Source organism: Agromyces bauzanensis, from assembly GCF_014645655.1.
GTDB lineage: Bacteria > Actinomycetota > Actinomycetes > Actinomycetales > Microbacteriaceae > Agromyces > Agromyces bauzanensis.
On sequence record NZ_BMMD01000005.1, the window covers coordinates 112,711 to 169,708 of the forward strand.

Genomic DNA, 56,998 nt, shown 5'->3' on the forward strand with positions numbered 1-56,998 from the left:
GGATGTGCCGGGACTCGGCCTTGGTGAAGTCGTGGCGTTCCTCGCCCTCGACGCCCGTGACGGTGCTCATCGGGTCGCCTCCTCTCGTGCGATGGATTCGATGTCGGATGCCTCGGCCTGCTCGCGCCGCTCCTCGTCCTCGAGGCTCGAGATGACGAAGCGGTAGTGCTCGGACTCGCGCAGCAGCTCGGAGTGCGTGCCGACGGCCGTGATGCGGCCGTCCTCGAGGAGGGCGACCCGGTCGGCGAGCATGACCGTCGACGGCCGGTGCGCCACGATGAGCGCGGTCGTCGCCGCGAGCACGTCGCGCAGCTCGGCCTCGACCCTCGCCTCGGTGGCGACATCGAGCGCCGACAGCGGGTCGTCGAGCACGAGCACCGACGGGGATGCGGCGACCGCGCGGGCGAGCGCGAGGCGCTGGCGTTGTCCGCCCGACAGGCTCATGCCCTCCTCGCCGACGGTCGTGTCGACGCCGTTCGGGAGGTCGCGGACGAATCCCGCCTGGGCGATGCGGAGCGCCTCGTCGAGCACCCGCTCGGCCTCGGCTCGGATCGCCGGGTCGTCGCCCGCCAGGTCGGGACGGCCGAGCAGCACGTTGTCGCGCACCGAGGCGCTGAACAGCGTCGCGTCCTCGAACGCCATGGCGATGTGCCGGCGCAGCTCCTCGCGCGTCAGCGCGCGGATGTCGACGCCGTCGAGCGTGATCGAGCCGCCCGTGACGTCGTACAGCCGAGTCGTGAGCGCCGTGAGCGTGGTCTTGCCGCTGCCGGTGAGTCCGACGAGCGCCATCGTCTCGCCCGGCTCGAGCGCGAGCTCGACGCCGTCGAGGAGGTCGCCGAACCGTTCGGGCGAGTCCTGGTAGCGGAACCGCACGTCGGTGAAGACGAGCTCGCCGCGCGGGCGATCGATCGAGACCGGCCGCGCCGGGTCGGTGATCTGGTTCTCGCTGTCGAGGATGTCGAAGAACCGGTCGGTCGCCGTGCGCGCATCCACCGAGAACGCGAGCAGGAACCCGATCGACTCGATGGGCCAGGCGAGCACGGTCGCGGTCGCGAAGAACGCGACGAGCTGGCCGACGGTGAGCACGCCCTGCGACGCGAGCCACACGCCGAGCACCAGGCACGCGGCGAGCGCCACGGTCGGCACCGCGAGGAGCCACGCCCAGATGCCGGCGTCGAGCCGCGCCTTCTCGATCTCGGTCGAGCGCAGCGACTCGGCCTGTGCGCGGAAGCTCGAGAGTGCGTGCTTGCCGCGGCCGAACGCCTTCAGCACCCGGATGCCGTGCACCGACTCCTCCACGGTCGTGGCGAGGTCGCCCGCCTGGTCCTGGCTGCGCCGGGACACCTCGGAGTAGCGGCCCTCGAAGTGATAGCCGACGATCCAGAGCGGAATGGAGCAGACGAGGAACACGACGCCCAGCAGCCAGTTCATCGAGACCAGGATGACGAGGCCGACGACGATCACGATGAGGTTCACGACGAGCAGCACGAGTCCGAACGACAGCCAGCGGCGGATGAGGCCGAGGTCGCTCACCGCGCGCGAGAGCAGCTGGCCGCTCGGCCACCGGTCGTGGAAGCTCACGGGAAGGTCCTGCAGCCGGGCGTACAGCGCATTGCGCATGCGGGCCTCGACGCGCGTGCCGGGCGTGAGCACGAACCAGCGCCGGAGGGCGATCATGCCGGCCTCGAGCGCTCCGAGGCCGAGCACGAGCGCCGCCAGCGGCCAGATCGCACCGGCGTCGCGGTCGGCGAGCGGACCGTCGACGATCGACTGCAGCACCTGCGGGATCGCGAGGGCGATGAGCTGGGCGATGAGGGCCGCGACCATGCCGGCGATGATGAACGGCACGGCGGGACCCGCGTACTCGCGCAGCCGGAGCAGCGCGCGCACGGTTCCCGTGCGTGCCGGGGCGGGGTCGGGGTGGAGCGGGGTGGCAGACAAGCCGGTTCCCTTTCGAGATCGAGAGCGCCGAGGCGTCGTCGAACGACGTGGAAATCGGCGAGATGAGGTGAGCGGGCGCGAGTCGACGGCGCCGGAGCGCGGACGGACCGCGGAATCGGGGCAGGCTGCGCCTGGCGGGCCGGGAGCTACCCGGCGTGCGCCTCGACGGGGGACGCCGGACGAGCAGCGCCGCGGCCCGTGACCTGGCGGGCGAAGCTGTCTGTCTGCATGGTGTCCTCCTGCGGATCGTCTGCTTACCTCATGGCCCCGGGACGCGGCGGCCAGCCCTCCAGACTAGGGGAGAACGGCCGTGGCGTGCAAGGGCACCGCAGCGATAGGCTGTGCGGATTCGTCGCCGCGCGGACGGTCCCGCCTGCTCCACTGCCCGCCGTCGCGCGCGCCCCCGGACCGGCGAGCGAGGAGAGCGAGTGGGAGCGGCGAGCTGGTCGCCGTGGTCGGCGCGTCGGGCTCGGGCAACCTCCTGCCGTACCTCACCGCCGCCGAGAACATCGCGCTCGCGATGAACGTGGCGGGCACCCGCCGCGGCGCGGCGCGGCCACGAGGCATCCGCCCTCACGCTCGAGGTGCGCCCGGGCGAGCTGCTCGTCGGGACGGGGCCGTCGGGCGCCGGCAAGACGACGCCCCTGAACCTCCTCGGGGCGCTCGACCGGCCCACGTCGGGGCGCGTCATGCTGGGCGACGACGAGCTGTCGTCACTCGGCGGGGACGCGCTCGCGGCCGTGCGTCGCGGAGTCGCTCGACCTCGTCGGCCTGCTGGTCAGCTCGACACGCGGCACCGCGACGACCGTCATGGACCTCATCGGCGACCTCGTGCACGCGCGCGGCGTCGCGGCGGTCGTGACGACCCACGAACCGGCGCTCGTCACGCGCGCCGACCGCGTGCTCGAGCTGTACGACGGGCGCGCGCTCAGCGCACTCGCACCGACAGGCACGTGACGCACCCCTCGAGCTTCTCGAACTCGCCGATGTCGACCGTGACCACGCGGTAGCCGAGGCCGGAGAGCATCGACGCCGTCTCAGGGGCGGCCGACGACATGAGCAGCGATTCCCACGAGAGCTCGACCACGGCGACGCCCTCGGGCTCGGGCACGGGCAGGAACCTCGGGAACAGGCTCGGCACGTCCACGAGCGCCGGGTCGCCGATGATGGTGCCGTCGGGCAGTGCCGTCACCGTGCTCTTCAGGTGCAGCGCCTTCGTCACGGGCACCGCGACGACCGAGTAGCCGTGCGGCGTGAGCAGCTGCCGCAGCTGTCGGATGCCCTCGGCGTTGGTGCGGCTCGATGCGCCGACGTATACGGTCGAGCCGACCTTCAGCACGTCGCCGCCGTCGAGGGTGCCCGGGAGCTCGATGCGTCGCACCGCGATGCCGGGCACCGACCGAACGGCGCGTTCGACGGTCTCGATCTCGGGCCGACGCGACTCGGCCCCTGGGCTCGCGATGACGGCGAGGTCGCCGAAGAACACCACCGCGTCCTCCACGAACACCGAGTCGGCGAGCTCGGGGGCCGCGTCGACCTCGACGGTCTCCCAGCCCTCGGCCACGAGCGCCGCGCAGTAGTTGTCCCACTGCTCGTCGGCGCGCGCCTTGTCGACCGGCGTGCGCTCGAGGTGGGTCAGCTCGCCCTCGTCGAGGTTCGATGCGGGAATGCGCACGAGGGCGATGCGGCGCGGGGGGCGCCGCGGCGAGTAGCCGAGGATGCCGCGCAGCACCCGCGGGGCCAGGAACACCTCCGCACCGATGACCGCGAGGATGAAGACGAGGTTCAGGCTCACGAGCGAGCCGACCACGAAGAGGAAGATCGCGCCCGAGAACGGGTCGCCCGCGGCGCTGGCGGTCACCGTGGTCGCGAGGAGGGCGGCGAGGCATCCGGAGGCGAACCCGCTGATGAGCGCGAGGAACCAGGCCCGGGTCGCGCCCACGGCGTTCGCGACCGAGAGCAGCACCCACACGATGAGCGCGGCGAGCGCGAAGTGCCCGAAGAGCTGGCTGAAGATCTGCGGCGACTGGCCGTTGCCGATGAAGAACGCGAACACCGCGACGAGCATCGCGGTGACCGCGACGACGGCCGCGGACGCGACCACCGCCAGCGCCCGCCGCCCCGGCGTCGGGGCCGGCGTGAACCGGGCCGGGGCGGGCGGGGGCGCGGCGGCGGGGGACGTCATGGCACGAGCCTATCGGCCGGTGCCGGACCGTCAGCGGGCGGCGTCGAGGCGCTCGCGGGCGATGCGTTCGGCGGCGGCGAGCGTCGTCGTGCCGTGCTCCTCGGCAGAGCGGAGCACGGATGCCACGGTGTCGCCGATGCCCGCGATCCGGGCGTCGAGCGCAGCCTGGTCGGCGCCCGGCATGCCGGCCACGTCGAGGTAGATGACACCGCCGGCGTTCACCACGAAGTCGGGCGCCCACACGATGCGCCGCTCGGTGAGATGCCCCGCGACGTCACGCGACGCGAGCTGGTTGTTGGCGGCGCCGACCACGGCGCGCACGCGCAGCGCGTCGACGACGTCGTGGGTGAGGACGCCGCCGAGCCCGCACGGCACGAACACGTCGGCCTCGACGAGGTGCGCCTCCTCGGGCTCGACCCAGATCGCGCCGAGCTCGTCGGCGAGTGCGCGCTTGGCGCCCGCGACATCCGTCACCGTGAGCCGGGCACCGGCTGCGGCGAGGCTCCGGGCGAGGCGTCCGCCGACCTGTCCGAGGCCGGCGACGACGAAGTGGCGACCCGACACGCCGGCGGAGCCGAACACGTGCCCGAGGGTCGCGAGGATTGACGCGTACACGCCGGCGGCCGTGGCATCCGCGGGCTCGCCGACGCCGCCCTGCTCGGCGGGAAGGCCGCACACGTGCTCGGTGCGCTCGTGCACGACGGCCATGAGCTCGGCGCTCGTGCCGACGTCCTCGGCGGTCATGTACGCGCCGCCGAGGGACTCGACGGCGTCGCCGAGGTCGAGCATCGCGTCGCGCGTGGCCCGCTCGTCGAGGCTGACGCCCCGGGGAATCGCGATGACGGACTTGCCGCCGCCGCGCGCGAGCCCCGCCGCGGCGTTCTTCATGGTCATCGCCTGCGAGAGGCGCAGCGCGTCCGCGAGGGCGTCGGTCCAGTGACCGTACCGCCACAGGCGTGCGCCGCCGAGGGCCTGGCCGAGCCTCGTCGAGTGCACGGCCACGATGATGGTGAGTCCGGATCGGGGGCCGCGGGTGATGAGCACACGCTCGTGCTCGGGGGCCTCCGTCGGGAGTGCTGCGCTGACCTCGGCCGCTGGGGTCGCCGGGGCGTGGGTGATCGTCATCGATCGTTCTCCTTGTTCATCCGCTTCGTGGGCGGAGCTGTGTGGGCGCCTTCTGAGCGCCGCTCACCTCAAGAGTACCGCCGGTGATGCGGGCGCGCCGCCCCCTTGCGCCGGTGGTCGAGTAGCGACGCAGGAGGGTGTCGAGACCCGATACGGCGCTGGCGCGCCTCCTCGATCACCGCATCCGTCCTCAGTGGAAGAAGTGCCGCTCGCCCGTGAAGTACATCGTGATGCCGGCCGCGCGGGCCGCTTCGACGACCTCCTCGTCGCGCACCGATCCGCCGGGCTGCACGACCGCGCGCACGCCGCCGTCGATGAGCATCTGCAGCCCGTCGGCGAACGGGAAGAAGGCGTCGGATGCCGAGACCGCCCCCGCGGCCCGCTCCCCCGCCCGCTCGACCGCGAGCCTGCACGAGTCGACGCGGTTCACCTGTCCCATGCCGACGCCGACGGAGGCGCCGCCCGAGGCCAGGAGGATCGCGTTCGACTTCACCGCGCGCACCGCCCGCCACGCGAACTCGAGGTCGGCCAGGGTCGCCGCGTCGGCAGGCTCGCCGGTCACGAGCGTCCACTCGGATGCGGGCGCGAAGTGCCGGTCGGCCTGCTGCATGAGCAGCCCGCCGGAGACCTGCCGGATCTCCACCTCGGTGGGCGCGAAGCCCTCGGGGAGCGTGAGCAGGCGGATGTTCTTCTTCGCCGTGAGGAGCTCGACCGCCTCGGCGTCGAACGCGGGCGCCACGAGCACCTCGGTGAAGATCTCGGCGACCGTCTCGGCCATGGCCCGGGTCACCGGGCGGTTCGCGGCGATCACGCCCCCGAACGCCGACACCGGGTCGCACTCGTGCGCGCGGCGGTGGGCGTCGGCGATGGGGTCGGATGCTCCGGGCGACGCGATGGCGATGCCGCACGGGTTGGCGTGCTTGATGATCGCGACGGCCGGCTCGTCGAAGTCGAACGCGGCCCGCACCGCGGCATCCGCGTCGACGTAGTTGTTGTACGACATCTCCTTGCCGTGCAGCTGCACGGCCTGCGCGATGCCGGGCCGGATGCCCTCCGAGGCGAAGAGAGCCGCCGCCTGGTGCGAGTTCTCGCCGTAGCGGAGATCGGCCTGCTTCGTCCACGTGCCGGCGACCCACGCCGGGAACGGCGACTCGTCGGCCGCCTGGTCGGGCGCGACGACGCTGCCCAGCCACGACGCCACCGCGACGTCGTAGGCGGCCGTATGCCGGAACGCCTCACGGGCGAGCGCCTTGCGCTGCGCGAGCGTCGTGCCGCCCGCGGCGAGGGCGCCCATGATGTCGTCGTAGCCGTCGGGCGAGACGACGATCGCGACGTTCGCGTGGTTCTTCGCCGAGGCGCGCACCATGGCCGGACCGCCGATGTCGATCTGCTCGACGGCGTCGAACTCGGATGCCCCGGCCGCGACGGTCGCGGCGAACGGGTAGAGGTTCACGACCACGAGCTCGAACGGCTCTATGTCGAGGTCGGCGAGCTCGCGCTCGTGGTGCTCGAGGCGCAGGTCGGCGAGGAGCCCGGCATGCACCGAGGGGTGCAGCGTCTTCACCCGCCCGTCGAGCATCTCGCGGGCGCCCGTGACGCTCGCGACATCCGTCACCGGGAAGCCCGCGTCGCGGATGGTCTGCGCCGTCGAACCCGTGGAGACGATCTCGGCGCCCGCCTCGGCGAGCGCCGCCGCGAGCTCGGGGATGCGCCGCTTGTCGCTCACCGAGAGGAGTGCCCGGCGCACCGGCACGAGGTCGCGTTCGCGGTAGAGGCTCGGGTCGTGCGTGGGGCCGCTCATGATCGGCTCAGCTCCTTGAGGTCGAGGTGGGAGTTGGCGATGTCGAGCACGGCCTGGATGAGCAGGCGCCGCTCGACGGGTTTGATGCGGTCGTGCAGGGCCTGTTCGGTGTCGCCCGGCAGCACCGGCACGCGCTCCTGCGCGATGATGGGACCCCCGTCGACGGAGTTGTCGACGATGATCAGGCTGGCGCCGGTCTGGTCGACGCCCGCGGCGAGTGCGTCACGCACGCCGTGGGGGCCCGGGAACTCGGGCAGGTACGCGGGGTGCGTGTTGATGAGCTGCGGCGAGAACGCATCGACCACCGCCGGCGGCACGAGCCGCATGAGCCCCGAAAGGATGACGAGGTCGGGCTGCCACTGCCGCACCTGCTCGATGAGGGCCTCGCCCCACGCCTCGCGATCGGGGTACGCCGTGAACGGCACGATGAAGGTGGGGATGCCGTACTCCTCGCCGAGTGCGAGGCCGTCGGCCTCGCGGTCTGCGCCGATGGCCACCACGCGGCCGGGGAACTCGGCGTCCTCCGAGGCTTCGAGCAGGACGCGGAGGTTGGATCCCGTGCCCGAGATCAGCACGACGAGTTGCAGCACCATCCGAGCCTACCCGGTGGCGATCGCCGCGTTTCGCGGCGGCCGCGCCGCGGAATGCGGACGGGCGAGGATGCCGCTACGGGGCGTCGCGGCGGCGGTCGGCGCCCCAGGTGAACTCGCGGTGCGCGGGCTCGGGTTCGTCGTCGCGGTCCGCGGTGTCGGGTCGGGCGCCGCGGGGCAGGGGATCCGGCGCGAGCTCGGGTGCGGGTTCGGATCCGGCGTCGCGGTACGTGCGCCAGCCGTCGGCGGTGCCGGCCGGCCGCGCGCGGAGACCGGATCGCGCGTACGCGGCGTACCCGCCGACGATGGCACCGAGCCCGACGGTCGCGGCGGCGACGCCCGCGACCGCCAGCGGCTCGGGGCCGACTTCGGCGAGGCGCCCGGGCCCCACCGCGCCGCCTGACCACCACGCGAGCAGGCCCAGCACGATCGCCGCGACCGCCGCCGAACCGAGGCCGCCGGCGAGCGGCACCCACCACGGCAACCGATCGCCGCCGCGGGCGACGACCGGCTCGATCGACACGAGCCACGCGCCCACGAAGGCCAGGAGCACGGGCACGACGAGCCAGAGGGTGCCGAGCGGGGGCGCGCCCGAGGGCAGCGCGCCGAGGAGCGGGAACCCGGGGACGGGGCCGAGCAGCGTGCCGCTCGAGGAGACGAGCGAGCCGGAGCCGATCGCGAACCCGGGACCGAGCAGCCACGACGCTGCCCAGATGACGACGTTCGGCAGCAGCGCCAGCTCGGCGACAGTGAGCGCCAGGCCGCCGTCGATGCCCGCGCCGAGGGTCTGGTAGAGCCCTGCGATCGTCGCGTAGTCGAACGCGATGAGCACCGCGACGAGCGCGCCGGCGAGCGCGAGCACGCCGAACGCGGCGCCCGCGCCGACGCGCGCCGCTCCTCGGGCCCCCGCGACGAGGGCCGGTGGAAGGGTCGTGAGCGCGCGGCGGACGAGGCCGGTCGCGGCATCCGTCGCCGACGCCTCGCGCAACGCCTCGCCGACGGCGCCGATGATCACGCCCAGCGCCATCACGGAGGCGGGCAGCAGCGCGCCCTGCCAGGGGTCGGTGCGCGCGGCGCCGGTGGCCGAGAGGAGCGCCAGCCCGAAGCCCGCGAGGCCGAACACGAGGATCGCCGCGATGCCGCCCGAGAAGGAGTGGCCACCCGCGGCCGAGCGCCGTCCGATGCGCATCCCGCTCGTCACCGAGAGCAGTGCGAATCCGAGCAGTGCGATGGTGATCGGGAACGGGTCGCCGGCGCCCGGGAGCGCGATGCGCGCGGCAGCGATCGGGTCGAGCTGCACCGTGAGATCGACGCCGTGGCCGACGAGCCACACGTCGGCGGCGGCACGCAGGAACACCGAGAAGTCCACCCCGAGCCCGAAGTGCACCGCCCACAGCACCACCAGCGGCACGAACGCGACGCCGAACCCGACGAGCGCCATGACGAATGCCTCGAGGGCGGCCAGCAGGGCGATCGTCGTGCGTCTCATTCCGACGTCGAGCGTATCCCGGAGTGCGGCCGTCAGCCGCCGCGACGTGCAGGTTCGGGCGCACTCGCGGCCGGGTCGGTCGCGACGACGGGAGACTCAGCCGGCGGGACCCCCTCGACGTCGAGCACGGGCGGTTCGGCCACGACCTCGTCGGCGGGTCGCCGGAGGAGTTCGACGAGCGCCACGACGAGCAAGGCGATCACCACGGTCCAGACGACGAAGGACCCGGTCACCGGGCGGTTGAACAGGATGACCACCGACGCCACGACGGCGATGACGACATAGGCGGCCACGCGCCACCGATCGAGCGCGAGGCCGAACGCGCCGGTGGTGACGCCCTGCCTCGCGGCGGCGCGACGGACGCTCGAGAAGCCGGCGTGCGCGAAGCGGCGCGTGGCGCGTGCCGGGCGCCACGGGCCGGAGAGCCACGCGATGACCGCCACGAACAGGGCGAGTACGAGAAGCGCCAGGATCGTCGAGAGCATGAGTTGCACGAGGCCGTCGTAGAGTGCTCCGGCAGCATCCGCCGGCATGATCGAGGGGCTCACCGCGCCGAGGAAGAAGGCGCGACCGATTCCGACACCACTCGCGAGGATCAGCATCGAGAGGGCGAAACCGCCGGCGGTCCACGCGAGCGCCGCCGCCCTTCGCTTCGCGATGAGCACGCCCGCCGCCAGCAGCGCGAGCGTGAGCCACGGCAGCCACGTGCCGACGGCGACCGCGAGCGTGTACACGGTCTGCACGAGCACGAAGGCGTCGTTCTGGGCCACGACGATGCTGCGGTCGATGACGGGGATGGCCGAGGCGAACCCCACGCCCTGCTCTTCGAGCCGATCCTTCACCGCCTCGATGATCGGGCCGAGCTGCACGGAGATTGTTCCCTCGCTGCCGATCGCGAGGGCCGCGTCGGGGTCGCCCTGCATGGCCGCCACGAACTGGCGATGGGTCACCCGAAGGGCCGTCGCCCAGATGTCGGCGAAGGCGTCCGACTCGACGACCCGGTCGACCACGCCCGAGACGAGCGACTGGAGCCCCTGGGTGGCCGGAGCCTCGAGGAGCCCGAGCGCCTGTTCGGCACGCGGCGGCAGGTCGAGCTGGCGGAGTCCGTCGAACACGTCGGCGGTGAGCCCCGGGATGTCGACCTGCTCCTCGATCGCCGCGGTCACCTGGTCGCCGATGTACGCCTGCACCGCCGGGTCCTCGGCGAGCGGTGCGAACGTGGCGACGAACCGCTCGGTGTCGACGAGCTCGAGCCTCGCCCACGCGCTGATCACCGCGACGGGCGCGAGCAGCAGGCCGATGACGACCAGCACGACGGCTACCGCCGTGCGGCCCCAGCCGCGTCCGGGTTTCGCCGTGACGGATGCCGCAGCCACTCCCTGCGACTCGAACACCTCCTCCTCGGCGCCTTGAGCGCGCGCCCGGAGCGCCGCGTTCTCGGCCTCGAGCTCGGCGATGCGTTCCTGCAGTTCGGTACTCGACTCCCCAGCCATGATGCCCCCCTTTGGGTAGACCATATCGTCGCCGGGCGCCTCATGTCAGTGCACGAAGGACTTGAGCAGGATCATCGCGACGCCGAACGCCGCCGTGCCGGCCGCGCCGGCCAGGCGGATGGGCCACGGCGAGCCCCGACGCGCGAACGCGATCCAACCCAGCACGGCGAGCACTGCGACGCCCGCCCAGAGCGCCGCCCAGATGGCGTAGATATCGGGAATGGCCCGCGTGGCCCCGAGGAGCAGGATGAACAGCGGGATGGCGGACGACGCGAGCAGGCCCAGGGACCGTCGGAATGCCGACCGGAACGCTACGCCGAGGCCCTCCATGTGCTCGTCGTCGAGGCCGTGGCGGGCGACGGTGCCCGCGTAGACGTGCGCGGCCCAGAACACCACGACCGTGACGAGCACGGTCCAGAACACCCGCCAGGCGGTGTCGCCGTGCCCTCCGGACACGACGATCATGCCGGAGACGAGGATGATGCCGTACACCGACTCCTCGGTCACGAACGTCGTGCGCATCAGCTCGCTCCTGAACGAGGGCTGTGCTCGCCGCGGCTGATCGACCGCTCCTCGGGGATCCGGCGACGACTCGGCCATGTCTCCAGCCTCTCACGCATGGGCCATGAATGACCCCCGTTCTGGAGCATGAGCAATGCTCGGATTCGCTCGACGCCCACTCGGGCGCGGGTGTACGCTGCGGGCTAGCGTGAGACTCCCTGGGGGGAGGATGCCGCCGGTGCCGGATCGCGCACCGACAGGACGACAAACGCCGCTGCGTGCCCGCGCGTCGGTGGGCCGTCCATGCACCGCCTCTTGAGGGTGCGCCCGACTCACCCGACTCGGGCGAACTTCGGTGACACTGGAGGCGACGATGCCCCACACGAAGAATCCGACACCCGAGACACCTACGCCGACATCCCAGCGCCGACGGCGCGTGCGGCTCGCCGCAGTCGCCGGCGTCGGCGCACTCGTGCTCACGGCGCTCGTCGCCGGCCCCGCTCATGCAGACCACCCTGAGGTGAGCCTGACGGGCAGCGACTTCGAGATCGACACCAACGCGAATCTCAAGGTCGACGACGCGACGCCACCCTCACTCGACTGGGCGAGCGTCGAAGAGAATCGGCAGCCCGACCTGGCGAGCGGGTCCGGTGACGACTCGTTCGGCCAGGGCTCCAAGGAGGACACCGAAGTGCCCACGGTCGTCGACGGCAGCATCCCGCCCAACAAGAGCGACCTGAAGAACTTCGGCACCTACCTCGAGGAGGCCGACGGCGGTGACTTCCTGCACCTGTTCTGGCACCGCGTCCAGGACCCGAGCGGCACGACGAACATGGACTTCGAGTTCAACCAGTCGGAGACGATCTCGGGCAACGACGTGACTCCCGACCGGACCGAGGGCGACATCCTGATCCAGTACGACCTCGCACAGGGCGGCACCAACCCGCAGTTGTTCGTCGCGTACTGGCTGACCGATGCCGACTTCGACGGCACGGCGGTGACCAAGGCCGACTGCGTCGCGGCCAACGCGTTCCCCTGTTGGGGGCTCCGCGCAGACCTGACCGCCGCGGGTGACGCGACCGGATCGATCAACACCACCGACATCCCGGCCGCCGACTCCGACGGGCTCGCCCCGCTCGTTCCGGCTGGGCAGGTGGTCTCGGCCCGGACCTTCGGCGAGGCGACCGTCGACTTCTCGGCGATCGTCGGCGACGACGAGTGCGTCTCGTTCGGCAGCGCGTACCTGAAGAGCCGGTCCTCCGACTCGTTCACGGCCGCGATGAAGGACTTCATCGCTCCGGCAGACGTCGACCTCACCAACTGCGCGAAGGTGATCATCCACAAGCAGACCGACCCCGACGGCGCCACGACGTCGTTCGACTACACGACGGCGTTGGTGACGCAGGACGACGGCACGGACCCGAGCTTCAGCCTGTCCGATGACGGCACGCAGGAGTACGACAACGTGTTCTTCGGGAGCGACCTGACGGTCACCGAATCGGCACCGCCGTCCGGGTGGAGCCTGATCGGCATCGACTGCTCGGCGAGCGTCGGCGTGACGCCCTCGAGCACCGACCTCGTGACCGGCACGGTCACGTTCGACCTCGATGACGCCGATGACGTGCTCGAGTGCACCTACACCAACCAGGCGAAGGGCACCATCGTCGTCGAGAAGGTGACGAGCGAGCGCTTCGGCGCGTTCGACTTCACGTCGGGTTCGCTGCCGGACACCGCGTTCACGCTCACGACGACGGCGGCCGGCGCCGCAGGCAAGGACGCGAACACGTACGCGAACCTGACTCCGGGCACGTACGACGTCGCCGAGACGGTCCCGACGTACTGGAACCTGACGAGCGCGACCTGCGACGACGGTTCGGATCCTGCGTCGATCGACCTCGCCGCGGGTGAGACCGTCACCTGCACGTTCGTCAACGCGCCGGAGAAGGGCTCGATCAAGATCGTCAAGACGCGCAAGCACGCGGCCGGCGGCTCCGGCGATCAGCCGCACGCCGACGTGACGTTCAAGGTCACGGGCGGCGGACTCTCCCAGGGCATCGTCGTCACGACGAACGCTCAGGGCATCGCCTGCGTGCCGGACCTCGTGGTGAGCGGCCTCGCCGGCAACTACACGGTGACCGAGACGGTTCCGAGCGGTTACGTCGCGCTGTCGACGAACCCGCAGACGGCGGCCGTGGCCGAGAGCGCGGCCGACTGCAGCAACACGCCGGCCGGCGCGACCAAGACATTCGCCAACATGCCGTTGACGAACATCACCGTGTCGGTCGACTCGCAGGTCCCCGGCGGCACGTTCTCGAGCATCGAGTGCGACGCGACGATCGAGGCCCCGGACACCGATCCGGATGTCTCGCTGAGCGACCAGCTCGACGACCCGAGCGTGACGATCCAGGGCCTGCAGCCGGGTACCTACAGCTGCGTGGTGGTGATCGACCCGTGAGCTGAGGAAGGAGCTCACTCCTGAGACGAAGGGGTCCCGTCGGCGCCGCCGGCGGGACCCCTTCTGCCTCCCGAAAGGGAGCATGAGTATTCCTCATTTTTAGTGGCGGACAGGTACCGACGGGTGTACTGTGCGGCCTAGCGAAGACTCCCCGTCTGGGGACGATGCAGCCGGAGCCCGATTTCCCCCCGTCCACCGGCAGGACGACTTGAGCCAGTGCGTACCCGCGCGCCGGCACCGCGCCAGTGCACCGCCCTGCAGGGGTGCGCCCGACTCATCCGATTCGGGCGAAGTCCGGTAGCACTGGAGGCGACGATGCCCCACACGAAGAACCCGACACCCCAGGCCACTCGACCGGCGCGGAGACGACGACGCCTTGGCGCGACGGCCGGAATCGGCGCGCTCGCTATCACCGCCCTCGTGGGCGGCCCTGCCTTCGCCGGCCATGGCGATGTCAGCCTGGCCGGCAGCAACTTCGAGATCGACACCGACGCCAACCTCAAGGTCGACCACGCCGCGCCGTCTGTGGACTGGGTGTCGTTCGCCCAGACGGGTGCGAACCCGCCCGAGAAGCGGAAGGCCGACCTGCCCCCCGGATCGGGCGACGATTCCTTCGGCCAGGGCTCGAAGGAGGACACCCTGGTGCCCACGGTCGTCGACGGGAGCATCCCGCCGAACAAGAGCGACCTGACGACGTTCGGCCTTTATCTCGAGGAGACCGCGGGCGACGACTTCCTGCACATGTTCTGGCACCGCGTCCAAGACCCGACCGGCACGACGAACATGGACTTCGAGTTCAACCAGTCGGAGACCATCTCGGACAACGGGGTGACCCCGGTACGGACGGCAGGCGACCTGCTGATCCAGTACGACCTGGCCAACGGCGGGACGGTACCTGAGCTGTTCCTGTCCGAGTGGGTCGCAACCGGTGACAAGTCGCTCTGCGAGGCCGCGAACAGCACCCCCTGTTGGGGTGATCGGGTGAACCTCAGCGACTCCCTCCTCGCGACCGGGTCGATCAACACGAGCGTCATCCCCGAGGCGGAATCCGACGGACTCGGCGATGTCTCGCCGCGCACGTTCGGCGAGGCGACGGTCAACTTCTCGGCGATCGTGGGCAGCGGATGCGTCGCCTTCGGCAGCGCCTACCTGAAGAGTCGCTCGTCCGACTCGTTCACGGCCGCGATGAAGGACTTCATCGCTCCGACGGACACCGGGATCAACAACTGCGGCGCGCTGAAGATCGTGAAGACGAAGAAGCACGCGGCGGCCACACCGACGACGCAACCGCACGCCGGCGTGGTGTTCAGCGTCTCCGGTGGGACCCTCCCCGCCGGAACGACGGCCACGACCGACGCGAACGGCGTGGCGTGCATCGCCGGCATCGACGCTGGGAGCTACACCGTCACCGAGACGGTGCCGACCGGATACGCGGTGACCTCTGCCAACCCGCAGAACGCGACGGTGGTGGCTGACACCACCTGCGCCACCGCGACGCCCGTGACATTCACCAACATGCCGTTGACGAACATCACGGTCTCGGTCGACTCGCAGATCGACGGCGGCACCGCCTCGACGATCGACTGCGACGCCGCGGCCGACCCGCCGTTCGAGCAGGTCACGGGCGCGGACGGCGATGGGTCGCTCACCAAGAGCAACCTGCTGCCCGGGACCTACACCTGCGTGATCATCATCGATCCGTGACCCGGGACGAGACACCCGCGACCGGGTGGAGGCATCCGTCCGACCGCACCTGACGAGGAAGGTCCCGCCGGCATCGCCGACGGGACCTTCCCGATGCGCCCGGCGCAGGCTCCCTTATGCGCCGAGCGCTGCGTAGACCTCGCGCAGCAGTTTCGCCGTCTCGGACGGCGTCTTGCCGACCTTGACTCCGACGGCCTCGAGGGCCTCCTTCTTGGCCTGCGCGGTGCCGGCCGAACCCGACACGATCGCGCCCGCGTGGCCCATGGTCTTGCCCTCGGGTGCGGTGAAGCCCGCGACGTAGCCGACGACGGGCTTCGTGACGTTCGCCTTGATGAAGTCGGCCGCGCGCTCCTCGGCGTCGCCGCCGATCTCGCCGATCATGACGATCGCCTTGGTCTCGGGGTCGGCCTCGAACGCGGCGAGCGCGTCGATGTGCGTGGTGCCGATGACCGGGTCGCCGCCGATGCCGATCGCGGTCGAGAAGCCGAGGTCGCGCAGCTCGTACATCATCTGGTACGTGAGCGTGCCCGACTTCGAGACGAGGCCGATCGGGCCCTTGCCCGTGATGTTGGCCGGGGTGATGCCCACGAGCGACTCGCCGGGGCTGATGATGCCGGGGCAGTTCGGCCCGATGATGCGGGTCTTGCCGCCCTGCTCCTTGGCGTAGGCCCAGAACTCGGCCGAGTCCTGGACGGGCACGCCCTCGGTGATGATGACGAGGAGCGGGATCTCGGCGTCGATGGCCTCGAGCACGGCGTCCTTCGTGTACGCCGGGGGGACGAAGGCGATCGAGACATCCGCCCCCGTCTGCTCGATGGCCTCGGACACCGAGGCGAACACCGGAAGCTCGACCGGGTTGCCGTCCGTGTCGTCGTGCAGCACCGTCGTGCCCGCCTTGCGGGCGTTCACGCCGCCCACGACCTGGGTGCCCGCCGCGAGCATGCGCGCGGTGTGCTTGGAGCCCTCGCCGCCGGTGATGCCCTGGACGATGACCTTGGAGGCCTTATTCAGGAAGATCGTCATTGCTCTGCAGTCCTTCTCTACGCGGCGTTCGCCAGCTCGGCGGCCTTGTCGGCGCCCTGGTCCATGTTGTCAGCGAGGGTGACGAGCGGGTGCGCGGCCTCCTCGAGGATGCGACGGCCCTCGACGACGTTGTTGCCGTCGAGGCGCACGACGAGCGGCTTGTTCGCGGCCGAGCCGAGCTCGGCGAGCGCGCCGACGATGCCCTTGGCCACCTGGTCGCAGGCCGTGATGCCGCCGAAGACGTTCACGAACACCGCCCTGACCTGCGGGTCGCCGAGGATGATCGAGAGGCCGTTGGCCATGACCTCGGCCGACGCTCCACCGCCGATGTCGAGGAAGTTCGCGGGCTTCACGTTGCCGTGGTTCTCACCGGCGTAGGCGACGACGTCGAGCGTCGACATGACGAGGCCCGCGCCGTTGCCGATGATGCCCACCTCGCCGTCGAGCTTCACGTAGTTGAGGTCGAGCTCCTTGGCCTTGGCCTCGAGCGGGTCGGCCGCGGCCTTGTCTTCGAGGAGGGCGTGGTTGGCGTGCCGGAACCCGGCGTTCTCGTCGAGCGACACCTTGCCGTCGAGCGCGATGATGTTGCCGTCTTCGTCGAGGATCAGCGGGTTCACCTCGACGAGCGTGGCGTCTTCCGACTTGTAGACGTCGTAGAGCTTCACGAAGACATCGGCGACCTTGTCGACGAGCTCGGCCGGGAAGTTCGCGGCCTTCGCGATCTCGCGGGCCTTCTCGGGCGTGATGCCGGTGCCCGGGTCGACCTCGACGCGGGCGAGCGCCTCGGGCTTCTCGACGGCGAGCTGCTCGATCTCCATGCCGCCCTCGACGCTCGTCAGCGAGAGGTAGGAGCGGTTGGCGCGGTCGAGCAGCACCGAGAAGTAGAACTCCTGCGCGATGCGGGCCCCGCCCGCCACCATGACGCGCTTCACGACGTGGCCCTTGATGTCGAGGCCCAGGATGTCGCGAGCCGCCGCCTCCGCCTCGTCGGGGTTCTTCGCCACCTTGACGCCACCGGCCTTGCCGCGGCCGCCCGTCTTCACCTGGGCCTTCACCACGACGACGCCGCCGAGCTTCTCGGCCGCGGCGCGGACCTCTTCGGGGGTGTCGGCGACGATGCCCGGGAGCACCGGGACCCCGTACTTCTCGAACAGGTCTCTGGCCTGATACTCGTAAAGATCCACGCTCTACTTCCAATCGATCCGCACGCGCGATCGCGCACAGGTGCTGGTGGGGTGCGGCCCGGCCATGACTCTCTCGATATCGAGATATACGGGCCGACGACCATGGTACTCCGCATCGACGAACGCTCCGAACCGTAGGACAGCCCCACCATGCTGGCGCTGTGGCCGGGCCGGTGCGAGACTTCCAGCATGACCGATCAGACCGAGCCGATCCATCGCACCGACCCTCACGACGTGCGCGTGCACTCCAAGCTCAACTGGCTTCGGGCCGGCGTGCTCGGCGCGAACGACGGCATCGTCTCGGTCGCGGCGCTCGTGGTCGGCGTCGCCGCCGCCACGACGGATGTCGGACCCATCCTCATCGCGGGCGTGGCATCGGTCACCGCCGGGGCCATCTCGATGGGCCTCGGCGAGTACGTGTCGGTCTCCAGCCAGCGCGACACCGAGCACGCGTACATCGCGAAGGAGCGCTGGGAGCTCGAGACCATGCCGCAGCAGGAGCTCGAGGAGTTGGCCGGGCTGTACCGAGCGAAGGGGCTCTCGGCCGGAACCGCCGAGAAGGTCGCCGAGGAACTCACCGCGCACGACGCGCTGGCCGCGCACCTCGAGGTCGAGCTCCGCATCGACCAGGAGGACATCGTCAACCCGTGGCACGCCGCGTGGGCGTCGGCGGCATCGTTCCTCGCCGGCGCGGTGCTGCCGATGCTCGCCATCCTGCTGCCGCCGGCCGAGTGGCGCATCGCCACCACGTTCATCGCGGTCATCGTGGCACTCGCCATCACAGGCTGGCTGAGCGCCTGGATCGGCGGCGGCCCGAAGACCCGCGCCATGGTGCGCCTCGTGATCGGCGGCACGCTCGCGCTGGCGGTCACCTGGGGCATCGGCGCCCTCCTCGGCGTCGCCACCTCGTAAGGCCGGCGCCGTGGCCGAGGCGCGCGTCGGCATCTCCGGCTGGCGCTACCGGCCGTGGCGCGGCGTCTTCTACCCGAAGGGGTTACGCCAGGCCGACGAGCTCGCCTACGCGGCCGAGCGCCTCACCTCCATCGAGCTGAACGGCCCGTTCTACTCGCTGCAGCGGCCCGCCAGCTGGCATCGCTGGCGAGACGCCACACCCGACGGCTTCGTCTTCGCGGTCAAGGGCCCGCGCTTCATCACGCACCTCAAGCGGCTGAGCGACATCGACGCGCCGCTTGCGAACTTCTTCGCCTCGGGCGTGCTCGACCTCGGCACGAAGCTCGGCCCGATCCTCTGGCAGTTGCCGCCCACCCTGCGCTACGACGAGGCGCTGCTCGACGCGTTCCTCGGCCGGCTGCCCCGGTCGCGAGCGGATGCCGCGACCCTCGCATCGGGCCACGATGAGCGGATGTCGGGGCGCGCGTCGTTCTCGGTGGGCGCCGACGCGCCCCTGCGCCACGCCGTGGAGGTGCGGCATCCGTCGTTCGAGAGCGACGACTGGATCGCGCTGCTCGAACGGCACCACGCGGCATCCGTCACCGCCGACACCGCCGGACGCTACCCACGGCTCGACCGCACCACCGCCGACTTCGCCTACGCACGCCTGCACGGCGAGGAGGAACTGTACGCCTCGGGCTACGACGACGCGTCGCTCGATCGCTGGGCGGCCTGGGTCACGGCCCACGTCGAGGCCGGGCGCGACGCCTACGTGTACTTCGACAACGACATCAAGGTGCGCGCACCGTTCGATGCGATGGCGCTCATCGCGCGGGTGCCGCGGCCGGGCGGGTGACCGCGGCCGCCGAAGGGGGTACGGCGGCCGCGGAGCGCGGCCATCCGGGCGTCGCGAGCAGGGTGCCGTCGCTCTGCACGGCGAGCACGTCGACGTCGAAGCGCTCGGCGAACTCGTCGAGCGCGTCGTGGCCGCCGGCGACGATGCCGGTGGCGAGCACGTCGGCGGTCAGGATGTCGCGGGCCGCCACGCTGACCTGCGAGAACGGGCTGGGGCCTGCCCCGGGCGCTGTCCAGATGTGGTCGCCCCGCTCGGCACTGCCCGACGTCGCGACCGCGAGCCGGCGTGCGCCGAGGTCGACGCCGGCGAGCATCGACCGGCGGTCGGCGGGATCGACGATGCCGACCTGCCACGGCGTCGCTCCCGCGGTGACCGGCGCGACCAGCACGTCGCCGCCCGCGTCGATGCCCCAGCGTGCGAAGCCCGCCCGCTCGATCGCCACCCCCGCCTCGGCGATCGCGAGCGCCTTCACGACGCCGTTCAGGTCGATCGCGCCGTCGCCCCGATGCGGCGTGAATGCGCCGCCCGTGCGCGCCCGCCAGTCGAGCGCGATCGCGTAGGCCTCGCGCACCTCGGGGCTCGCGTCGGTGAGTGCAAGCTGACCGCGGTTGACCCGATTGAGCTCGGATGACGGACGAAAGAGGCTGCAGCGCGCCTCCCAGCGGGCGAAGGCGGCATCGGCCGCGGCGAGCGCGCCGTCGGCGAGCGCGCCATCGACGAGCGCGCCATCGGTCGGCAGTTCCACCTCCACCTCGCCGAGCCGCACGCTCACGACGGTGCCCATGGCGGGGAACGCGCCGAGCGGTGACTCCATCAGAAGCCCGCCTGGTCGAGCGCCGACTGCAGCGAACGCAGGTACCCCATGCTCGTGTAAGTCGCACCGCTCACCATCGACACCGAGGCCGACTGCGCCTGCAGCACCTCGTTGCGGAGCACGGGCGCGGCCCGGTTGCTGATCTGCACCGACCGGCGGTCGGCGTCGGTGAGGTGCAGCGCGCTGACGTCGGTGATCGCGCCGCCGGACACCGTCACCTGCACCTGCACGTTCCCGAACCGGGTCGACATGGTCGCTCCGGTGTAGGTGCCGTCGATCCCGGATGCCGCGGCCTGCGGCGCCGTGGCGGTGGCACCGCCCGTGGCGCCCGCGCCGGTGCTCGTGCCCGACCTCCCGGTGGCCGATCCGGTGCTGCTGCCGGTACCCGTGCCGGCGTCGGCACCGGATGCCGCGGCATCCGTCGCCGAGTTCGAACCGCCCCCGGTGCCCGCGCTCCCCTGCACGACGGGCGACGTCACGGCGCTCATCGCACCGAGCTGCCAGCCGCCGAGGATCACCACGGCCGATGCCGCCGAGGCCAGGACCGCTGCGCGTCGTCTCACCAGTCGAACCTTTCGTGATGGATCTGCTCGGGCGCCAGGCCCGCGGCGCGGGCCTCCGCGAGGACGCCCTCCGACCAGGCACGGGGCCCGCACACGTAGAGGTCGCTGTCGGCGAGCCGCGGGACGAGGTTCCTCAGCGCCAGGCCCTCGCGCTCCGCGGCATCCGTCAGCCAACCGCTGCCGCGTGAACCCGGCACCGTGATGAGCGTCGCGCCGCGGTCGCGGCAGATCGCGCGGATCTCGTCGAGCAGCCACCCAGACGTGGCTTCCTGCGTGCGCAGCACCACAGTCGCCTGACCGGGCCGGAACGAGGCCGACTCGAGCAGCGATCGGATGGGCGTCACGCCGATGCCCGCCGCGACGAGCGCGAGCCGCGACCGGCTGCGGGAGGCCTCGCTGAAGATCCCGTACGGGCCCTCGATGGCGACGCGCGTGCCGGGCAGCAGGTCGGCGATGCCCGCAGACCCCGCGCCGAGCGCGCGCACCGTGATGCGGAGCCGCTGCCCCTGCGGCGCCGCCGACAGCGAGTAGGGATGCGCCTGCCACCACTGTCCGGGCGTGAGGAACCGCCACACGAAGAACTGCCCGCCCGTCGCGTGCAGCCGCTCGAGGTGCTCGCCCCGCATCGTGATCGAGACGACGCCGTCGTCGAGGCGCTCGACCGATTCGACCACCAGCCGGTGCCGGAGGGTCGCGACGACCGGTACGAGCACCCGGTACACGGCCACCGCGCCGAGGGTCAGGATCGTCACCGCCAGCCAGTACCCGCGCTGCCACGTGCCCTCGGCGAAGAGCGCGCCGGTGCTGAACTGGTGCGGCAGCGCCGCGAGCACGGCCACGTAGACGAGCAGATGGATGAGGTGCCACGCCTCGTAGCGAAGTCTGCGGCGCACGGCCACGAGCGAGGTCACGACCACGAAGGCGAACAGCGCGAACCCGAGGATCGCGAGCGGCAGGTCGGGCAGCGACCAGATCGCGATGGCCTCGGCCACGAGGTCGACGCCGTCGGCGACGGCGTAGCCCGCGAGCAGCAGCACGCCGTGCGCGATGAGCAGGTAGATGACGGGCTTGCCGAGCTTGCCATGGAACGCCATCGCGGCGTCGTGCCCCACGGCGCGCTCGATGAGCGGCACGCGCGCGGCGAGCAGGAGCATCACGAACACGAGGTCGGTGGCGACGAGGCCTGCGATGATGCCGAGCGAGGTCAGTGCGGCGCCGGGGTCGCCGAACCGTGCGGCGCCGCCGTCGGCGAGGAAGAGGGCGATCGTGATGGCCACGGATGCCGCGGCCGCCGCTTGCAGCAGGTCGACGCGCCAGAGCCGGCGGGCAGTCCGGTCACGCTCGGGCCCTGGCGCCGGGCGGGCCCGCCGCTCGAGGTGCCGGGCGTCGTGAACGAGGAAAGCCATGTCCCCATGGTGCGCGGCGGGCCTATCCGTGCCCGATGCGTCAACTGGGTGCGGCCTGTGAACTCCCACGTGCTCGCATGCGATCGAGCCGGCCGGCGGTCTCGTCGAACGCCGATCTCCTAGAGCTTCTCGATGGGCGCGATCTTGATGAGGAGCTTCTTCTGCCCCGCGGTGTCGAAGCTGACGTGCGCGATGCGCTTCGTGCCCTCGCCCGTCACCTGCGTGACGCGCCCCTCGCCGAAGTCGACGTGGCGGATGCGGTCGCCCGCCTCGAGCGTGAGGTCGCCGTTGTCGCGCACGGTGCCCGTGACCCGGTTCGCCCACTCGGCCCTCGGCGCGGCGCTCTTCGTGACGCTGTAGCGCTCGAGGTCGCGGTCGCGCGTGCCCCAGGCGCCGCCCGGCCGACGGGCGTTGAGCGCGCGGGGTTGCGTGCCGCCACGGCTCGTGGCCATGCCGGGCGACTGCTTCCAGTCGATGAGCCCCTCGGGGATCTCCTGCAGGTACCGGCTCGGCATCGCGACGGCGACCTCGCCGAACTGCGCACGGCTCATCGCGAGCGACAGGTAGAGGCGCTTGCGAGCGCGGGTGATGCCCACGTAGAAGAGCCGACGCTCCTCGGCCGGGCCGCCGGGCTCGGAGGCCGACATCTGGTGCGGCAGCAGGCCCTCCTCGAGGCCCGTGAGGAACACCGCGTGGTACTCGAGGCCCTTGGCGGTGTGCAGGGTCATGAGCGACACGGTTCCGGATGCGTCGTCGAGCTCGTCGGCCGCGGCGACGAGCGACACCTGCGTGAGGAAGTCCACGAGTGTCGCACCGGGATTCTCGCGGTCGAAGTCGCGGGTCTGCGCGACGAGCTCCTCGACGTTCTCGGCGCGGGTCTCGTCCTGCGGATCGCGGCTGTTGCGCAGCGCGTCGATGAGGCCCGACCGCTCGACGAGGAACACGAGTACGTCGCTGACCTTCGCGGCGCCCTCGTTGGTACCGGCCGCGATGGCCTCGGCGTTGGGCACGAGCATGGCGGCGGCCTCGTCGAGCAGGTCGGCGAGCCCGGTGATCGCGGCGGTCACCTTGGGCCCGAGCCCGAGGCCGTCGGCCGCGCGCATGGCCTGCCGGAACGTCAGCGCGTTCTGCTCGGCGAAGCTCGCGATGGCCGTCTCGGTGGCGGGGCCGATGCCCCGCTTCGGCGTGTTCAGGATGCGGCGGAGGGCCAGCTCGTCGAGCGGGTTGGCCACCGCGATGAGATAGGCCATGGCGTCCTTGATCTCGGCGCGTTCGTAGAACTTGGTGCCACCCACCACGCGGTAGGGCAGCGCCGATCGCACGAAGATCTCTTCAAGCGCACGGGTCTGCGCGTTGGTGCGGTAGAACACGGCGATGTCGCGGTAGGCGACGCCCGACCGGTGCAGCGCCTCGATCTCGTCGGCGACGAACTGCGCCTCATCGTGGGCGGTATAGCCGGTGTACCCGGTGATCTTGTCGCCGTCGCCGTCGGCCGTCCAGAGCTTCTTCTCCTTGCGGTCGAAGTTGTTCGAGATGACGGCGTTGGCGGCGCTCAGGATGTTCTGCGTCGACCGGTAGTTCTGCTCGAGCAGCACGACCTTCGCGCCGGGGAAGTCGCGCTCGAACTCCACGATGTTGCGGATGTCGGCGCCGCGGAACGCGTAGATGGATTGGTCGGAGTCGCCGACCACCGTGAGGCTGGCCCCGGGGATGCCGCCCGAGGCATCCGTCAACGCGCGCACGTTCACGCCGTGCTCGCCCATCTCGACGACACGGTCGGCCGGGATCGGCTGCGTGAGCTCGCGGATGAGCGCGTACTGGGCGTGGTTGGTGTCCTGGTACTCGTCGACGAGGATGTGCCGGAACCGCCGCTGGTAGAGCGACGCGACCTTGGGGAACGCACGGAACAGGTACACGGTCTCGGAGATGAGGTCGTCGAAGTCGAGCGCGCTCGCATCGCGCAGCCGGCGCGTGTACTGCCGGAAGATCTCGAGGAACATCACCTCGGCAGGGTCGTTCGTGTTCACGTTGCGCGCGTACGACTCGACGTCGGCGAGCTCGTTCTTGAGCTTCGAGATCTTCACCTGGGCGTTCGCGGGCGTGAAGCCGAGCGTGTCGGCGTCGAGCTCCTTGATGATGCGCTTCAGGATGGTGCGCTGGTCGGCCGAGTCGTAGATCGTGAACGTCGACGACAGGCCGATCGCCTCGGCCTCACGCCGGAGGATGCGCACGCACGCCGAGTGGAACGTGGAGATCCACATGCCGGATGCCCCCTCGCCGAGCAATGCCTCGACGCGCTCGCGCATCTCGGCCGCGGCCTTGTTCGTGAACGTGATGGCGAGGATCTGGCTCGGCCACGCCTCGCGGCTCTCGATGAGGCTCGCGATGCGGTGCGTCAGGACGCGCGTCTTGCCCGACCCCGCGCCCGCGACGATGAGGAGCGCCTGGCCGCGGAACTCGACGGCCTCGCGCTGCTCGGGGTTCAGGCCCTCGGTGAGGCGGGAGCCGGAGGTCGCGGTGGGCGCCTCGCGCCAGCCGGCCGGGTCGTCGGGGTCGAGGATCAGCGTCATGTCCCATCAAGTGTAGGCGCGGCATCCGACACCCGTGCCTTCGCGCGCCCTCACCGCCCTCGCCCGTCACCCACCCATGTTTCCGTTCCCGCGGGAGGTGCCCACTCCCCCGGACACCTCGCGCGCAAACGGAAACATGGCATGACCCGGTGGGCGTCACGAGCGGCGGACGTCGGGGCGCCGAGAGCGAGCGGATGCCACGTCGGCCGCCGCGGCCACAGTGCGCGCCTCGACGCCGAGATCGGGGTGGTCGACGAAGATGCCGTCGACGCCAGTGTCGATGAGCAGCGTGAACTCCCCGAGCCAGTCGCCGAACGCCGCCCTCGCGGAACCGCGGCGGAAGCCGCGCGCGAGGAATCGGTTCTCGGGGCGCAGCGTCCACGTGTACACGCGGAGTCCGGCCGAGTGCGCCGCGTCGACGAGCCCACCACCGACGAGGAGGCCGCTCGCGCGTCGCTCCATGTTCTCCCTGGCCGCATCCTCCGCCGACGTCGACCGGAGCTCTCCGATGAGCCGACCCTTGCCGACGCTCACCCCGTCGACGCGGCCGGCGAGCCCGAGGAGCCCGGCCTCGGTGGCGAAGTCGTCGTATCGGGCGGCCCCGCGCCCGTGCGCGCGCAGGAGGTCGTACGGCGCGCCGGTCGCCTCGATGAGGAACACCCGAGGAGCGCGGATGCCGCGGGCGCGCAGTCGATCGAGCAGGTCGAGCTCGAACGACTCAATGATGAGCCGCTCGTCGCCTCGCCCCCACCCCGCCGCCTCGAGCTCGGCGACGAACAGCTCGTCCAGCGGGAGTCCGAGCTCGGCGAAATGGGTCGCGTGCTTGAACTCCGCCACCATCCGCAGCATCCGCCGGTGCTCGTCGGCCGCCGCGTCGATGAGCTCGAACAGGTCGCGCAACCGCAGCAGCGGGTACCGGCGGTCGAAGCTCGCACTCTCCTGCCGCAGCGCGCCGAGCCGCTCCGTGGCCCGGAGCGTCGCGAGCTCGGCCCATGTGAAGTCCTCGGTGAACCAGCCGGTGAGCGACCGGCCGTCGACCTCCCGCGTCGTGCGGAGGCCCGCGAACTCGGGCCTCGTCGCGACATCCGTCGTTCCCGAGATCTCGTTCTCGTGACGCAGCACGAGCACGCCGTCGCGCGTCGCCACGATGTCGGGCTCGACCGCGTCGGCGCCGAGAACGAAGGCCAGATCGTAGGCCGAGCGCGTGTGCTCGGGACGGTAGCCCGACGCACCGCGGTGCCCGATCACGAGCGGGTGCCCCGCGGTGTCCTGCAGCATGGGCCCAGCGTAGCCACCCGGCTCCGCACTGCCGCGGGAATCCGCGCCGAACTCAAGGCGTTAACACGGATACGACGGGTACATTGGGCGAGTGGCACGGATGCCGCACCCGCCCCCGCACCGACGACAGCCGAAAGCAGAGGAACCCCATGGCTCTCGACAATCCCGCATTCTCGCGGAATTCCGCCTTCTCATCGCAGGGAGCCGCCGCCGTCGCAAAGAACGTGTCGGCCCAGCAGCTCCAGGAGATGTACAACCAGCCCGCGACGCTGCCCGACCGCGAGGTCATGACCGTCGAGAACACGGTCGCCAAGACCGCCGGCGCATTCGCCGTGCTGCTCGTCGGCGCGGCCGTCGGCTGGCTCGTGACGCCCGCCATGCCGTGGCTGTTCTGGGTCGGCGCGATCGTGGGCTTCGCGCTCGCGCTCGTCAACATCTTCAAGCGCGAGCCGTCGCCCGCGCTGATCCTCGCCTACGCGGGTGCGCAGGGCATCTTCCTCGGCGGCATCTCGCTCATGTTCGAGGCGGCATACGCCGGCATCGTGGCCCAGGCCGTGATCGGCACGCTCGCCGTCGTCGGCGTGACGCTCGCGCTCTTCGCGAGCGGCAAGGTGCGCGCGTCGAAGAAGGCCACGAAGATCTTCCTCATCGCCATGGTCGGCTACCTGGTGTTCTCGCTCGTCAACATGATCCTCATCTGGACGGGCGTCAACACCGACCCGTGGGGCCTTCTCGGTGCCGAGATCTTCGGCATCCCGCTCGGCCTCGTCATCGGCGTGCTCGTGATCCTGATGGGTGCGTATTCGCTCGTGCTCGACTTCGACGCGATCCAGCAGGGCGTGCGCAACCGCGCCCCGAAGAAGTACGGCTGGTCGGGTGCCTTCGGCATCATGGTCACCGTCATCTGGCTGTACCTCGAGATCCTCCGCTTCCTCGCCATCGCGCGCGACTAGCGAACGGATGTCGCGGCGCTCGCGTCGCACCACGGAACGGCCGTCTTCGGGCGGCCGTTCCGTGTTTCCGGGGCGCCTCGCCCGAGCACCCACCGCGCACCGGACGCGCTCAGAGCCCGAGCGCATCCACCGACGCGCGGATGGCGCCGGCCGACGCGTGCAGCGGCCTCCGTTCCTCGGGCGAGAACGGCGTCTCCTCGATCGCGACCGCGCCGTCGCCGCCCACGACGCAGGGAACCGAGAGCGCGACGTCCTCGAGTCCGTGCACGCCGCCGAGCACTGTGCTCACGGGCATGACGGCGCGCACGTCCCGCAGCACCGCCTCGACGATGCGCGCACCCGCGAGGCCGACGGCGTAGTCCGTGGCGCCCTTGCCACGGATGACGGTGCGTGCGGCATCCCGCACCTCGCGGGCGATGTCGTCGAGCTCCGCGGCCGAGAACGGCTCGCCGCCGCGCCAGTCGAGGATCAAGACGGCATGGGGCGCCCGTTCGAGGAGCGCCGGCAGGAGTCGCTCGAGGATTCGCGCGGTGAAGACCGGATCGTCGCGTGGCGTACCGCTCGCCCCGCTGGACGCGGAGGTGCGCACGGCGATCACGGCTGCGGGCGACCGCATCGACGCGCCATCGGTCGTGCATGCCTGGGAGGCGGCACTCGACGCGGCGCCGCACGCCGGCCCGCCCGTGTGGCTGCACGGCGACCTGCTTCCCGGCAACCTGCTGGCCGACGGCCACCGGCTCACCGCGGTGCTCGACTGGGGCGCGCTCGGGCTCGGCGATCCCGCCGCCGACCTGACTCCCGCGTGGACGCTGTTCGCCGGCGGGGCGCGCCGCACGTTCCGCGAGTCATCGGGCGCCGACGACGCGGCGTGGGCGCGCGGCCGCGGGTGACCCTCCTCACCTGGTCGACCGCCTTCGCGTGGATCGGCGCCGCGGGTGCGGCGCTGTACTACGGCGCCGAGATCCTCGGCATCCGCACCTTCGCCGAGGCATCCCTGCGACGCGGCGACGCGAGCCTCCTCGACGAGGTCCAGGCGCTGCGCGAACGACCGACGGCGATCGCGCTGTTCGGCGTGGGGCTGCTGCTCGTCGCGGTGGCCGGGGTGCTCGCGGCCATCGCGATGTCCCGCGCCCGAGTGCCCTGGGCGCGGACGGGCGTCGTGTTCGCGGCCGGTCTCGTGCTCGTGCTGCCGCAGTTCTTCACCCCGCCCGCGATGCGCATCGCGCACGGCGTGCTCTTCGGCGTCGGCTGCCTCCTCGTGGCATTCGCCGTCACCCGGCTGGGCTCGCACCGTCGCTGAGGATCGGCATCCGCTGCCGACTGGCCGTCACGACCATGAGCGTCCGCCGGCCCCTGTGACGAGTCGAAGGACGCTTCAGACGACACGCCGAGCCGACGACGGCGTGTCGACGCGAATCTCCTTCGACTCGACACGCCATCAGGTGCTCGACCGAAGCCGGGCGCTCCGATCGCACGGGTTTCGAGACGACCGCGAGCGGCCTCCTCAACCCGCCACGCGGCGGGTCACTCCCACTCGATGGTGCCCGGCGGCTTGGACGTCACGTCGAGCACGACCCGGTTCACCTCGCGCACCTCGTTGGTGATGCGGTTCGAGATGCGCGCCAGCACGTCGTAGGGCAGGCGCGTCCAGTCGGCCGTCATCGCATCCTCCGAGGAGACCGGGCGCAGCACGATGGGGTGGCCGTAGGTGCGTCCGTCGCCCTGCACGCCCACCGAGCGCACGTCGGCGAGGAGCACCACGGGGCACTGCCAGATCTCGTGGTCGAGGCCCGCCGCCGTGAGCTCCGCGCGAGCGATGGCGTCGGCCTCGCGCAGCACCTCGAGCCGGTCGCGGGTGACCTCGCCGACGATGCGAATGCCGAGGCCCGGACCCGGGAACGGCTGCCGGCCGACGATCGCCTCGGGCAGCCCGAGCTCGCGGCCGATGGCGCGCACCTCGTCCTTGAAGAGCGTGCGCAGCGGCTCGACGAGCTCGAACTGCAGGTCGTCGGGCAGGCCGCCGACGTTGTGGTGGCTCTTGATGTTCGCGGTGCCCGTGCCGCCGCCCGATTCCACCACGTCGGGGTAGAGCGTGCCCTGCACGAGGAACCGGATGGGCTCGCCGTCGGCCTCGGCCTCGGCCACGAGGTCGCGCTCGGCCCGCTCGAACGCCCGGATGAACTCACGCCCGATGATCTTGCGCTTCTCCTCGGGATCGCTGACCCCGGCGAGCGCGTCGAGGAACGCGTCGACCGCGTCGACCGTGACGAGGCGGATGCCCGTGGCGGCGACGTAGTCGACCTCGACCTGCTCGCGCTCCCCCTTGCGAAGGAGCCCGTGGTCGACGAAGACGCACACGAGCTGGTCGCCGACCGCCTCGTGCACCAGCGCGGCCGCGACGGCCGAGTCCACGCCGCCCGAGAGTCCCGCGATGACGCGCGCGGAGCCGACCTGGGCCCGGATGCGCTCGACCTGCTCGGCGATGACATTGCCCGAGTTCCAGTCGGCCGGGATGCCGGCCGCGCGGTGCAGGAAGTTCTCGATGACCTCCTGGCCGAACGGCGTGTGCTTCACCTCGGGGTGCCACTGCACCCCGTAGAGGCCCTGCTCGTCGTTCGCGAACGCCGCGACGGGCGTGGCCGCGGTGGAGGCGAGCACCTCGAAGCCCTTGGGCGCGCGGGCCACCGAGTCGCCGTGGCTCATCCACACCGTCTGCGCCTGAGGCTGGCCGGCGAGCAGCGCGTTGTCGTCGTCGGTGCGGGCCGTGACGGCGGTCGACCCGTATTCGCGGTGGCCGGTGTGCGCGACCTCGCCGCCGAGCTGCTGCGCCATCACCTGGAAGCCGTAGCAGATGCCGAGCGTCGGCACGCCCAGTCGCAGGATGCCCTCGTCGAGCGACGGCGCCCCCGGCTCGTACACCGACGACGGGCCGCCGGAGAGCACGATGCCCACGGGGTTCTTCGCGCGCACCTCATCGGCCGTGATGGTGTGCGGCACGATCTCGGAGTAGACGGATGCCTCTCGCACGCGCCGCGCGATCAGCTGCGCGTACTGCGCGCCGAAGTCGACGACGAGCACGGGCCGCTGCTCGGTCTGCTGGTCGGTCACTGCTGGGCCTCCACGGGGGATGCGGCAGCCGACTCCCGCCGTTCGAGGTAGGCGATCACCTCGCGGGCGATCCGCACCTCGAGGATGAACGAGAGGAACGGGATGACGCCGCCGAGGGCGATGACGATGAACCGCGGAAACGGCCAGCGCATGAGGCTCCAGAGGCGGAAGTCGCTGAACAGGTACACGACGTAGAACCACCCGTGCACGATGAGGATGCCGGTCGAGAGGTTGACCGCGGCGATGGTCTCCCCCGGCACGAACGCGAGGAATCCCTGCGGCCCGCCGAGCTCGAGCTCGAGCCCGAAGGCGTACTTCATGATCATCTCGCCGGTCAGCGCGAGGAGCAGCACGCCGGTGATGACCGCGGCCACCTGGTAGAAGCGGAGCGCCCCGCGAATGCGCGGCAGATCGGCGAGTTTCGGCTCGAGGGGCATGCGTCCAGTCTACGGCGCGTCGACGAGCTCCCGCGGCACGACGAAGACGTCGACGAGGGCGCCGTTGCGCCACACGGTCATCTCGACCTGGCGGTCGATGGCGTCCTCGACCATGAGCTTCTGGATCGAGGTCGATGTCACGACGTCGTTGCCGTCGAGCGAGACGACGATGTCGCCGCGGTGGATGTCGGCGAGCTCGGCGGGGCTGCCGGGCGCCACCCCTGCCACCTGGAGTCCCGTCGGCGACCCCACGCGCGCCGCGAGCTCGGGCGCGAGTTGCACCCGGGCCCCGACGATGCCGAGCCAGGCCCGGCGCACCCGCCCGGTCGTGGTGAGCTTCTCGATGATTTCACGGGTCCCGCGGTTGATCGGCACCGCGAGACCGAGCCCGATCCCGGCGACGGCCGTGTTCACGCCCACCATGCGCCCGGCGCCGTCGGCGAGCACGCCGCCCGAGTTGCCCGGGTTCAGCGCGGCATCCGTCTGGATCACCTCGTCGATGACGCGACCCGACGCGGTCGGCAGCGAACGGCCGAGGTTCGACACGATGCCGGCCGTCACGCTGCCCGCGAGACCCATCGGATTGCCGAGTGCGACAACGAGTTGGCCGACGCGCAGCGCGGCCGCATCACCGAGCGGCACCGCCGCGGCCACCGGTCCACGGGCGCGCAGCACGGCGAGGTCGGAGAGCACGTCGCGGCCGACGACGTCGACCATGACCGACGTGCCGTCGGAGAACGTCGCCTCCGCCGCGCGGGCGCCCACGACGACGTGCGCGCTCGTGAGCAGGAGGCCGTCGTCGGAGATGACGCTCGCACTCCCCGCGCCCTCGCCGCGCGGTGAGCGCACGGCGAGGCTCGCAACGCTCGGCAGCACGGTGCTCGCGACACGCGTCACGACCCTCGAGTAGGCGTCGAGTGGGTCTTCGGTCTCCACACGACGATCATGGACCCGCTGGAGCGGCTTGCTCCCCCGGTTCGCCGCAGGCGGAACCGTCAGTCGCCGGTGATCCTCATCGCACTGTGGCCGGGTCCGTCGGTCTTGGACTGGTGTGGGCTGCGGCGATGGTCGGGACGCTCGCGGCGACACTGGCGAGCAGTCGCAGTCGCGGGGCACTCTCGCAGCTCCACGCCGCCACCGCGCCGGGTGTGCGAGGCGGGCAGTTCTTCGGACCCGACGGCGGCGGCGAGCGACGCGGCGACGTCACCGAGGTGCGACCCTCGCGAGAGGCACCCGACCCGTCAGCCGCCCACCGTGCCTGATGATGCGGTTCCGGATGCCGCGGCCACCTCAGCGGCGTCCCGCTCGCGCTCCACGGCGTCGCGCACGAGCCGGTACCACAGGAACACCGCGAACCCGGCGAACACGACCCACTCCACCGCGTAGAACACGTTGAGCCAGTTGAGCTCGACCGACTGCTCGGGCGGGGGCGAGCTGATCGCCTCGAGGCCCGCGGCCGGATCGCGCGCGGTCACGTACCCGAAGTACACGGGCCGATCGTCGTAGTCGGCCCACACGTTGATGAGGTGCGCCACGGCCACGGTCGTCATCGACCGCGGGTCGGCGTCGTCGGCGGGCGCCACGGGCGCCTCGCTCGGCAGGAACCGTCCGACCACGGTCGTCTCGCCGCCCGCGCCCGCGTCGAAGCGGTCGGCCGCCGCGCGAGCGGTGTCGGCGTCTGCCGCCCAGCCGAGGGCGACGGGGAGGCCGCCCGGCGCGGCATCCGTCACCTCGAGATGGCCGACCACCCAGTACCCCTCGACGCCCTCGTTCAGGCGGCCCTCGATGACGACGGTGTCGCCCGGCACGAACGACCCCGTGACCTCGACACGCTGGCCGGTGGCGGCCTGTTCGGTCGGCCCGTCGGGCTCAGCGAGCGCGGCGAGCGGGCGCACCTCCTCGGTCGGACGCTCGACGACGACGGCCTGCTCGACCGCGCGTTCGAGCTGCCACTGGCCGAGCAGCGCGAAGCCCGCGGCGATCGCGAGGGCGGCAAGCAGCGCGAGCACCCATCGCGGGCGCAGCATCATGTGGAGCATCAGGCCTCGTGCTCCGCGGTCGGCGCTCCGGCGGCACGGAAGGCGTGCGCGATTCGGTCGGGCGCCCCGGCGGCGACGAGCATGTCCCCGGCACTGATACGGAAGTCGGGAGCGGGCGAGGCGTGGACCCGGTCACCGCGCACGATCGCGATGACCTGCACGGTACCGTCGCCGAGCGCGTCGACCGAGCCGAGTTCCCGACCGTCGACGGCATCCCCATCGTGGACCGACACCCATCCGATCGGCACGCCGGGCATGGCATCGACATCGGCGATCGACTCGATGATCCGGGTGCCGCCGAGCAACTCCGCCAGCTGATGCGCCTCGTCGGTCTCGAGTCGCGCCGTCACGACGGGCTCGTCCGATTGCGCGTGGCGCACGAGGAGGTCCCTGACGCCCGCGCGGTGCGCCACGACCGAGATCTCGAGCGCATCCGTCGTATCGAAGGAATGCAGGACTCCGATACCGGGCAGGTCCACCCGACGGACATCGACCATGTGCGCGGACTCCTCGGTCTCGAGCGTCGCGTCCCAGTCTATCCGCGCCGCGTCAGTCGACCTTCACGATGTCGGGCGCCGCGAGCCGCACCCGGTCGGCCGACGCGTCGTCGGGCTGCTCCTGCGACGCCCGCTCGGCGGCGACGCGCTGCAGGTACCGTTCGACCTCGAGCGCCTCGCGATCGGCGTCCCAGCCGAGCGCTCCGGCCATGAGCCGCGCGGCCACCGGCGCGGCGGAGACGCCGCGGTCCCACGCCTCGATGGAGATGCGCGTGCGACGGGCGAGCACGTCGTCGAGGTGGAGCGCGCCCTCGTGCGACGCCGCGTACACGACCTCGGCCCCGAGGTAGTCGTCGGCGCCGGGCAGCGGCTCGCCGAGCTCGGGGTTCGATCGGATCAGGTCGAGCAGTTCGTCGGTCATCGTGCCGTAGCGATTCAGCAGGTGCTCGATGCGCACCTTGTGCACGCCGAATGCCCGTGCGATCTTGCCGCGCTTGTTCCAGGCCGCCTGATAGCCCTCGGCGCCGAGCAGCGGGATGTCCTGTGTCGTCGACGGCGGCACGCGCCCGTCGAGCGCGTCGGCGGCGGCGTCGATGGCGTCCTTCGCCATGATGCGGTACGTCGTCCACTTGCCGCCCGCGACGACGACGAGTCCGGGCACGGTGTGCGCGACGATGTGTTCGCGCGAGAGCTTCGACGTCTGGTCGCTCTCGCCCGCGAGGAGCGGCCGGAGGCCCGCGAACACGCCCTCGACGTCCTCACGCGTGAGCGGCACCGAGAGCACGGCGTTCACGTGCTCGAGCAGGTAGTCGATGTCGGCGGCCGTCGCCGCGGGATGCGCCTTGTCGAGGCTCCAGTCGGTGTCGGTCGTGCCGATGAGCCAGTGCCGCCCCCACGGGATCACGAACAGCACGCTCTTCTCGGTGCGGAGCAGGAGCCCCATGGTCGACTGGAAGCGGTCCCGCGGCACCACCAGGTGGATGCCCTTCGATGCGCGCACCTTGAACGTGCCGCGCTCGCCCACCATGCGCTGCGTGTCGTCGGTCCAGACGCCGGTTGCGTTCACGACCTGCCGCGCGCGGACCTCGAAGTGCTCGTCGGAGTGCAGGTCGTGTGCCTGCACGCCCACCACTCGCTCGCCGACCTTGATGAAACCCTCGACCTTCACGCGGCTCGCGACGTGCGCACCGTAGAACGACGCGGTGCGGGCGAGGGATGCCACGTACCGGGCGTCGTCGACCTGGGCGTCGTAGTAGGTGAGCCCGCCGATGAGCGCATCGTTCGAGAGCGACGGGATCGCCCGGCGCACCTGGCGCTTCGTGAGGTGACGGTGGTGCGGCACGCCCGGGGGCCGGCCGCCCGAGTAACTGAAGATGTCGTACATCAGCATGCCGGCGCCGACGTAGAGCCGCTCGAAGACCGGCTTCTTCAGCGGGTACAGGAACCGCACCGGCTTCACGAGGTGCGGGGCGATGCGCTGCAGCAGGAGGCCCCGCTCGATGAGTGCCTCGCGCACCAGTCGGAAGTCGAGCTGTTCGAGGTAGCGGATGCCGCCGTGCACGAGCTTCGACGACCGGCTCGACGTGCCCGACGCCCAGTCGCGCGCTTCGAGCAGTCCGGTCGAGAGTCCTCGGGTCACCGCGTCGAGTGCCGCGCCGGTTCCGACGATGCCGCCGCCGACGACGAGGATGTCGAGTTCCTTCTCCTTCAGGCGCGCGATGGCGGCCTTCCGTTCCTCGGGTCCGAGCCTGGTCGAACGCGACACCGAATTGCCACTCGCCATCGTCCACCCCATCCCCGCGGCCTCACGACGGGGCCGCGATCCACATCCCACGCTACCCGAACCCCCGCGGGTTGAGGAGGGCGCGGTCCGCGGGTTGAGGAGGGCGCGCAGCGCCCGCCCCGAAACCCGCGCTCGGGCAACCTGTCTGTCAGGCCCCCGTGTACGGCGCCACGACGATCTCGACGCGCTGGAACTCCTTGAGGTCGGAGTAGCCCGTGGTCGCCATCGAGCGGCGCAGGGCACCGACGAGGTTGGCCGTGCCGTCCGCTGCGGGCGCAGGTCCGTACAGCACCTCCTCGAGTGCGGCGACCTGGCCCACCTGCACGCGCTGGCCGCGCGGGAGCTTCGGGTGGTGCACCTCGGCGCCCCAGTGGTAGCCGCCCCCCGGGGCATCCGTCGCTCGTGCGAGGGCCGCGCCGAGCATGACCGCATCGGCACCGCACGCGATGGCCTTCACGATGTCGCCCGACTTGCCGACCCCGCCGTCGGCGATGACGTGCACGTAGCGGCCGCCGGACTCGTCGAGGTAGTCACGGCGGGCGCCCGCGACATCCGCCACCGCCGTGGCCATGGGAGCGTGGATGCCGAGCGTGGAGCGCGTGGTCGAGGCAGCCCCGCCGCCGAAGCCGACGAGCACGCCGGCCGCGCCCGTGCGCATGAGGTGGAGCGCTGCGGTGTAGGTGGCCGCGCCGCCGACGATCACGGGAACGTCGAGCTCGTAGATGAACTTCTTGAGGTTCAGGGGCTCCTGGTTCTTCGAGACGTGCTCGGCCGAGACCGTGGTGCCGCGGATGACGAACAGGTCGACGCCGGCCGCCACGACCGTCTCGTAGAGCTCCTGCGTGCGCTGCGGCGAGAGCGCGCCGGCGACGGTGACGCCGGCCGCGCGGATCTCGGCGAGACGAGCCGTCACGAGGTCGGGCTTGATCGGCTCCGAGTACAGCTGTTGCATTCGGGCGGTGGCGCGCTCGGGAGCGAGGTTGCGGATCTCGGCGAGCACCGGCTCGGGATCCTCGTAACGCGTCCACAGCCCCTCGAGGTCGAGCACCCCGAGGCCGCCCAGCTGGCCCATCATGATCGCCGTGCGCGGTGAGACCACCGAGTCCATGGGTGCCGCGAGGAACGGGATGTCGAACTGGTACGCGTCGATGGACCAGGTCACCGAGACGTCCTCGGGGTCGCGCGTACGCCGGCTCGGAACGATCGCGATGTCGTCGAACGCGTACGCACGCTGGCCGCGCTTGGAGCGGCCGATCTCGATCTCCTGGGTCACGAGTCCACCCTAGCGAACGGGGTCGGCAGGCGACGCGACGCCGGTCGCGGGTGCCGGGCGCTCGAAGAGCACGCCCGCGACGGCGCGCGCGACGACCTCGAGTTCCGCACCGCCGTCGGTCGCGATCGCGGTGAACAGGCCCTGCCGGTCGCCGAAGTGGTGGGCCGGGGCGGCGTGGGAGACACCGACGCGCCTGGCGAGGTCGCGAAGGCTGAGCCGGGCGACGCCGTCGTGTTCGATCGCCGCGACGGTCGGCCACTGACGGTCTCGGCGGCGCCGTCGGCAGTGCGGACAGTGCCCACGAACTGGTCCATGACGCCGAGCCCGCCGTCCACCTGCACGCTGCCCTCGTCGGGCCGCAGCTCGCCGCGGATGATGCGCAGCAGCGTCGACTTGCCTGCGCCGTTGGCGCCGATGAGCGCGGTGGTCGCGGCATCCGTCACCCGGAACAAGAGGTCGGCGAGCAGCGGCCTGCCGTCGGGCAGGGAGAACGAGCCGCCATTGACGTCGATGCAGCCCATTGGATGCATCCGTTTCCGTTCGCGGCCACGGCCGCGGCGCCCGCAGGGCAGCCGGCCAGAATGCACGCGACGGATGTCCCGCCGCGAGGTCTGGGGCAAGCTAGGGGCATGCAACGTGTCGCCGCCGACCCGATCGATGTCCTCCGCAGCCGCACGAGCGCGAAGTGGCGCTCCTTCCCCGCCGACGTGCTGCCGCTGCCAGTGGCCGAGATGGACTACCCGCTCGCGGAGCCGATCGCGGAGGCGCTGCACGCCGCGATCCGCCGGTCGGACACGGGCTACCACTCCGGCAGCCGCCACGTCGCCGACGCGTTCCAGGGGTTCGCCGCGCGTCGGCTGGGCTGGGACGTGGACCCCGCGCACGTGACGTGCACGGCCGACGTGAGCATGGGCATCGTAGAGGTGCTCCGGCAGGTGACGTCGCCCGGGGACGGCGTCGTCATCACGCCGCCGATCTACCCGCCATTCTTCGACCTCGTCACCGAGGCGGGCGGCCGGGTCGTCGAGGTGCCGATGCGCGGCGGAATCGACGACGGCTGGGGGCTCGACCTCGACGGCATCGAAGCGGCGTTCGCGAGCGGCGCCGGGGCCATGGTGCTCTGCAACCCGCACAACCCGCTCGGCTGGGTGCCCGACCGGACGACGCTCGAGCAGCTCGCCGAGATCGCCGCGAGCTTCGGGGCGACCGTCGTGAGCGACGAGGTGCACGGGCCGCTCGCGCAGCCCGAGTCGCCATACACGCCGTTCCTCACGGTGTCGGATGCCGCGCGCGAGATCGGCGTAACGGTCACCTCGGCGAGCAAGTCGTTCAACATCCCGGGCTTGAAGGCGGCGCTCATGCTCACCGCGAGCGAACGCGGCGACCGGGTGCGCACGGGTTTCCCATACGAGGTCGAGTGGCGCATGGCACAGTTCGGCGCCATCGCCTCGATCGCCGCGTTCCAGGAGGGTGGCCCGTGGCTCGACGGCGTACTCGCAAGCCTCGACGACAACCGGCGCCTGCTCGCCGACCTGCTGGCCGACGAGCTTCCCGGCGTCCGATACCGGATGCCGCAGGCCACGTACCTCGCGTGGCTCGACCTGTCCGCGCTCGGGTGGGGCGACGACCCCGCCGCCTACGCGCTCGAGCACGCGAAGGTCGCACTCCACCGCGGACCCGCGTTCGGGGCATCCGTCGGCCGCGGGCATGCCCGCCTCAACTTCGCGTGCTCGCCCGAAGTGCTCTCGGAGGCCGTGACGCGGCTCGCGAAGGCCGCGTCCCCGGCGGTCGAGTAGGCGCGCCGGCGCCGTATCGAGATCTACCTGGTGTAGTTCGGCGCCTCCACGACGAACTGCACGTCGTGCGGGTGCGACTCCTTGAGTCCGGCGGGCGTGATGCGCACGAACCGGCCCTTCGACTTCAGTTCGGAGATGTCGCGCGCGCCCACGTAGAACATCGACTGCCGCAGCCCGCCCACGAGCTGGTAGGCGACCGCGGAGACCGGGCCGCGGAACGGGACCTGGCCCTCGATCCCCTCGGGGATGAGCTTGTCGTCCGAAGGGACATCCGCCTGGAAGTAGCGGTCCTTCGAGTACGACGTCTTCTTGCCACGGGTCTGGAGCGCGCCGAGCGAGCCCATGCCGCGATACGCCTTGAACTGCTTGCCGTTCTGGAAGACGAGCTCGCCGGGGCTCTCGGCGGTGCCCGCGAGGAGCGAACCGAGCATGACGGTGTCGGCGCCCGCGACGAGGGCCTTCGCGATGTCGCCCGAGTACTGCAGCCCGCCGTCGGCGATGAGCGGCACGCCGGCCGGCTTCGTGGCCTTCGACGCCTCGTACACGGCCGTGATCTGGGGCACGCCCACACCCGCGACGACGCGGGTGGTGCAGATGGAGCCGGGGCCCACGCCCACCTTCACGGCGTCGGCGCCCGCGTCGACGAGCGCCTGCGCGCCCTCGCGCGTCGCGACGTTGCCGCCGATGATGTCGATCTTCGCGAACGACGGGTCGGCCTTGAGCCGGCGGATGATGTCGAGCACCCCTGCGCTCTCGCCGTTCGCCGTGTCGACCACGAGCACGTCGACCCCGGCGTCGCGGAGCGCTTCGGCGCGCTCCCACGCGTCCCCGAAGAAGCCCATGGCCGCACCAACGCGGAGTCGGCCCTCGGCGTCCTTCGTGGCGTTCGGGTACTGCTCCGACTTGTCGAAGTCCTTCACGGTGATGAGGCCCGTGAGCCGGCCGGCACCGTCGACGAGAGGCAGCTTCTCGACCTTGTGCTGGGCGAAGATCGCGATCGCCTCATCGGGGTCCATACCGACCCGCCCGGTGACGAGCGGCATCTTCGTCATGACGTCGCGTACGAGCGTGGCGGGCTTCTCGAAGTCGGAGACGAACCGCATGTCGCGGTTGGTGATGATGCCTACGAGCACGCCCTCGCCGTCGACCACGGGCAGGCCGCTCACGCGATAGGTGGCGCACAGCCGGTCGACTTCGGCGACCGTCGCGTCGGGGGTCGTCGTCACGGGGTTCGAGACCATGCCCGACTCGCTGCGCTTGACGCGGTCGACCATGTCGGCCTGCTCCTGGACGGACAGGTTGCGGTGCAGGATGCCGATGCCGCCCTGGCGGGCCATGGCGATCGCCATGCGCGCCTCGGTGACGGTGTCCATCGCCGCCGAGAGCAGCGGTGTCGCGACGTCGATGCGCCGCGTCAGCCGCGAGGTCGTGTCGGCCTCGCTCGGGATCACGTCGGTGTGACCTGGCAGCAACAGGACATCGTCGTAGGTCAGCCCTGTGAATCCGAACGGATCTGCCTGATCCATGTCTCCCCTTCGTCTCCGGAACGCGCCGGGCCCGGGCGACGCTCACGACCCGGGATCCATCAATATTAAGCGAGTTTGCACGGGCGGCATTCCCCGGATAACAATCGAGGGCCGTTGTGCGCACATGCGAAACACTTGAGACATAATCGGCACGTACTCTCGACGACGTCGTCGAGGGCAAGCCCGGCCCGGCGGCCACGAGCCCCGGGACCCTTGGAGGTGCAGTGGAACCCACGCAATCAGTCGCCGAACGATCCCGCGGGAGGTGGCTCATCCTCCTCGGAATCCTCGTCGCGGCACTCACTCTGTCCGGCATCGCAGCGTCCCCTGCGGTGGCGGACGAAGCGAGTACCGAGAGTTCCGAGCAGGAGGAATTCGAGTACTTCTTCAGCGGCAACGTGACGTTCGACGACGAGCCGCTCGAAGGCGTTCGGATCACGGTGGAGGGCAACGGCTTCGATGCCGAGACCGAGACGGACGCCGACGGCAAGTGGACGATCGGCGTGCCCGAGAAGGCCGAGTACGAACTCACGCTCGACGAGGACACCCTCCCCGAGGGTGTCGTCGTGGAGGATGGTCAGGCCACGGTGACGGCGGAGTTCGGCCTTACCAACCGGAAGTCCGTGAACTTCTTCCTCGGCGAGGGTCAGCGTGTGACCACGGACATCGGCGCACAGGTGCTCATCCGTGTGGTCAACGGCCTGAACTTCGGCCTGCTGCTCGCACTTGCGGCGATCGGTCTCTCGCTGATCTTCGGCACGACCGGCCTGTCGAACTTCGCGCATGCCGAGATGATCACGTTCGGCGCGCTGATGGTGCTCTCCTTCGGCGTCGACCTCGCCCTGCCGATCTGGCTGGCGATCATCATCGCCCTCGTGCTGAGCGCCGCGCTCGGCTGGACGCTCGACGCGGCGATCTGGAAACCGCTCCGCCGGCGCGGGGTCGGCCTGATCCAGCTGATGATCGTGAGCATCGGCCTCTCGCTCGCCATGCGTTACGTCTACCAGTTCATCTACGGCGGATCCACGCGACAACTGCCGGGAGCCACGATCCCCTCCGACATCCACCTCGGGCCGGTCACCCTGTCGTGGATCGACGTGGCGAGCATGATCACGAGCGTCGTGGTGCTCGGCGCCGTCGCCTACTTCCTGCTGCGCACCCGAATCGGCAAGGCGACCCGAGCGGTCTCCGACAACGCGAGCCTCGCCGCGGCGAGCGGGATCGACGTCGACCGGGTCATCCGCATCGTGTGGGTGATGGGCGCAGCGCTCGCTGGTCTCTCCGGCATCCTCTGGGCGTACTTCCGCCCGGGTGTCAGCTGGGACATGGGATTCCAGATCCTGCTGCTCGTCTTCGCCGCGGTCACGCTCGGCGGACTCGGCACCGCGTTCGGCGCGCTCGTCGGCTCGATCATCGTGGGCATGTTCATCGAGCTTTCGACGCTCTGGCTCCCATCCGACATGAAGTACGTGGGCGCACTCATCGTGCTCATCCTCGTGCTGCTGTTCCGACCGCAGGGCATCCTCGGTCGCCGCGAGAGAATCGGCTAAGGAGGACCGACCATGATCGACTGGATTGCGATCTTCTCCAACGCGGCGCAGGAGCTCATCAGCCCCACCACCGCCGCCTATGCCCTGGCCGCCCTCGGCCTGGCGATCCACTTCGGATACACGGGCCTCCTGAACTTCGGTCAGGCCGGCTTCATGGCGCTCGGGGCCTACGGGTACGCGATCTCCATCCTGAGCTTCGGGTTCCCCGTGTGGGCGGCCGTGCTGGTGGGTATCGGCGCGTCCATCGTGTTCGCCCTGATCCTCGGTATCCCGACGCTGCGGCTGCGCGCCGACTACCTCGCGATCGTCACGATCGCGGCCGCCGAGATCCTGCGACTCATCTTCACGACGAACACGTTCGACGCCATCACCGGCTCGGCGAGCGGTCTCCAGGGGTATAAGACGGGCTTCGCCGCGCTGAACCCGATCCCCGACGGCACCTACGGCTTCGGACCCTTCACGTACAACGCGTACGACTGGTGGATCCGGATCGTGGGCTGGTCGCTCGTCACGGTGCTCGCGGTCGTCACCTGGCTCATCATGCGCAGCCCGTGGGGTCGCGTGATCAAGGGAATCCGCGAGGACGAGGACGCCGTGCGCGCGCTCGGCAAGAACGTCTATTCGTACAAGATGCAGAGCCTCATCCTCGGTGGTGTCTACGGCACGCTCGCCGGCATGATCTTCGTCCTGCCGCGATCTGTGGTGCCCGCGAACTACCAGACGTCGCTCACGTTCTTCGTCTATGCGATCCTGCTGCTCGGCGGGGCCGCCACGATCCTCGGGCCGGTCATCGGCTCGATGATCTTCTGGGTGCTGCTCTCGTTCTTCTCGGGCTTCGTCGCCCGAGCCGTGGAGGCGGGCTGGCTCCCGTTCATGTCGCAGGTGCAGGCCGGTCAGCTCCGGTTCATCCTCGTCGGCGTCGCGATCATGCTGATCGTGATCTTCAGGCCCCAGGGCATCTTCGGAAACAAGAAGGAGCTGGCCTTTGTCAAGTGACGTCACTCCCACGTCCACGCCGGTGAAGACCACCGGCCTCCACGTCGGCGACGCCGAGCCGGGCTGCCGCAAGGTCGACCCGATCCTCATCGCGGACGGCGTCAAGCGCACCTTCGGCGGCCTCACCGCCGTCGACGTCGCCCACGTCGAGGTCCCCCGCGGGGCGATCACCGCCCTCATCGGGCCGAACGGCGCCGGCAAGACCACGTTCTTCAACCTGCTCACGGGCTTCGACAAGCCCGATGCGGGCACGTGGGAGTTCGACGGCCGATCGTTGGCACACGTGCCCGCGTATCGCGTGGCGCGCATGGGCCTCATCCGCACCTTCCAGCTCACGAAGGCGCTCGGCCTGCTCTCCGTGCTCGACAACATGATGCTTGGAGCCAAGGGACAGACCGGCGAGAACCTGTTCAGGTCGGTCCTCCCCTTCCTCTGGCGCAAGCAGGACGACGAGATCGAGGCGAAGGCCCTCGAGATCCTCGCGCGTTTCAAGCTCGAGGCCAAGAAGGACGACTACGCTGCAAGTCTCTCGGGCGGGCAGCGCAAGTTGCTCGAGATGGCGCGAGCACTCATGAGCGACCCCACGCTCGTCATGCTCGACGAGCCGATGGCCGGCGTCAACCCCGCACTCACAGAGTCGTTGCTCGACCACATCCTCGACCTCAAGTCACAGGGCATGACGGTGCTCTTCGTCGAGCATGACATGCACATGGTGCGGCACATCGCCGACTGGGTCATCGTCATGGCCGAGGGCAAGATCGTGGCCGAGGGCCCACCGCAGAACGTCATGCAGGACCCGGCCGTGATCGACGCCTACCTCGGCGCACACCACGACACCGACCTCGGCGCAACCGACACCGGTCACGTCGAGGCGTTGAAGGAGCTCATCGATGACGAACAGTGAATCGACCGCGAACGCGGTCCTCGACCGGCCCGCCGACGCGGTCGTCGAGGTCGAGACCGTCACGGCGGGCTACCTGCCCGGCGTGAACATCCTGAACTCGTGCTCCCTCCTCGCGAGGCAGGGCGAGCTCATCGGCATCATCGGCCCCAATGGTGCCGGCAAGTCCACGTTGCTGAAGGCGATCTTCGGACTCGTCAAGGTGCGCGAAGGCGCGATCCGACTGTACGGCGAGGAGATCACGAATCTCAAGGCGAACAAGCTCGTGGCGAAGGGGGTCGGGTTCGTGCCACAGACGAACAACGTCTTCCCGTCGCTCACGATCCAGGAGAACCTCGAGATGGGCCTCTACCAGAAGCCCAAGGGCCTGAAGGAGCGCCTCGAGTTCGTCACCGACATCTTCCCCGAACTCGGCAAGCGGCTCGGCCAGCGGGCCGGTTCGCTCTCGGGCGGTGAACGGCAGATGGTGGCGATGTCCCGTGCGCTCATGATGGGGCCGCACGTGCTGCTGCTCGACGAGCCGTCCGCGGGCCTCTCGCCGGTGCGCCAGGACGAGGCGTTCCTGCGCGTCAAGGAGATCAACCGCGCCGGCGTGACCACCATCATGGTCGAGCAGAACGCCCGTCGGTGCCTGCAGATCTGCGACCGGGGCTACGTGCTCGACCAAGGCCGGGACGCCTACACGGGCGCCGGGCGCGACCTCCTGAACGACCCGAAGGTCATCGGCCTCTACCTGGGCACGCTCGGCCAGGACTGATATGTAGCGGCCCGTAGCGCAACGAACGGGGCGGATGCTGCGGCATCCACCCCGTTCCTCGTACCCGGGCTCGCACACAGAACTCGCCCGGGCTGCGCCACGTACAGCACGTATGCGCCACGTCTGCTGGCGCAGACGGCGCGGAAGTGGCGCACATGGCGCCGCCGCGGGCCACCACGAACGCGGGCCGCCGCCGTGTGCCACGGCCGGCGGGCACGCGAAAGGGCCCCGACCGAAGTCGGGGCCCTCCAAGCGACTCGTACTAGTTGACGCGAGCGTACGTGTTGTCGTCGCCGTACTCGTAGATACCGATGGTCGCCTCGGTCGGGTCACCGTTCTCGTCGAGCGTGATCGGGCCGGACGGGCCGTCCCAGTCGATCTGCTCGCCGGCGGCGAGTGCCTCGAAGGCGGCAGCGAGGTCGGTGACGGTCTCGCCGTCACCGGATCCGCCCGACACCTGACGGAGGTACTCCGCGATGTCGGCGCCGTCCGTGCTGTTGGCCGCGTACGCCGCCAGGGCGATCAGCACGGTCGCGTCGTACGACTCGGGGCCGTAGCTGAAGTCGGCCAGGTTCGGGTCGACCGCCAGCATACGCTCGCGGAAGTCGTCTTCCAGCTTCGGACCGGGCAGCGTGCCCTTCGCTCCGGCGATGAGACCGGGCGCGAAGTCCGCACTGTAATCCGACAGGTTGCCGTCGACGAAGTACAGCTGGTCGCCAGGGTAGCCGGAGCCGACGAGCGCCGGCACGACGACCTTGGCCTCATCGAACGTGATGATCGCGACCGCGTCGGGGTTCGCCGCGTTGATGGCGGAGAGCTGTGCGTCGAAGTTCGAGTCACCCGTGTTGAAGAGTTCCTCGGCGACGATCTCGCCTCCGGCGGACTCGAACGTCTCCTTCAGGGCGCCCGCGAGACCGGTGCCGTAGGGGTCGTTCAGCACGAGCATGCCGAGCGTGGATGCACCATCCTCGGCGATCAGGTTGCCAAGCACCTCGCCCTGCAGGAGGTCGGACGGAGCCGTACGGAAGTACAGGCCGTTGTCGTCGTAGTCCGTGAAGTCGGGCGACGTGTTGGCCGGCGAGAAGTGCACGACGCCGGCGGCGGTGATCTGGTCGATCACGGTGAACGACACACCCGACGACGCAGCGCCGACGACGGCCGACACGTCCTGCGAGAGCAGGTCGGTCACCGAGACGGTGGCGATGTCGGTCGTGGTGTCACCCGAGTCGCGGTAGACGACCTCGAGGTTGATGCCGAGGTCGGCCTCGTTGATCTCCTGCGCCGCGAGCGCGACACCGGCCTCCTCGGGCGGGCCGAGGAAGGCGAGCGTTCCACTCTGCGGAAGGATCGTGCCGATCTTGAGGGTCAGGTCTCGTTCGCCGGCCTCGATCGGCAGGGCGTCACCGCTCTCGGCCGGTTCTCCCGTTTCGGTCTCCGGCGTGCCACCCGTAGCGCACGCACTGAGGAGGAGGGCACTGACGCCGGCGAGGGCGACCCCCGTCCATGCTGCGCGCGCCGAGCGCGAGGCCTTGGCCTTCGCGAATACGCTCATGTTGCTCCTTGGGACTGAAGGATTGGTACACAGGTCAGCGTCTGCTGACGCCGTGGTTTTGACAGTATTGCGCCCCAACGGCGGAAACAAGTCGCCGCGGTCACAACCGTGTAACACCGACGGAATCGTTACCTCTTCGACACCTTCACCCGGAACGCGCACGGAATCGGCGTCATGACGGTGCCGATCGGCGGATTCTCGCGTCGCGGGTCGAGACGATCCGACCACCTCCCCGCGACGCTCAGATCGGCTCGAGCGGCGTACGCCTGGTCGCACGGACACCGCGAACGAGGTCGAAGGTGAGCACGATGAGCGCGAGCCATACGAGCGCGAACCCGATCCAGCGTTCGAGCGGCATCGGCTCCCCGAGCACCACCACCCCGACGAGGAACTGGATGAACGGCGCGAAGTACTGGATGAAGCCCATGGAGATGAGCGGCAGGCGTCGCGATGCCGCGGCGAACAGCAGCAGCGGCACCGCGGTCACGGCGCCCGCCATGAGCAGCAGAATGGTATGCCACGCGCTCACCGTGCCGATCGTGAGGCCCGTGGTCATCGCGACGAACACGAGTTGCACGACCGCCAGCGGCGCAAGCCACATGGTCTCGATCGTCAGGCCGGACACGGCGTCGACCTTCGGCCCGACGCGCTTCTTGATGAGCCCGTAGAAGCCGAACGAGAACGCGAGCATCAACGCGATCCACGGGAGCTGCCCGTAGCCCAACGCGAGCACCACGACGCCGACGATCGAGACGCCGACGGCGACCCACTGAATCGCGTTGAGGCGTTCGCCCAGCACGAGCACGCCGAGGAAGACGGTGACGATCGGATTGATGAAGTATCCGAGCGCGGCCTCGACGACTTGCCCGGTCAACGTCGCGAAGACGTACGTCTGCCAGTTCACGAAGATGAGCACGCCGGCCAGGCCCATCGTGAGCACGACGCGGCGATCGCGGAGCAGCGCCGCGAACGGTCGCCAGGCGCGCGTCACGCCGATGAGGAACGCGCAGAACACGAGAGAGAGCAGCACGCGCCAGGCGACGATCTCGAACGGCCCCGACGGCGCGAGCGCGATGAAGTAGACGGGCAGGAATCCCCACAGCCCGTACGCGGCGACCGCGAAGACGAGTCCCGACCTGCTCACCGCACCGTGCGCGTGCGGTGCGGTGGGCATGGCTTCACGGCGGGTCGACACCGGTCAACGATACGCCTGCTTCGCAGCCGGCCCGGCACGCGACGAGGCCCGGATGCCGCAGGGGCATCCGAGCCTCGGACTGATACGTGTCGACTAGCGCACGACGACCGCGAGCACGTCGCGGGCCGACAGCACGAGGTAGTCCTCGCCGCCGAACTTCACCTCGGTGCCGCCGTACTTCGAGTAGATGACCTTGTCGCCGACGGCGACGTCGATCGGGACGCGGTTGCCGTTGTCGTCGATGCGACCGGGGCCCACCGCCACGACCTCGCCCTCCTGGGGCTTCTCCTTGGCGGTGTCGGGGATCACGAGACCCGACGCGGTGGTCTGCTCTGCCTCGACCTGCTTGATGACGATGCGATCCTCGAGCGGCTTGATGGAAACCGACACGGTTGACCCCTTCTCTAGTTGAAGAAACTGTCTTGACGAAAGACTGATTAGCAGCCTCACTGCGAGAGTGCTAAAGCGAGTCTAGGGGCGATTTGGCACTCGTGCAACGTGAGTGCCAGCCCCCGGTGCTCGGTGCTAGCGTTGCCGGGTGGACCGCGCCGAGCTCGTCGAACTGCTCTCCCCCCAGGGCCTGCGATTACTCGACGGCCTGCCCGCGTGGGACTCGAAGGCCGACATCGTGCGCACGGTCGCCGCGCTCCGCCACGAGGGGCATCCGCCAGGCCTCGTCGCGACCGTCCTCAGCCAATCGAGGCTGCGCGCGAGGGCGCGCGCGAAGTTCGGCGAGTTCGCGTCGCGCATGCTGTTCACCGAGGCCGGGCTCGAGCAGGCCACGCGACTCCAGGTCGCCGCGCTGCACGCCGGCCGATTTGCGCGTGCGGGCATCCACCACGTCGCCGACCTCGGCTGCGGCATCGGCGGCGACGCCCTCGCGCTGGCGGCGATCGACCTCGAGGTCACGGCGGCCGACTCCGACGAGGTGACGGCGGCGATCGCGACCTACAACCTCACGCCGTTCCCGAAGGTCCGGGTGCTGCATGCGCGCGCCGAGGACGTCCCGCTCGGGGGCATCGGCGGCGCCTGGCTCGACCCGGCGCGCCGCACGACCTCGGGCGGCACCACGAGGCGGCTGGCGGATGCCGCCGACTACTCCCCCGCCCTCGATTTCGCGTTCGGGCTCGCCGATCGCATGCCCGTGGGCGTGAAGCTCGGACCGGGCACCGATCGCGGCGTCATCCCGGCCGAGGCGGAGGCGCAGTGGGTGTCGGTCGATGGCGACGTCGTCGAGCTCGCGGTGTGGCTCGGCAGCGTCGCGCGGCCGGGCATCCGTCGGGCGGCCCTCGTGATCCGCGACGACCGCGCCGCCGAGCTCACGGCCGACGGCGACAGCGAGGACGCCCCCGTCGGTCCCATCGGCGACTACCTGTACGAGCCGGACGGCTCGGTGATCCGCGCGCGCCTCATCGGCGACCTGGCCCGCTCGAACGGCGCCTGGATGATCAGCGCGGGCATCGTGTACCTCACCGCCGACACGCCGTTCGACTCGCCGTTCGCGCGCGGGTTCCGGGTGCTCGAGCGCCTCCCCGCCGACGAACGGCACCTGCGCCAGGCTCTCGCGGCCCGGCACGTCGGCACGCTCGAGATCAAGAAGCGCGGCGTCGACGTCGATCCCGCGGCACTTCGCACCCGCTTGAAGCTCCGCGGCGACGAGCGCGCGACGATCGTGCTCACGCGTGATGAGGGCAGACACGTCGCGCTGCTCGTCGAGCGGCTCTGAGGCACCGGCTCGACCCGTCGGCGGCAGCACAGCCAGTTGGTGTCGGCACGCACTCAGCGCGGCAGCGCACTCAGCGCGGCAGCGCCCCGAAGACGATGGCGTAGTAGCCGATCCACACGGCCGCGAAGACGAGGCCCGCAATGCCGGTGCCGATGCCGACGAACGCGAGCGTGCGTCCCTCCTCCTCGCGACGGAGGCCGAGCACGCCGAAGACGATCGCCGCGATCGAGAGCGGGAGCATCCACCCCACGAAGAGAGAGGCCAACGCGCCGATCGTGCCCACGACGGCGGCGATCCAGCTGTACACACGGCGCTGCTGCTCCTCCTCGACGGCGGCGGATGCCTCGCCGAGTGCGGGGCGGTGCACGACGAGCAGCTGGCCGGTGGGCAGCGAGCGCAACTCACCGGTGTCGAAGGGCACGTCGAACTCACGCACCGCGGGATCGGCACGGAGCGTGGGTTCGGCAGGCGGGCCCGGGGCCGGCGGCACCCGGGCAGGCGGCACCGGAGCAGGCGGAACCCGGGTAGGCGTGCCCCCGGGCACCGGCCGATCGAGCCGCTCGGAGCGCATGGCGTCCGCGTCGGTCCCGTCGGGCCCGTCGGCCGAACGGTCGGGGGTCCCGCCTTCGGGCGGAACCCCCTCGCGATCGGACATCATCGACCTCTGGCCTCAGGGCCTCAGTACGAATAATCGACGTACCCCGGGAGCGTGGCGAACGCGATGCTCCAGAAGACGATCGAGAGCAGGGCGATCGCGATGCCGACGAAGCCGAGGATGATGCCCGTGAGCCACATGCCCCTGGCGGCCGGCTCCTTCCGCCTGCCGAGGAAGCCGAGCACGACGGCGGCGGCCGGGATGATCAGCTGCATGATGCCGCCGACGATCGGGATGAACACCACGAAGAAGCCGACGAGGCCCACGATGCCCGCGATGAGCGAGATCAGGCTGAGCACGGGCGTGGGCTTCGCCGTCGAGGTGGTGGTGCCGTAGGCGGGTGCCACGTACCCGGGCTCCCCGTACCCCGGCTGCGGCGCCGAGGCCGCCGCAGCCGGCGCGCCGTAGGCGCCGGGAGGCGGCGGTGGCGGCGGCGTCGCGGCGCCGTAGCTCGGCGCGGCAGGGGGAGCCTGCGGCGCGGGCGGCACCGGAGGAGCCGGCGGCACGGGCGCTTCCGGGGCGCTCGGCACGCCGGGCGTCTCGGGCGTCGACGGCGTCTCGGGGTAGGAGGGCTCAGACGGCGTCGGGAAGCCCGGCTCGGGCTCCGACGGGAACGTGGGCTCCTCGGGCGCCGGCACCGTCGGCTCCTCGGGAGTCGGCACCGTCGGCTCCTCGGGAGTCGGAACGGTGGGCTCCTCGGGCGTCTTGGGCGCGTCTGGGTTGTTGGGATCGCTCATGGCGTTCGCCTTTCGTGGAAGTCGAGTTCGCGGGCCGCTCACTAGGTCGTGATGTAGCCGGCCTGCCACAGCGAGGCGAACACCGCGAAGAACAGGATCGTCAGGATGATCGACAGCACGATGCCCACGTAGCCGATGATGAGACCGGCGATCGCCATGCCCCTGCCCTGCTCGCCGGTCTTCTTGATCTGGCCGAGCGAGATGTGCCCGCAGATGATGCCGACGAGGAAGCCGATGCCGGAGATGAGGCCGATGAGCGAGGCCACGAGCGAGACGATCGCAAGCGTGTTCGTCTTCGCGCCCGTCGGCGGTGTGGTCTGGCCGTATGCCGGTGCGCTGCCGTACGCGGGAGCGGGCGGCGGCACTGCGGCGCCGGGCTGGTCGGGAAGATTCGGATCGGTCACGGTCGTGTGTCCCCTCGATGCTGTGGATTCGTCGCCGCAACACGCGGCGCCGCTGGAGATGCGCGCGCCCAAGCGCGGCATCCGGTCACTACGCTGCACACACTATCGCGGCGGATGCGCGACCGACAGCCTCTCGCGCGGGGTCGTTACGCCTGGATATCGGTGACCGGCAGCGTCGAGTCCGCGCCGAAGTCCATCGAGGACGGCGGATGCCCCGCCATGATGAGCTGCGCGCCGAGCTCCGCGATCATGGCGCCGTTGTCGGTGCAGAGCGACAGCGGCGGGATCCGCAGCGCGATGCCCGCCGCGGCGGCGCGCTCCTCGGCCAGCTCGCGGAGCCGCGCGTTCGCGACGACGCCCCCGCCGAGGAGGAGCCGCGGCACGCCGAGGTCGGTGCATGCCGCGACGGCCTTGGCGACGAGCACGTCGACGACCGCCTCGCGGAAGCTCGCCGCGACATCCGCGAGGGGGATCGGCTCGCCGGCCGCCTCACGCTGCTCGACCCAGCGGGCCACGGCCGTCTTGAGCCCCGAGAAGCTGAAGTCGAAGCTGTGCGAGGCCTGGTCCTTCGGCCGGGTGAGGCCCCGTGGGAAACGGATCGCGGTCGGGTCGCCGCCGATCGCGGCACGATCGATCTCGGGCCCGCCCGGGTAGGGCAGTCCGAGCAGGCGCGCCACCTTGTCGAACGCCTCGCCGGCGGCGTCGTCGACCGTCTCGCCGAGGAGCTCGACATCGGAGACCAGATCGCGCACCAGGAGGAGCGACGTGTGCCCGCCCGAGACGAGCAGGGCCACCGTCGGCGTCTCGAGCGGAGCCTCGTGGTCGAGCAGGTCGGCGCCGACATGGCCGACGAGGTGGTTCACCGCGTACAGCGGGCGATCGAGCGCGACCGCGAGCGCCTTGGCCGCGCCGACGCCCACCATCAGGGCACCCGCGAGGCCGGGTCCATTCGTCACCGCGACCGCGTCGACGTCGGCGAGCCCGATGTCGGCCTCGGCGAGCGCGGCGGCGATCGTCGGCCCGAGCGCCTCGAGATGGGCGCGGGCGGCGACCTCGGGCACGACGCCGCCGTAGCGCGCGTGCTCCTCCATCGACGAGGCGATGACGTTGGCGAGCAGCTCGGTGCCGCGCACGATACCGACCCCGGTCTCGTCGCACGACGTCTCGATGCCGAGCACGAGGGGCGCGTCGCGGTTCATGCGCTCGCACCGGACCCGGATGCCGCGGGGCGGGTCACGGCCGGCGGCACGGCGAGGCGCATCGAGATCGCGTCGACGCCGTCGGGCTGGTAATAGCCGCGGCGCACTCCGATCTGCTCGAACCCGAGCGAGTCGTACAGCTCACGGGCGATCGTGTTGTCGGCGCGCACCTCGAGGAAGAGCTCGGCGAGGTGGCGACGACGAGCTTGCGTGATGAGTGCATGCATGAGCCCGCGGCCGAGCCCGATGCCGCGCGCGAACGGCGCGACCGCGATGGTCTGGATGTCGCCCTGCACGCTTCCCGACGGCGCGAGCAGTCCGGCATAGCCGTGCAGGCGCCGGTCGGGATCCTCCTCCGCGTCGTCGACGGCCACGAGGTAGTAGCCGTGCGGACTCTCGAGCTCGCGGCGCATGGCGGCCTCGGGCCAGGCGTCGTTCACGAAGGTGTCGCGTTCGAGCCGCATGATCGCGTCGAGGTCGGCGGGCTTCGCCCGGCGCATGAGCACGCTCACTGCAGCACCCGCTTCCCGGCGGAGGGCGTGACGTCCGGCGCCCGCAGGTAGAGCGGCGCGTCGTCGGCGAGCGGCAGTCGACCTGCCACGTACGCGAACTCGGCGAGCATGCCGACCGCACCCGCGGGCACGACGGCGGCGTCGAGGCGGATGCCCCGTGCGCCCGGAACGTCGTCGCGCGGCACCAGGCGGGGGCCGTCGGTGCGCACGGGGAGCCCGTCGACGTCGAGGCCGTCGTACTCGGAGACCGCGAACTCCCGCCGACGCGCGTCGGTGACGACCTGCAGGGTCCCCGCGCCTCCGTCGCGGTACCAGCACCACGCGATCGCGTCGTGGCTCACGATGGGGACGAACGGCTTCGAGATGCCGAGCGCGAAGGCGTGCGCTGCGGCGATGCCGACGCGGAGCCCGGTGAAGGGGCCGGGACCCATGCCGGCCGCCACTCCCGAGAGTTCGTCGGCCCGCACCCCCGCGTCCGCGAGTGCGTCACGGATGAACCCGCCGACGACCTCGGCGTGACGCATGGTGTCTCCGGTACCCGTCTCGGCGAGGACGCCGGTGTCGCGATCGACCACGGCGACGCTCGTGCCCGTCGAGGTGTCGATCGCGAGGAGCATGGATCCCAGCTTACCCGGCGGCGTCGAACCGGCTCCCCTCCCAGCGCGGGCCGTACCCGCGCACCTCCAGGACGCGCGGCTCGTCGGCGCCCAGGAGCTCGGCGTCCGAGGCATCCGTCATCGTTCCCGCGCCGGCGCCCTCTGGACGTTCGATGACGATGTCGAGCCACGATTCGGCGACGTCGTCGAGGAGCCCCGCGCCCCACTCGACGACGACCACCGAGTGGGCGAAGTCGAGGTCGAGGTCGTCGAGGAGCTCGGGGGTACCCAGCCGGTAGGCGTCCACGTGCACGAGCGGCGGCCCGCCGACGAGGCTCGGATGCGTGCGAGCGAGCACGAACGTGGGACTCTGCACGGGCGCGCGTACACCGAGGCCCTCGCCGAGGCCGCGCGTGAGCGTGGTCTTGCCCGCTCCGAGCGGGCCGGTGAGCACCACGAGGTCGCCCGCCCGCAGGAGGGTGCCGAGCTCCCGGCCGAACGCCTCCATCGCGGCGGCGTCGGCGATCTCGATGCGCATCACGCGCCGCCCACGTAGGTGCGCGGCACCCGGGGGCCGATGCGCGTGACGATCTCGTAGCCGATGGTGTCAGCCGCGTCGCCCCAGTCGTCGGCCGACGGCGCACCGGTCGCCGGGTCGCCGAAGAGCACGACCTCGTCGCCGACCGCGACGGCGTCATCGCCGACGTCGACGAGGAACTGGTCCATCGCGATGCGTCCGACGATGCGGCGTCGCGCGCCGGCGAGCCAGACCTCGCCCCGGCCGGACGCCTGCCGGGGCACGCCGTCGGCGTAGCCGAGCGGCACGAGCGCGACGGTCGTGGGGCGGTCCGCGCGCCAGGCGTGACCGTACGAGACCCCGGTGCCGGCATCGATGCGGCGGACGGCCGCGACGCGACCGCGAAGGGTCATCGCCGGCCGCAGGCCGAGGTCGGCGGCCTTTGTGCCGTCGCCGAACGGCGGGATGCCGTAGATTCCGATGCCGAGGCGAACGAGGTCGTAACGCGACTCGGGCCGTCGCAGGGCGCCCGCGGTCGACGCGATGTGCCGGACCTCGGGGGCGAGTCCGGCAGCGGATGCCGCGGCGAGCGCCGCCTCGAACGCGGCGAGCTGCGCAGCATCCTCCTCGGCCGACGTGTTCGCGAGGTGGCTGAAGATGCCGCGCACGCGGACGCGCCCCGCGCGCTCGAGACGGACGGCCGCGGCGACGGCCTCGGCCCACGCCTCGGGTGCGACCCCGTTGCGGCTGAGTCCCGTGTCGATCTTCAGGTGCACGCGGGCGGGCCGTCCGACTGATGCCGAGGCCGCCACGATGGCCTCGAGCTGCGCGAGCGAGGAGACGCCCAGGTCGACATCGCGTTCGACCGCGGTCGCGAACGCGGCGTCGGGGTCGTGCAGCCACGCGAGGAGCGGTGCGCGGATGCCCGCGGCGCGGATCGCCACGGCCTCGGCGAGGTCGGCGACGCCGAGCCACGTCGCACCCCCGGCGAGCGCGGCACGCGCGACCGGCACCGCCCCGTGCCCGTACGCGTCCGCCTTCACGACGGCCATCGCCTGCGCGGGCGCGACGAGCCGCGCGAGGTCGGCGACGTTCTCGCGGATGGCGTCGAGGTCGACGACCGCCTCGCGGAACGGCCGCGTCGCGGCATCCGCGTCCGGGCTCGCGTTCACACGACGCCCCGCTCGGCCTCGAGCACCACGAAGGCGCTCGCAATTCCCGCGTCGTGGCTCATGGAGAGGTGCACGCGGTCGATGCCGAGGGTCCGCAGGTGCGCGGCGAGGCCGCCGGTGAGCTCGAAGTCGGGATTGCCCTCGGCGTCCTGCACGACGCACATCTCATGCCAGCGGATGACGGCGTGCCCCCCGAGCGCCTTGATGAGCGACTCCTTCGCCGCGAACCGCGCGGCGAGCGATCGCGCCGGGCGATCGCGTTCGCTCTCGGCGAACAGTCGCTCCACGAGACCCGGGGTCCGCGCGATCGAACGCTCGAAGCGCGCGATGTCGACGACGTCGATGCCGATACCGATGATCACCGCGCCTCCCGACCCAGGGTCGCCCGGCTCATTCCACCGTCACGGACTTCGCGAGGTTGCGCGGCTGGTCGACGTCGAGGCCCTTGGCCTGCGCGAGCTCCATGGCGAAGATCTGCAGCGGCACCACCGCCAGCAGCGGTTCGAAGAGGGGCGCCGCGAGCGGGATGCGCAGCACCTCGTCGGCGAACGGCAGCACCGCGGCATCCCCGGCCTCGGCGATCGCGATGACGCGCGCCCCACGGGCGCGGATCTCCTGGATGTTCGAGACGACCTTCTGGTGCAGGTTCGCCGAGCCGCGCGGGCTCGGCACCACGACGAAGACGGGCTGGCCCGGCTCGATGAGCGCGATCGGGCCGTGCTTGAGCTCGCCGGCGGCGAAGCCCTCAGCGTGGATGTAGGCGAGTTCCTTGAGCTTCAGGGCTCCCTCGAGCGCGATCGGGTAGCCCACATGACGCCCGAGGAACAGCACAGAGCGCGTGTCGGCCATCCAGTGCGCGAGCTGCCCCACGCGATCGATCTGCTCGAGCACGGTGCGGAGCTTTTCGGGCACCGCCTGCAGCTCGGCGAGTTGCGCCGCGAGCTCGTCGGGGCCGAGCGTGCCGCGCACGCGGGCGAGGTGGAGGCCGAACAGGTAGAGGGCGGCGATCTGGGCGACGAAGGCCTTCGTCGAGGCCACCGCGACCTCTGGGCCGGCGTGCGTGTAGACCACCGCGTCGGATTCGCGCGGGATGGTGGCGCCCTGCGTGTTGCAGATCGAGATCGTGCGCGCCCCCATCTCCCTGGCGTACTTGACGGCCATCAGCGTGTCCATGGTCTCGCCCGACTGGCTGATCGAGACGACCAGGGTGTCGGCGTCGAGTACGGGGTCGCGGTAGCGGAACTCGTGGCTGAGCTCCACCTCGACCGGCACGCGCGCCCACTGCTCGATGGCGTACTTGGCGACCATCCCGGCATAGGCGGCCGTTCCGCATGCGATCACGGTGATGCGGCGGATGGCCCGCAGCTCGTCGTCGCCGAAGTCGGCGAGCTCGGGGATCACGACCCGGCCCTCGTCGACCCGGCCGAGGAGCGTGTTCGAGACGGCCTCGGGCTGCTCGGAGACCTCCTTGCGCATGAAGGAGGACCAGCCGCCCTTCTCGGCGGCCGAGGCGTCCCACGCGACATCGAACGGCTCGACCTCGACGGCGTCGCCGGCGAAGTCGGTCACGGTGACGTCGTCGGCGGTGAGCGTGACGATCTGGTCCTGGCCGATCGCCACGGCTCGCTTCGTGAACTCGACGAAGGCCGCCACATCCGACCCCAGGAAGTTCTCGCCGTCGCCGAGGCCGATGACGAGCGGGGAGTTGCGCCGTGCGCCCACCACGACGCCGGGCTGGTCGCGGTGCACCGCGAGCAGCGTGAACGCGCCCTCGAGACGCGAGACCGTGGCCCGGAACGCCTCGGTGAGCTCGCCCGTGCGCCGGAACTCGCGGCCGAGGAGCACGGCGGCGACCTCGGTGTCGGTCTCGCTCTCGAACGCATAGCCCTCGGCGAGCAGTTCGTCCTTCAGCTCGGCGAAGTTCTCGATGATGCCGTTGTGGATGAGCGCGAGCCGGCCGTCGTCGCCGAGGTGCGGGTGCGCGTTCCGGTCGGTGGGACCGCCGTGGGTGGCCCAGCGGGTGTGGCCGATGCCGGTGCCGCCGCGATGGAGGGGAGTCGCCTCGAGGTCGTCGGCGAGCACCTGGAGCTTGCCCGCGCGCTTCGCCGTCTCCATCACGCCGTCGTCGTCGACGATCGCCACCCCCGCCGAGTCGTAACCGCGATACTCGAGGCGGCGAAGACCCCCCATGAGGACGTCGAGGCTGTTGCGCTCTCCGACGTATCCGACGATTCCACACATGGAGGCGATTCTAGTGTCGCGGCGCTGTGCGCCCGCCGCGTGCGTGCACCTCCTGGGCCGCGCACCGCGACACTAGACTGTCACGGTGCTTGATCCGCAGAGCCCGTTGCCGCACGGCGCGCAGATCACGCCGTTCATCGAGCTCGATCGGGCGAGCTGGGCCGCCCTTGCGCCGTCGATGCCGGCGCCGCTCAGCGAGATCGAGATCGTGCAGCTGCGCGGCCTCGGGGAGCCGCTCGATCTCCGCGAGGTCGCCGAGGTCTACCTGCCGCTCAGCCGCCTGCTCAACCTGTACGTCGGCGGCACGAAGTCGCTGCACGACGTCACGAGCGAGTTCCTGAGGAAGCGGCCGGAGCACACGCCGTTCGTGATCGGCGTGGCGGGTTCGGTGGCCGTGGGCAAGTCCACCATCGCGCGGCTGCTCCGCGAGCTGCTCACGCGGTGGGAGCACACGCCTCGAGTCGAGCTCGTGACCACCGACGGATTCCTCTTCCCGAACGCCGAGCTCGAGCGCCGCGGCCTCATGGCGCGCAAGGGGTTTCCCGAGTCGTACGACCGGCGGGCGCTGCTCCGATTCGTGAGCGAGGTGAAGGCCGGGGCGGCCGCGGTACAGGCCCCGTTCTACTCGCACCTCGCCTATGACATCGTGCCGGACGCGCGGATCACCGTGCGCCGGCCCGACGTGCTGATCGTCGAGGGCCTCAACGTGCTGCAGCCGCCGGGACCCGGGCACCGGCTCGCGGTGAGCGACCTGTTCGATTTCGCGATCTACGTCGACGCGCGCACGAGCGACATCGCCAGATGGTACGAGGAGCGGTTCCTGAAGCTCCAGCGCGGTGCGTTCTCGAATCCGCGCTCGTACTTCCATCGGTACGCGAGCCTCTCCGAGGACGAGGCGCGCCAGCGTGCCCGCGAGATCTGGCACTCCATCAACGAGCCCAACCTGCTGCAGAACATCCGGCCCACGCGGTCGCGCGCGTCGCTCGTGCTGCGCAAGAGCGCCGACC

The 56,998-nt window shown here is 71.0% G+C and carries 54 protein-coding genes and 2 pseudogenes (2 of these 56 running past the window's edge); 16 read left to right on the forward strand and 40 right to left on the reverse strand.

What is annotated here, in order from left to right; genetic code table 11:
* On the reverse strand, positions 1-70 hold the 5' end (the start) of the coding sequence (locus IEX31_RS06295) for an ABC transporter ATP-binding protein (RefSeq protein ID WP_188742590.1). The gene continues 1,739 nt to the left of window position 1, outside the view; only the first 70 of its 1,809 coding nucleotides appear in the window; its start codon is at positions 68-70; the stop codon falls past the left edge of the window.
* Positions 67-1,941 carry an ABC transporter ATP-binding protein gene (locus IEX31_RS06300; RefSeq protein ID WP_229662149.1) on the reverse strand — a complete coding sequence of 625 codons (1,875 nt, stop codon included), beginning with the start codon at positions 1,939-1,941 and terminating at the stop codon, positions 67-69. Before IEX31_RS06300 ends, IEX31_RS06295 begins: the two co-directional genes overlap by 4 nt.
* A gap of 584 nt (positions 1,942-2,525) precedes the next feature.
* Here IEX31_RS06300 and IEX31_RS18770 point away from each other — a divergent pair.
* A pseudogene (locus tag IEX31_RS18770) lies at positions 2,526-2,639 on the forward strand (ATP-binding cassette domain-containing protein); the annotation flags it as partial.
* A gap of 112 nt (positions 2,640-2,751) precedes the next feature.
* Positions 2,752-2,898: a hypothetical protein gene (locus tag IEX31_RS18775; protein WP_229662156.1), complete on the forward strand. Its 147-nt coding sequence runs from the start codon at positions 2,752-2,754 to the stop codon at positions 2,896-2,898.
* Here the strand turns inward: IEX31_RS18775 and ddaH are convergent.
* From ddaH to IEX31_RS06340, 7 genes are all read right to left on the reverse strand, one after another.
* A complete protein-coding gene (gene ddaH, locus IEX31_RS19435; RefSeq protein ID WP_308423480.1) occupies positions 2,870-4,126 on the reverse strand; it encodes a dimethylargininase in 1,257 nt (418 codons plus the stop codon). The genes IEX31_RS18775 and ddaH overlap by 29 nt on opposite strands.
* Positions 4,127-4,156: 30 nt before the next feature.
* Positions 4,157-5,251 carry a Glu/Leu/Phe/Val dehydrogenase family protein gene (locus IEX31_RS06315; RefSeq protein WP_188742591.1) on the reverse strand — a complete coding sequence of 365 codons (1,095 nt, stop codon included), beginning with the start codon at positions 5,249-5,251 and terminating at the stop codon, positions 4,157-4,159.
* 190 nt (positions 5,252-5,441) lie between these two features.
* Positions 5,442-7,052, reverse strand: coding sequence for a bifunctional phosphoribosylaminoimidazolecarboxamide formyltransferase/IMP cyclohydrolase (gene purH, locus IEX31_RS06320; protein ID WP_188742592.1), 1,611 nt, complete (start codon positions 7,050-7,052; stop codon positions 5,442-5,444).
* The gene (gene purN / locus IEX31_RS06325) at positions 7,049-7,642 is read right to left on the reverse strand and encodes a phosphoribosylglycinamide formyltransferase (RefSeq protein WP_188742593.1); all 594 of its coding nucleotides are present in this window, start codon (positions 7,640-7,642) and stop codon (positions 7,049-7,051) included. Before purN ends, purH begins: the two co-directional genes overlap by 4 nt.
* Positions 7,643-7,718: 76 nt before the next feature.
* Positions 7,719-9,131, reverse strand: coding sequence for a cell division protein PerM (locus tag IEX31_RS06330; protein WP_188742594.1), 1,413 nt, complete (start codon positions 9,129-9,131; stop codon positions 7,719-7,721).
* A gap of 32 nt (positions 9,132-9,163) precedes the next feature.
* Positions 9,164-10,624 carry a hypothetical protein gene (locus IEX31_RS06335; RefSeq protein ID WP_188742595.1) on the reverse strand — a complete coding sequence of 487 codons (1,461 nt, stop codon included), beginning with the start codon at positions 10,622-10,624 and terminating at the stop codon, positions 9,164-9,166.
* Positions 10,625-10,669: 45 nt separating this feature from the next.
* The gene (locus tag IEX31_RS06340) at positions 10,670-11,146 is read right to left on the reverse strand and encodes a hypothetical protein (protein ID WP_188742596.1); all 477 of its coding nucleotides are present in this window, start codon (positions 11,144-11,146) and stop codon (positions 10,670-10,672) included.
* 352 nt (positions 11,147-11,498) lie between these two features.
* On the opposite strand from IEX31_RS06340, the gene IEX31_RS06345 reads away from it, so the two are divergent.
* The gene (locus IEX31_RS06345) at positions 11,499-13,580 is read left to right on the forward strand and encodes a prealbumin-like fold domain-containing protein (RefSeq protein ID WP_188742597.1); all 2,082 of its coding nucleotides are present in this window, start codon (positions 11,499-11,501) and stop codon (positions 13,578-13,580) included.
* Positions 13,581-14,000: 420 nt separating this feature from the next.
* Entirely contained in the window at positions 14,001-15,284 is a 1,284-nt protein-coding gene (locus IEX31_RS06350) for an MSCRAMM family protein (protein WP_188742598.1), read from the forward strand.
* Between the two features lie 114 nt (positions 15,285-15,398).
* On the opposite strand, the gene sucD is transcribed toward IEX31_RS06350, so the two are convergent.
* Positions 15,399-16,307 carry a succinate--CoA ligase subunit alpha gene (gene sucD / locus IEX31_RS06355; RefSeq protein ID WP_188742599.1) on the reverse strand — a complete coding sequence of 303 codons (909 nt, stop codon included), beginning with the start codon at positions 16,305-16,307 and terminating at the stop codon, positions 15,399-15,401.
* A gap of 17 nt (positions 16,308-16,324) precedes the next feature.
* Positions 16,325-17,491 carry an ADP-forming succinate--CoA ligase subunit beta gene (sucC, locus tag IEX31_RS06360; protein WP_188742600.1) on the reverse strand — a complete coding sequence of 389 codons (1,167 nt, stop codon included), beginning with the start codon at positions 17,489-17,491 and terminating at the stop codon, positions 16,325-16,327.
* A gap of 189 nt (positions 17,492-17,680) precedes the next feature.
* Between sucC and IEX31_RS06365 the strand changes: the two genes are divergently transcribed.
* Together IEX31_RS06365 and IEX31_RS06370 are read left to right on the forward strand one after the other, a co-directional pair.
* Positions 17,681-18,403, forward strand: a complete 723-nt coding sequence (locus IEX31_RS06365; RefSeq protein ID WP_188742601.1) for a VIT1/CCC1 transporter family protein — start codon at positions 17,681-17,683, stop codon at positions 18,401-18,403.
* A gap of 10 nt (positions 18,404-18,413) precedes the next feature.
* On the forward strand, positions 18,414-19,238 hold the full coding sequence (locus tag IEX31_RS06370) for a DUF72 domain-containing protein (protein ID WP_188742602.1): 825 nt from the start codon (positions 18,414-18,416) through the stop codon (positions 19,236-19,238).
* Here the strand turns inward: IEX31_RS06370 and IEX31_RS06375 are convergent.
* The 5 genes from IEX31_RS06375 to IEX31_RS06395 all read right to left on the reverse strand — a co-directional run bounded on the left by IEX31_RS06375 (position 19,207) and on the right by IEX31_RS06395 (position 25,869).
* Positions 19,207-20,052, reverse strand: a complete 846-nt coding sequence (locus IEX31_RS06375; RefSeq protein ID WP_188742603.1) for an FAD:protein FMN transferase — start codon at positions 20,050-20,052, stop codon at positions 19,207-19,209. The genes IEX31_RS06370 and IEX31_RS06375 overlap by 32 nt on opposite strands.
* The gene (locus tag IEX31_RS06380; RefSeq protein ID WP_229662150.1) at positions 20,052-20,615 is read right to left on the reverse strand and encodes an FMN-binding protein; all 564 of its coding nucleotides are present in this window, start codon (positions 20,613-20,615) and stop codon (positions 20,052-20,054) included. Before IEX31_RS06380 ends, IEX31_RS06375 begins: the two co-directional genes overlap by 1 nt.
* The gene (locus IEX31_RS06385; RefSeq protein WP_188742604.1) at positions 20,612-22,021 is read right to left on the reverse strand and encodes a ferredoxin reductase family protein; all 1,410 of its coding nucleotides are present in this window, start codon (positions 22,019-22,021) and stop codon (positions 20,612-20,614) included. The genes IEX31_RS06380 and IEX31_RS06385 overlap by 4 nt, the downstream gene beginning before the upstream one ends.
* A gap of 119 nt (positions 22,022-22,140) precedes the next feature.
* On the reverse strand, positions 22,141-24,591 hold the full coding sequence (locus IEX31_RS06390; RefSeq protein ID WP_188742605.1) for an ATP-dependent helicase: 2,451 nt from the start codon (positions 24,589-24,591) through the stop codon (positions 22,141-22,143).
* A gap of 156 nt (positions 24,592-24,747) precedes the next feature.
* Complete coding sequence (locus IEX31_RS06395; protein ID WP_188742606.1) at positions 24,748-25,869, reverse strand: glycerophosphodiester phosphodiesterase family protein; 1,122 nt, start codon at positions 25,867-25,869, stop codon at positions 24,748-24,750.
* Between the two features lie 149 nt (positions 25,870-26,018).
* Between IEX31_RS06395 and IEX31_RS06400 the strand changes: the two genes are divergently transcribed.
* On the forward strand, positions 26,019-26,822 hold the full coding sequence (locus IEX31_RS06400; RefSeq protein ID WP_188742607.1) for a Bax inhibitor-1/YccA family protein: 804 nt from the start codon (positions 26,019-26,021) through the stop codon (positions 26,820-26,822).
* A gap of 109 nt (positions 26,823-26,931) precedes the next feature.
* Here IEX31_RS06400 and IEX31_RS06405 read toward each other — a convergent pair whose 3' ends face one another.
* Positions 26,932-27,294, reverse strand: coding sequence for a Rossmann-fold NAD(P)-binding domain-containing protein (locus IEX31_RS06405; protein WP_308423481.1), 363 nt, complete (start codon positions 27,292-27,294; stop codon positions 26,932-26,934).
* A gap of 58 nt (positions 27,295-27,352) precedes the next feature.
* On the opposite strand from IEX31_RS06405, the gene IEX31_RS06410 reads away from it, so the two are divergent.
* Together IEX31_RS06410 and IEX31_RS06415 are read left to right on the forward strand one after the other, a co-directional pair.
* Positions 27,353-27,712 carry a phosphotransferase gene (locus IEX31_RS06410; RefSeq protein WP_188742656.1) on the forward strand — a complete coding sequence of 120 codons (360 nt, stop codon included), beginning with the start codon at positions 27,353-27,355 and terminating at the stop codon, positions 27,710-27,712.
* Entirely contained in the window at positions 27,709-28,122 is a 414-nt protein-coding gene (locus tag IEX31_RS06415; protein WP_188742609.1) for a hypothetical protein, read from the forward strand. The genes IEX31_RS06410 and IEX31_RS06415 overlap by 4 nt, the downstream gene beginning before the upstream one ends.
* A 224-nt stretch (positions 28,123-28,346) precedes the next feature.
* Here the strand turns inward: IEX31_RS06415 and guaA are convergent, their stop codons facing one another.
* From guaA to IEX31_RS06460, 9 genes and pseudogenes are all read right to left on the reverse strand, one after another.
* Positions 28,347-29,930: a glutamine-hydrolyzing GMP synthase gene (guaA, locus tag IEX31_RS06420; RefSeq protein WP_188742610.1), complete on the reverse strand. Its 1,584-nt coding sequence runs from the start codon at positions 29,928-29,930 to the stop codon at positions 28,347-28,349.
* Positions 29,927-30,367 (reverse strand): DUF3817 domain-containing protein, encoded by a 441-nt coding sequence (locus IEX31_RS06425; protein ID WP_188742611.1) that lies wholly within the window; start codon positions 30,365-30,367, stop codon positions 29,927-29,929. Before IEX31_RS06425 ends, guaA begins: the two co-directional genes overlap by 4 nt.
* A 9-nt stretch (positions 30,368-30,376) precedes the next feature.
* A complete protein-coding gene (locus IEX31_RS06430) occupies positions 30,377-31,303 on the reverse strand; it encodes a S1C family serine protease (RefSeq protein ID WP_188742612.1) in 927 nt (308 codons plus the stop codon).
* A gap of 305 nt (positions 31,304-31,608) precedes the next feature.
* Positions 31,609-32,406: an SURF1 family protein gene (locus tag IEX31_RS06435; protein WP_188742613.1), complete on the reverse strand. Its 798-nt coding sequence runs from the start codon at positions 32,404-32,406 to the stop codon at positions 31,609-31,611.
* Complete coding sequence (locus IEX31_RS06440; RefSeq protein WP_188742614.1) at positions 32,406-32,903, reverse strand: cation:proton antiporter regulatory subunit; 498 nt, start codon at positions 32,901-32,903, stop codon at positions 32,406-32,408. The genes IEX31_RS06435 and IEX31_RS06440 overlap by 1 nt, the downstream gene beginning before the upstream one ends.
* Before the next feature lie 52 nt (positions 32,904-32,955).
* On the reverse strand, positions 32,956-34,686 hold the full coding sequence (locus IEX31_RS06445) for a glycerol-3-phosphate dehydrogenase/oxidase (protein WP_188742615.1): 1,731 nt from the start codon (positions 34,684-34,686) through the stop codon (positions 32,956-32,958).
* 148 nt (positions 34,687-34,834) lie between these two features.
* Positions 34,835-35,959, reverse strand: coding sequence for a GuaB3 family IMP dehydrogenase-related protein (locus tag IEX31_RS06450; protein WP_188742616.1), 1,125 nt, complete (start codon positions 35,957-35,959; stop codon positions 34,835-34,837).
* 9 nt (positions 35,960-35,968) lie between these two features.
* Positions 35,969-36,199, reverse strand: a complete 231-nt coding sequence (locus IEX31_RS19525) for a TetR/AcrR family transcriptional regulator (RefSeq protein WP_345000693.1) — start codon at positions 36,197-36,199, stop codon at positions 35,969-35,971.
* A 65-nt stretch (positions 36,200-36,264) separates the two neighbouring features.
* Positions 36,265-36,489, reverse strand: a pseudogene (locus IEX31_RS06460) (ATP-binding cassette domain-containing protein); the annotation flags it as partial.
* A 99-nt stretch (positions 36,490-36,588) separates the two neighbouring features.
* Here IEX31_RS06460 and IEX31_RS06465 point away from each other — a divergent pair.
* Complete coding sequence (locus tag IEX31_RS06465) at positions 36,589-37,755, forward strand: MalY/PatB family protein (RefSeq protein ID WP_188742617.1); 1,167 nt, start codon at positions 36,589-36,591, stop codon at positions 37,753-37,755.
* Between the two features lie 23 nt (positions 37,756-37,778).
* On the opposite strand, the gene guaB is transcribed toward IEX31_RS06465, so the two are convergent.
* Positions 37,779-39,281 carry an IMP dehydrogenase gene (gene guaB / locus IEX31_RS06470; RefSeq protein WP_188742618.1) on the reverse strand — a complete coding sequence of 501 codons (1,503 nt, stop codon included), beginning with the start codon at positions 39,279-39,281 and terminating at the stop codon, positions 37,779-37,781.
* A 272-nt stretch (positions 39,282-39,553) separates the two neighbouring features.
* On the opposite strand from guaB, the gene IEX31_RS06475 reads away from it, so the two are divergent.
* Genes IEX31_RS06475 through IEX31_RS06490 form a run of 4 tightly spaced genes read left to right on the forward strand, consistent with a single transcriptional unit; the run spans position 39,554 to position 43,485 of the window.
* On the forward strand, positions 39,554-40,831 hold the full coding sequence (locus IEX31_RS06475; protein WP_373285505.1) for an ABC transporter permease subunit: 1,278 nt from the start codon (positions 39,554-39,556) through the stop codon (positions 40,829-40,831).
* Positions 40,832-40,846: 15 nt separating this feature from the next.
* Entirely contained in the window at positions 40,847-41,827 is a 981-nt protein-coding gene (locus IEX31_RS06480) for a branched-chain amino acid ABC transporter permease (protein WP_188742653.1), read from the forward strand.
* A complete protein-coding gene (locus IEX31_RS06485) occupies positions 41,817-42,731 on the forward strand; it encodes an ABC transporter ATP-binding protein (protein ID WP_188742620.1) in 915 nt (304 codons plus the stop codon). Before IEX31_RS06480 ends, IEX31_RS06485 begins: the two co-directional genes overlap by 11 nt.
* Entirely contained in the window at positions 42,718-43,485 is a 768-nt protein-coding gene (locus IEX31_RS06490; protein ID WP_188742621.1) for an ABC transporter ATP-binding protein, read from the forward strand. The genes IEX31_RS06485 and IEX31_RS06490 overlap by 14 nt, the downstream gene beginning before the upstream one ends.
* Positions 43,486-43,747: 262 nt before the next feature.
* Here IEX31_RS06490 and IEX31_RS06495 read toward each other — a convergent pair whose 3' ends face one another.
* From IEX31_RS06495 to groES, 3 genes are all read right to left on the reverse strand, one after another.
* Positions 43,748-45,037: an ABC transporter substrate-binding protein gene (locus IEX31_RS06495; protein ID WP_188742622.1), complete on the reverse strand. Its 1,290-nt coding sequence runs from the start codon at positions 45,035-45,037 to the stop codon at positions 43,748-43,750.
* Positions 45,038-45,278: 241 nt separating this feature from the next.
* On the reverse strand, positions 45,279-46,211 hold the full coding sequence (gene rarD, locus IEX31_RS06500) for an EamA family transporter RarD (protein WP_188742654.1): 933 nt from the start codon (positions 46,209-46,211) through the stop codon (positions 45,279-45,281).
* Between the two features lie 114 nt (positions 46,212-46,325).
* A complete protein-coding gene (gene groES / locus IEX31_RS06505; RefSeq protein WP_188742623.1) occupies positions 46,326-46,622 on the reverse strand; it encodes a co-chaperone GroES in 297 nt (98 codons plus the stop codon).
* A gap of 148 nt (positions 46,623-46,770) precedes the next feature.
* On the opposite strand from groES, the gene IEX31_RS06510 reads away from it, so the two are divergent.
* Complete coding sequence (locus IEX31_RS06510) at positions 46,771-47,958, forward strand: class I SAM-dependent methyltransferase (RefSeq protein WP_188742624.1); 1,188 nt, start codon at positions 46,771-46,773, stop codon at positions 47,956-47,958.
* A gap of 70 nt (positions 47,959-48,028) precedes the next feature.
* Here IEX31_RS06510 and IEX31_RS06515 read toward each other — a convergent pair whose 3' ends face one another.
* The 10 genes from IEX31_RS06515 to glmS all read right to left on the reverse strand — a co-directional run bounded on the left by IEX31_RS06515 (position 48,029) and on the right by glmS (position 55,991).
* A complete protein-coding gene (locus IEX31_RS06515; RefSeq protein WP_188742625.1) occupies positions 48,029-48,613 on the reverse strand; it encodes a DUF4190 domain-containing protein in 585 nt (194 codons plus the stop codon).
* Between the two features lie 23 nt (positions 48,614-48,636).
* A complete protein-coding gene (locus IEX31_RS06520; protein ID WP_188742626.1) occupies positions 48,637-49,350 on the reverse strand; it encodes a DUF4190 domain-containing protein in 714 nt (237 codons plus the stop codon).
* Between the two features lie 41 nt (positions 49,351-49,391).
* The gene (locus IEX31_RS06525) at positions 49,392-49,754 is read right to left on the reverse strand and encodes a DUF4190 domain-containing protein (RefSeq protein ID WP_188742627.1); all 363 of its coding nucleotides are present in this window, start codon (positions 49,752-49,754) and stop codon (positions 49,392-49,394) included.
* Between the two features lie 146 nt (positions 49,755-49,900).
* Positions 49,901-50,953: a tRNA (adenosine(37)-N6)-threonylcarbamoyltransferase complex transferase subunit TsaD gene (tsaD, locus tag IEX31_RS06530; RefSeq protein WP_188742628.1), complete on the reverse strand. Its 1,053-nt coding sequence runs from the start codon at positions 50,951-50,953 to the stop codon at positions 49,901-49,903.
* Positions 50,950-51,465 carry a ribosomal protein S18-alanine N-acetyltransferase gene (rimI, locus tag IEX31_RS06535; protein ID WP_229662152.1) on the reverse strand — a complete coding sequence of 172 codons (516 nt, stop codon included), beginning with the start codon at positions 51,463-51,465 and terminating at the stop codon, positions 50,950-50,952. Before rimI ends, tsaD begins: the two co-directional genes overlap by 4 nt.
* On the reverse strand, positions 51,462-52,082 hold the full coding sequence (gene tsaB, locus IEX31_RS06540; RefSeq protein WP_188742629.1) for a tRNA (adenosine(37)-N6)-threonylcarbamoyltransferase complex dimerization subunit type 1 TsaB: 621 nt from the start codon (positions 52,080-52,082) through the stop codon (positions 51,462-51,464). Before tsaB ends, rimI begins: the two co-directional genes overlap by 4 nt.
* 10 nt (positions 52,083-52,092) lie before the next feature.
* Positions 52,093-52,599 carry a tRNA (adenosine(37)-N6)-threonylcarbamoyltransferase complex ATPase subunit type 1 TsaE gene (gene tsaE / locus IEX31_RS06545; protein WP_188742630.1) on the reverse strand — a complete coding sequence of 169 codons (507 nt, stop codon included), beginning with the start codon at positions 52,597-52,599 and terminating at the stop codon, positions 52,093-52,095.
* Entirely contained in the window at positions 52,599-53,750 is a 1,152-nt protein-coding gene (gene alr / locus IEX31_RS06550) for an alanine racemase (protein ID WP_188742631.1), read from the reverse strand. Before alr ends, tsaE begins: the two co-directional genes overlap by 1 nt.
* The gene (locus IEX31_RS06555) at positions 53,747-54,112 is read right to left on the reverse strand and encodes a holo-ACP synthase (protein ID WP_188742632.1); all 366 of its coding nucleotides are present in this window, start codon (positions 54,110-54,112) and stop codon (positions 53,747-53,749) included. The genes alr and IEX31_RS06555 overlap by 4 nt, the downstream gene beginning before the upstream one ends.
* Before the next feature lie 28 nt (positions 54,113-54,140).
* Positions 54,141-55,991, reverse strand: coding sequence for a glutamine--fructose-6-phosphate transaminase (isomerizing) (glmS, locus tag IEX31_RS06560; RefSeq protein ID WP_188742633.1), 1,851 nt, complete (start codon positions 55,989-55,991; stop codon positions 54,141-54,143).
* An 85-nt stretch (positions 55,992-56,076) separates the two neighbouring features.
* Between glmS and coaA the strand changes: the two genes are divergently transcribed.
* Positions 56,077-56,998, forward strand: the 5' portion of a protein-coding gene (gene coaA / locus IEX31_RS06565) for a type I pantothenate kinase (protein WP_188742634.1). 35 nt of this gene lie beyond the right edge of the window; 922 of the gene's 957 nt are visible here — the first part of the coding sequence; the start codon lies at positions 56,077-56,079; its stop codon lies off the right edge, out of view.

Excerpts from the sequence above, each read along its gene's own strand:
- glmS (WP_188742633.1), bottom strand. The coding sequence starts at position 55,991 with ATGTGTGGAATCGTCGGATACGTCGGAGAGCGCAACAGCCTCGACGTC.
- sucD (WP_188742599.1), bottom strand. The coding sequence starts at position 16,307 with ATGACGATCTTCCTGAATAAGGCCTCCAAGGTCATCGTCCAGGGCATC.
- tsaB (WP_188742629.1), bottom strand. The coding sequence starts at position 52,082 with ATGCTCCTCGCGATCGACACCTCGACGGGCACGAGCGTCGCCGTGGTC.
- IEX31_RS06315 (WP_188742591.1), bottom strand. The coding sequence starts at position 5,251 with ATGACGATCACCCACGCCCCGGCGACCCCAGCGGCCGAGGTCAGCGCA.
- purH (WP_188742592.1), bottom strand. The coding sequence starts at position 7,052 with ATGAGCGGCCCCACGCACGACCCGAGCCTCTACCGCGAACGCGACCTC.
- IEX31_RS06440 (WP_188742614.1), bottom strand. The coding sequence starts at position 32,903 with ATGGTCGATGTCCGTCGGGTGGACCTGCCCGGTATCGGAGTCCTGCAT.
- IEX31_RS18775 (WP_229662156.1), top strand. The coding sequence starts at position 2,752 with ATGGACCTCATCGGCGACCTCGTGCACGCGCGCGGCGTCGCGGCGGTC.
- IEX31_RS06395 (WP_188742606.1), bottom strand. The coding sequence starts at position 25,869 with ATGCTGCAGGACACCGCGGGGCACCCGCTCGTGATCGGGCACCGCGGT.
- tsaE (WP_188742630.1), bottom strand. The coding sequence starts at position 52,599 with ATGCGCATCGAGATCGCCGACGCCGCCGCGATGGAGGCGTTCGGCCGG.
- IEX31_RS06330 (WP_188742594.1), bottom strand. The coding sequence starts at position 9,131 with ATGAGACGCACGACGATCGCCCTGCTGGCCGCCCTCGAGGCATTCGTC.
- tsaD (WP_188742628.1), bottom strand. The coding sequence starts at position 50,953 with ATGAACCGCGACGCGCCCCTCGTGCTCGGCATCGAGACGTCGTGCGAC.
- IEX31_RS06520 (WP_188742626.1), bottom strand. The coding sequence starts at position 49,350 with ATGAGCGATCCCAACAACCCAGACGCGCCCAAGACGCCCGAGGAGCCC.
- ddaH (WP_308423480.1), bottom strand. The coding sequence starts at position 4,126 with ATGACGTCCCCCGCCGCCGCGCCCCCGCCCGCCCCGGCCCGGTTCACG.
- IEX31_RS06390 (WP_188742605.1), bottom strand. The coding sequence starts at position 24,591 with ATGACGCTGATCCTCGACCCCGACGACCCGGCCGGCTGGCGCGAGGCG.
- IEX31_RS06515 (WP_188742625.1), bottom strand. The coding sequence starts at position 48,613 with ATGTCCGATCGCGAGGGGGTTCCGCCCGAAGGCGGGACCCCCGACCGT.
- rarD (WP_188742654.1), bottom strand. The coding sequence starts at position 46,211 with ATGCCCACCGCACCGCACGCGCACGGTGCGGTGAGCAGGTCGGGACTC.
- IEX31_RS06465 (WP_188742617.1), top strand. The coding sequence starts at position 36,589 with ATGCAACGTGTCGCCGCCGACCCGATCGATGTCCTCCGCAGCCGCACG.
- IEX31_RS06385 (WP_188742604.1), bottom strand. The coding sequence starts at position 22,021 with ATGGCTTTCCTCGTTCACGACGCCCGGCACCTCGAGCGGCGGGCCCGC.
- IEX31_RS06365 (WP_188742601.1), top strand. The coding sequence starts at position 17,681 with ATGACCGATCAGACCGAGCCGATCCATCGCACCGACCCTCACGACGTG.
- guaB (WP_188742618.1), bottom strand. The coding sequence starts at position 39,281 with ATGGATCAGGCAGATCCGTTCGGATTCACAGGGCTGACCTACGACGAT.
- IEX31_RS06340 (WP_188742596.1), bottom strand. The coding sequence starts at position 11,146 with ATGCGCACGACGTTCGTGACCGAGGAGTCGGTGTACGGCATCATCCTC.
- IEX31_RS06435 (WP_188742613.1), bottom strand. The coding sequence starts at position 32,406 with ATGCTCCACATGATGCTGCGCCCGCGATGGGTGCTCGCGCTGCTTGCC.
- IEX31_RS06425 (WP_188742611.1), bottom strand. The coding sequence starts at position 30,367 with ATGCCCCTCGAGCCGAAACTCGCCGATCTGCCGCGCATTCGCGGGGCG.
- IEX31_RS06375 (WP_188742603.1), bottom strand. The coding sequence starts at position 20,052 with ATGGAGTCACCGCTCGGCGCGTTCCCCGCCATGGGCACCGTCGTGAGC.
- IEX31_RS06490 (WP_188742621.1), top strand. The coding sequence starts at position 42,718 with ATGACGAACAGTGAATCGACCGCGAACGCGGTCCTCGACCGGCCCGCC.
- IEX31_RS06335 (WP_188742595.1), bottom strand. The coding sequence starts at position 10,624 with ATGGCTGGGGAGTCGAGTACCGAACTGCAGGAACGCATCGCCGAGCTC.
- IEX31_RS06445 (WP_188742615.1), bottom strand. The coding sequence starts at position 34,686 with ATGGCGAGTGGCAATTCGGTGTCGCGTTCGACCAGGCTCGGACCCGAG.
- IEX31_RS06345 (WP_188742597.1), top strand. The coding sequence starts at position 11,499 with ATGCCCCACACGAAGAATCCGACACCCGAGACACCTACGCCGACATCC.
- IEX31_RS06400 (WP_188742607.1), top strand. The coding sequence starts at position 26,019 with ATGGCTCTCGACAATCCCGCATTCTCGCGGAATTCCGCCTTCTCATCG.
- IEX31_RS06495 (WP_188742622.1), bottom strand. The coding sequence starts at position 45,037 with ATGAGCGTATTCGCGAAGGCCAAGGCCTCGCGCTCGGCGCGCGCAGCA.